A 54,770-nucleotide genomic window follows, 5' to 3' on the forward strand; every position below is an offset into this window, starting at 1 on the left:
GCTTGAAGGGTCTGGCCATCGCACAGCAGCGAGGCGCGCTCCAGCAGGTTGCGCAGCTCGCGCACATTGCCCGGGTAGTCCTGGGCCCGCAGCAGTTTCAGGGCCTGGGGCGCCAGCGTGAGCCGCCTGCCGGGTGCAACGCGTTGCAGCAGCGCGGTTGCCAGCAGGGGGATGTCTTCGCGCCGCTCGCGCAGGGCGGGCAGGTGGATGGGAAAAATGCTCAGCCGGTAGTAGAGGTCTTCACGGAAGCGCCCCTCGGCCACCATGCGCTCCAGGTCGCGGTGGGTGGCGGCGATCACGCGGATGTCGGCATGGCGCAGTTCGGTGCTGCCGACGCGGCGGTAGGTACCTGTCTCCAGCAGGCGCAGCAGCTTGACCTGCATGGCCAGCGGGATGTCGCCGACCTCATCGAGAAACAGGGTGCCGCCGCTGGCCGCTTCCACCAGGCCGGCCCTGGCTGTGTTTGCGCCGGTGAAGGCGCCGCGTTCGTGGCCGAACAGTTCGGACTCGAACAGGTTCTCCGGCAGGCTGGCACAGTCCACTGCCACCAGCGCCCGCGGGGCGCGCGAGCTGGTCTCGTGCACGGCCCGCGCCACCAGTTCCTTGCCCGTGCCTGATTCCCCGAGCAGCAGCACCGCGGCCTGCGACGGTGCCACCCGTGCGACCAGCGCCAGCATGTGCTGGAAGGCCGGCGCGCGCCCGATCAGGCCCTGGGCCGCAGGCTGCCCCTGGGCCGCGCGCAGCGTCGCCATCTTCTCGACAAAAAAGGTTTGCCGGCCCTTGTTGTCACGCAGTGGCGTGAGTTCGATGTTGACGTACTCCTCGCCCCTTGGCGTGTGGTGCAGGTGCAGCACACGTTCAGGTTGCCCGGATTCGCGCGCTTGGGCCAGCGGACAGGACTCGCCGGCCTGGTCGCAAGGCACGCTGAAGTGGTGCGAGACCTCATGGCAGAGCCGGCCCGTCACCTCGCGCCCGGGGCTGAACTGGCGCCGGTAGGCGGCATTGGCCGCGAGGATGCGGTACTGCGCGTCGAGCAGGATGTGCGGTTCGGCCAGGCCGTCAAGGTAGGACGCCAGTTCCGGCAGGGCTTGCGCGGCGAGGTTTTTCATGCTGCCAGCAGTGTACTGCCAGCTGCCAGATACTGCCAGAAATGGCAGCTCTGGCAGGAACGCCCATCCGGTGGGCCAGCGCCAGCCTTTGATTGGATTGGGGTTTTTCCCATCGCAGAAGCGGCACGCTTCTTGAGAACAGGCTCATGGCCACAGCGAAAGCGAAGTGCTTCACCGCGACACCACAGAGGAACATCATGACCACTGCCTCCATCCTTCCCGAACTTCCTGCCAGCCCGGCCCCTGCCGGCGATGGGCCTGTCCACGATGCGGAGCGGCGCCAGGTGGTGCTGCTTACCGCCGCAATGGCGGGTGTGGGCATGGCGGCCGTCGCCGTTCCCTTTGTGTCGAGCTTTGCCCCCAGCGAGCGAGCGCGTGCCATGGGTGCCAGCGTGGAGGTCGATATTTCCGATATACCGCCCGGCGGCATCAAGACGGTGGAGTGGCGCGGCAAGCCCGTGTGGATCATGCGCCGCACGCCCGACATGCTGGCGGCTCTGGCCGCGCTGGATGCAGGCCTGGCTGACCCGGACTCCAGAAAAGACCAGCAGCCCGACTATGCGCGCAACCCGCAGCGTTCCATCCGGCCCGAGGTGTTTGTGGGTGTGGGCATCTGCACCCACCTGGGTTGTTCGCCCAACCAGGTGCCTGCCGGTACCGGCAACCCCAGCCTGGGCGCGGACTGGTCGGGCGGGTTTTTCTGTCCCTGCCATGGCTCCACGTTCGACCTGGCAGGGCGGGTGTTCAAGAACAAGCCTGCACCGACGAATCTGGAAGTGCCGCCGCACCGGTACATCGCAGATGGCAGGCTGCTGATCGGTGAGGATGCCGGCAGCGCCGCCTGATTCAATAAAAAGTGGCCTGGAGCCTTATGGGCAGTGCGCTATAAGCTATGAAAACAGGAGCGGTGCGGACGTGCGCGAGTATTTCCCCGTGCGCCGCGTCATGAGGTGTCCGCCGGATAACCCACGGTTTGCGACAGCAGAACCTGCTGGTCGTGTGTCAGGCCCAGGGCGTCGGCGATGGCATTGCGGTCTATCCAGGCCCGGATCACCGTTGCCAGCCCGCTGCTGGCTGCAAAAAGGTAGACATTCTGCGTGATGGCGCCAGCCGCAACATGCGCGTAGGCTTCGCGCTGCGCAGCAGGAACCAGTCCCATGCGCGGGTAGTTGGCAACGAAAACAAGATCCAGCGGCGCGGTGTCGACGAAATCCTGGTAGCCGGTCACGCGCCTCAGGTCAGCGCCGGCGACCAGATGCAGCCGATGGCTGCTGGCGTTGTAGCGGTAGGCACCTGCAGGCAGGGCCACAAAAATGTCAATCTCCTGGGCGTTGAGGGCCGATGGCGCGGTGCGTCCGCCGTCGGCGCGGTTGACGCCGCAGGCTGCCCACAGCAAACCCGATAGCAGCTCCAGCGGCAGGGGGTCCGGCTTGTAGTCGCGGCTGGACTGGCGTTTCGCCAGGGCCTGCATCAGCGGCAGCCCTGTCTTCCTGTCGGGTTGCGGCAGGGTGATCAGGGCATCGGAATTCCCGAGGGCGGGCTGCGGCCGCAATTTGCCCATCATGCCGAGCGCGAGTTTGGTCAGGGTGGTCATGTCTTTCTCCTTGTTCCCGGTTCCAGCGCGACTCGACTCAAACGGCCTTGGTCATGTAGCCCATCCATGGCCAGTAGGTCAGCGCGAAGATCACCAGCAGCACCATGGCGGCCGCCGTGATCACCAGGCCGGTGCGCACGAAGTCGCGTGCATCGAAAGTGTCCGTGCCGTAGGCGATCATGTTCTGCGGCGCATTGACCGGCAGGATGAAGCCGAAACTCACCACGAACTGAAGCAGCATGGTCATGCCGATCACGTTGATGCCCGGCGTCTGTACGGCCGTCAGAACGCTGATGATGATGGGAATCATGGTCGAGGCGAGTGCCGTGGCGCTGGCAAAGCCGAGGTGGATCACGATCAGGAACAGCGACAGCAGCATCAGGATCGCAAACGCGCTGGCCTGCTGCAGCCCCAGGTGCTGGACGATCAGGTTGGCCAGCCAGCCGGCCGCGTTGGTTTTCAGCAGCGCAGTGCCCACGCTGATGCCGACGGCAAACAGGATCACGGTGCCCCAGGGGAAGCCGCGCTGCGATTCCTTCCAGTCCATCACGCCCAGGCGCGGCACCAGCATCAGGGCAATGGCCGCGATGGTGGTCGACGAGGTGTCGAAGTTGTGCAGCACCTTTTCGGTGGCCCAGAAGCCCAGTAACACCAGCACGATGACCAGCAGCTTCCACTGCCGCAGCGTCATCGGTCCGATGGCTTCGAGCTGCTGCCGGATGGTGGCCTGGCCACCGGCGATTTCCTTCATCTCCGGTTTCATCAGCCGGGTCATGATGAAATACACCGCCACGCTCAGCAGGGCCGAGAAGGGCGCCCCGGCAATGAACCACTCGGTCCAGCTGATGCTGGTGCCGAACTGTTTCTCGATGAAACCGATGGCCACCATGTTTTGCGCCGCCGCCGTCTTGATGCCGATGTTCCAGACGCTGGCGGTTTGCGCCGCGGTGATCACCAGCAGACCGGCAAAGCGGCTGCGCCTGTCGACCTTGAAGGCCAGGATGAAACCCATCATGATAGGTACCAGACAAGCAACGCGCGCCGTGGTGCTGGGCACGATGAAGGACAGCAGGAAACCCGTCACCATGGCGCCGATCACGATGTGGTTGGTGCCCGCGTCCACCTTGGACAGCACCTTCAGCGCGATGCGCCTGTCCAGCCCGATGGCGGACATGGCTGCGGCAATGAAGCAGGCCGCCGCCACCAGCGCCACGGCGCTGTTGGAAAACCCGGACAGCGCCAGGTTCAGCGCTGCAACAGTGCCCATGTCGGGGCCGGTGGGCTTGGCCGCATCGGGTGCATAGGCCAGCAGAAAGATCATGAGTGCGCCTATGACCACCGAACTCACGGCGTAGTCGAGCGCCTCGGTCATCCAGACGATCACTGCGAAGGCCAGGATGGCCAGCATCACCTGCCCGGCGGCGGGCAGGCCCTGCAGTGCCGGCATCCAGACGATGGCCAGCAGGGCCGCCAGCGCAACGAACAGGCCGGCCCGCTTGACGATGCCGCCATTGCCATGTTCAGCTGCAACAGTGATGGGTACAGGGGTGAGTGTTGATGTCATGCTTGTCTTCCTCGGGTGATGAATGAGGTGATCCAGGGCATCTATTGGGCACGCTGCCCGAGCCGGCGCAGTTTTGCCAGCCAGCGGCTGCCGTCTGCCGGCTTGAAATCACCGACCATACCGATCAGCGTTTCATGCACGGGGGCAATGCCGACAAAACCCAGGATGTTGCGCTGGAGCGATTTGACGCTGTGGGCCCTGAAATACCAGCGGTAGATCAGTGCGGGCATGCCCATGGTGACCACCACCCGGGCGGAGCGGTTTTTCAGCCCCTGCTTCGCAAAGCTGGCGCGGCCCGCTTCCTGTTCAAAAGCAAAGCCCGGCCTGGCCACCTGTTCGAGGAATCCCTTGAGCAGGGCCGGCATGTCGCCCAGCCAGAGCGGGAAAAACAGCACGATGTGTTCGGCCCAGCGGATGTCGGTCTGTGCCTGCTCCAGGCCGGCGGGCAGGGCGCCATCTTCCCAGGCCTGCTGACTGCGCAGCAAGGGGAAATCCAGCTCGGCCACCTTGACGCAGCGCACGACATGCCCTGCTTCTTCGGCCCCCGCGGTGTAGGCGGCGGCCAACGCATGACAAAGGTGGGGCTGGGTCGCGTCGGGGTGGCCCTGGATCAGGACAATGCGTTTGGGACTCATGGGGCAGGCTCCCTGGCGGTCCGAAGCTGGCGCACGGCGCGGGCGAGCAGTGAAGCCATGCGTATGGCATTGGTGGGATGGACAACCGTGTCGCAGCTCACCACGCGTGTGACGCCGGCTTCAAGCAACTGGCGCTGGGCATCGCTGTCAAGAAGGGCATGCACGGCGATGCACAGCGGCGCACCCAGGCCTGCCTTGATCAGAAGCCTTGTTGCTGCCTGCATGGTGTGACCCGTGGAAATGATGTCGTCGAGCAGTACCGGTGTTCTTCCGGGCCAGCGCTCGCGGCTGGCCAGACGGACACCCACGTCGCGGTCGCCACGCCGCGTTTTGGCCAGCACCGTCCAGGGGGCGCCGGCAAGCCGTGCCACTTCAGCGACCCACTGTTCGCTCTCCTGGTCCGGCCCGATCAGCCAGGGCGCTTCCACGTGGCTACGCAGCCAGCGCGCGATCAGGGGTGCGGCCGGCACCACCTGTGTGCGCAGGGCGTAGATCTCGTCCAGGTTGTGGATGCGGTGCAGGTGCGGGTCCACGGTCACCAGAAAATCCAGCGAAGCAGACAGCAGCCGGGCGTAGCTGCGTGAAGTCACGGCCTCGCCGGGCTGAAAGCGTTTGTCCTGCCGCATGTACGCCAGGTAGGGTGCAACCAGCCCTACCTGGTGCGCACCGAGCTCACGCGCCGCGTCGGCGGCAAAAATCAGCGGCAGGGTCTTGCCGTCGGGCTGGTCCAGGCTGCCGGCCAGCACGACGCAGCGGTCTTTGACCGGTGCGTCGATGCGCACGCCGGTTTCACCATCGGGGAAGTGGTGCAACTGTAGTTCGGCATGTTCGCAGCGCAGGCGGCTGGCCAGGCCGGCCGCGAGAGCTGCTGCGCCGGGCAGGGCCAGGACCAGGACCAGCATCAGGCTTCCTCCATCACATGGACGGCGCCGGACTGCGTGGTGGCATATTCCAGCGCGTAGGCCAGCTCTCCCGGTGTGGCCGCATGCAGCGTGAAAAGCGGGTCACCGCGCTCGACCACCATACCGAGCCGCACGTTCATGTCGATGCCCGCGCACGCTGCCGTGGGCGCACCAGCGAGTTTGGCAATGCGCGCCAGGCGCCGGTTGTCGATGGCGATCACGGTGCCGCCATGCGGGGCTGTCACCGGCTGCTGGTAGGCTGCCACCGGCGGCTCCCGCAGGCCGCCCTGTGCTTCACAGATGTCCTGGAATTTTTTCCAGGCGCGGCCGTCTTCCAGTACCGCTGTGGCCTGGGCCAGGCCGGCGCCGGCTTGCGCGGCGCCGCCGAACTCGAGAATCTGTCCGGCCAGTGCCAGCGCGCGCAAGGCAAGATCGTCCGGAGCCTGCGCCTCGCGGCGCAGCACGGCCAGCACATCGCGCGCCTCCAGCGCAGGGCCTATGCCCCGGCCCACGGGCGCCACGCCATCGGTTTGCACCACGCGGACCTGCAGGCCCAGCGCCTGTCCGACCTGCTCAAGCTGCCGCCCCAACTGATGAGCGGCATGCGCGCTGCGGACCTTGGCGGTCAATCCGACTGGCATGTCGATCAGCACATGGGTGGCTCCTGCCGCAGCTTTCTTGGACAGGACCGAGGCGACGAGTTGCCCCTGGCTGTCCAGGTCCAGCGGGCGCTCGACCCGGATGAGGATGTCGTCCGCCGGGCTGAGCCGCACGGCACCGCCCCAGACAATGCAGCCGCCGGTGCGGTCCACCACGCGGCGGATCTGCGCCACATCCAGGTCCACCGGCGCCAGTGTTTCCATGGTGTCGGCGGTGCCGGCGGGGGATGTGATGGCTCGTGACGAGGTCTTGGGCATGCGCAGACCGCAGGCCGCAATGATGGGAACAATGATCATGGTGGTGCGGTTGCCGGGCAGCCCGCCCACGCAATGTTTGTCCATGATCAAGCCTTCGCCCCAATGGATGCGCTCGCCCACATTGACCATGGCGCGGGTCAGTGCGATGGTTTCGTCCATGTCCAGGTGGTCGCCGGCGCAGGCGGTGACGAAGGCAGCGAGCTGCAGGTCTGAATAACGACCGGCGGCCACATCCCCGATCACCGCGTCGATGGCCGCCTGGCCCAGGCGGCGTCCATAGACCTTGGCACGTACATGGCTCAGCGATTCGAGCGGCGCGGGGTGGTGCAGCGAAACCTCTTCACCCGGCCGCGCGTGGAGCAGGCGCCAGGCCGCTTCGGACAGGCCGGCCTCTTCAGGCGAGAGGAAGTCTCCGCTCACCACATTGAGCGTGGCCACGATGGTGTAGCCGTTGAGCCGCAGTTCCACGCGAGACCGCGCCTCGAAACCTTCCGAGTGGCAGACCGGGCAATCGCGGTGCATGTACAGCACCGGCTCCTGGTAGGTGTCGATGCCCAGCCGGCGCAGGCGCAGGCGGTTGACGGGGGGGTGGGTCAGGAATTCGGACATGGGAGTAGCTACCTGCAACCAATGTAGGGATGGCCGCCCTGCAGGCGTTTGACAAAGCGCAAGACGGGCGTGATTGCCGGTGCTGACGCATCAGCGGTTGCGGTGGCTGATGAATCGCAAGCGTCGTAAAACGAGTCGCGCCATAGGTTTGTACCGGCCCATGATGCGTAGCTTGTCGAGGGCTTCTGCGCATTCAAGAAGGGCAAGGGTGCTACAGCTTCGCTTTGCTATCGCTTTCTGTTCGTCGGGTACTGAAGCGCCAAAGGGTTCACCGAGCGTTGTCCGCATTCGTTCGAGAACAGCTTCAAAGAGAAGGTCCCAATCGCCATCGGTGATGCCCGATGAGCATGTCATGGTGAGCTGGTCTGGCGGCGAGCTGAGATGAGCAAGCCTGTTGAGTGCTGACATGGAAATCCCCTCTTGCTGGATGACGAATATCGGTGAAACTTCTCGCACGGAATTCTGTTTATTTCGACATTGCGAATGCGAGGCCGTTGTCCCGTGTCGCTCCAATTGACATTGGACAGAACGAAATTTTCCTTCCAGGATTCTGCGGTGGGTTGCGATGGATCAAAGATCACACCGCGATGTGCCGTTTACCCATCTTGCTTAAACCTAAAGTAATAGCGGTGGACGTCCACAGGGTGACTGTGGATCGCGCAGGCTTGTCGCCGTGCACTGATGAAGGATCACGCGGGTATGTCCAGTGGGCGGACAAAAGAAAGTTCTTGCACTGACAGGGGTTCCCCAGCGTCGCGCAGGCGGTCGAGCACTGCGACATTGGCCTCCGACGCGTCACCGCGGCGGGCCAGCAGGCGTTCGCGCAGCACGGTCAGGGGCGCTTCGCAGTGCACGATGGAAAACGGCACGCCCAGGTCTTGTGCCAGTGTGTGTGCCTGATCCCGTTCGATGCGGCGCGGGAAAGCGGCGTCGAGGATCACCGGGTAACCTGCCTGCAATGCCGTGCGCGCTACGGCAAACAGCTGCCCATAGGTACGCGCGGTGGTGTCGGCGCTGTACAGGTCCAGCCCTTTGGCACGCGAATCCTCCAGCATGCCCAGGCCATACAGGCGTTTTCGCTCCACGTCCGAGCGCAGGCGGATCGCACCTTCCTGCTCGAGAAGGCGCTGGGAAACATGGGTTTTGCCCGACCCGGGCAGGCCGTGCATGATGGACAACCAGGCCTTGCCCGGCTGCGCCCAGACCAGCGCTGTCGCCAGATAGCGGTGGGCCGCTTCGCTTGCGGCGCTACGCAGGTGCTCCACCTGTGCCCGGACCAGCGCGCGGTAAACGACGGAAAACCGCAGTGCCGGCAGGGCGGCATGGTCGCCGGTGCGGTCCAGCCAGGCATTGAGGAAGCGAAAACACAAGTCCTGCCGCTGGTGGGCAGCAAGGTCCATCACCACAAAGGCCGCATCGTCAAGCATGTCGATCCAGCGCAGCGCCGGGTCGAACTCGATGCAATCGAAGGCGGCGACATGCTCATCAAGACGCACCACGTTGGCCAGGTGCAGGTCGCCATGGCATTCGCGCACATGCCCGTCGGCCTGGCGGGAGGTCCACAGCGGCATCAGCGCGGCGGCTTCGGTCGCCAGCCAGGTTTGCAAGGCGGACAGCGCGGCATCGCTAGCCAAGGGCCGTGTGCCTTCAAGTGCCGCCAGCGCGATGCGGCGGCGCTGGTCGGCGCTGGAAAAGCCATCCGCAGCAGCCGCGCGCGGCGCGTTTTCATGGAAGTCGGCCAGCAGCGCGGCCAGTTGATCCACGTCCCGGTTGTCCAGAACACCGGTGGCGATTCTTTCGCTGAACAGCGCGCCCGGGGGAAAACGGCGCATGCGTACCGCGTACTCAAGCACAGGTCCGGCGCCGTCGGGTTCGGGCGCGGCAGGTGTGCCGGTGATGCGTGTGACGCCCAGGTACAGCGTGGGCGCCAGCCGCTGGTTGAGCCTGACTTCTTCCTCGCAGAAATGACGCCGGGCCTGCAGGGTGCTGTAGTCGACGAAGGGCAGGTGCACGGGTTTCTTGATCTTGTACGCCGTGTCTGCAGCCAGCAGCACCCATGAAATGTGGGTTTCGATCAGTTCCGCGTGCAGGGCGCCGGCCAGTGTATTGACCAGCGCCCGGGCGGAGCTCAGGGCAGCATCAGGAGTTGGCATCGTGTGTTCAGGTTAAGCCGCTACCGTGGCGCCGGGCTTGATGTCTGTCAAGCCGCAACCGGGTCCCCGAGCCCCGGGCGCTTCCCGGCCCCATCTCGCAGCGACTTGATGCATCTCAATGGGCATGCCCCGCTGCTGCCTATAGTTTCCCCTACCACCCTAAAGGAGAGACCGATGGACAGAATCCTTGTCGTCTTTTATTCCTACACCGGCACGTCACGTCGCCTGGTGCAGTTGCTGTGCAGTCAGCTCGGCTGGACATCGGGCGAAATTGTGGAGGAGCAGCCCCGTTCCGGCGCGTCCGGTACGCTGCGCTGTGTGGTCGACTCCCTGCTTCGGCGCCAGCCGGGCATCCGTTATCAGGGGCCCGATCCCAGGGATTTCGGGACGGTGGTGCTGGTCTCTCCGATCTGGGCTTATCGCCTGGCCTCGCCGATGCGCAGTTTCGTGGCCGACCGGCGCAATGACTTGCAGCAGATCGGGGTGGTGTCGGTCATGGGCGGCAGCGGTGCACCGAATGCCGTGGCCGAAATCGGGCACCTGCTGGGCCGTGCGCCCTTGCTGGCGACCGCGTTCACCACGCGTGAGGTCGATGACGGCAGTTATGCCGGCCGGCTCGAAGCCTTCGGCCAGGCCTTGCAGGTAGCCAGCGAGCCGTCCAGCCCGGTGCGTCCGGCCAGCTGGTCGCCCTTGGCCGGCTGACTCCTGGTTGCCGCTGCCGACCGCCGGAGTCCTGCGCTGGCGCATATGCCGTGATTCCGTGCATGCCGCGGGCAAATCCGCCCGAGAGGTATGGGTCCGTGGCAACACGGTGTCAGGGCGTGCGTACGCGAACCTTGCTGCCGTCGCGGATGGTGGCGGGCGGGTAAACAATCACGGTCTGCCCCTCAGTCAGGCCGCTGCGCAGCCAGGCCTCGTTGTTGTTGCGGGCACCTACCTCGACCGGCTGCAGCCGGGCATGGTGACCGTCCAGCCGGTAGACCGCCATGCCCTGGCCGTGAGGAAACAGCGCACCCAGTGGTGCGAGTACGGCCTGCTCGACACTGGCCGTGACAATCCGCACCGATACCCGGAAGCCGTCGCCCATGCTGCGCCATGCCTCGGGCGGGTTGCTGACGTCGATCAGTACGTTGACGCGCTGTTCTTCGATGCCCAGCGCGGAAACCTTGGTGAAAGCGGCCGGCTCCACCCGGCGCACCAGGCCTTCGACGGGCGGTCCGCCCCAGCGTTCAATCACCACGCGGCGCCCGGGCTTGGCCTGCACGGCATCGGTGGTCAGCAGTTCGCTGATTACTTCCATCCGGTTCGGGTCGCCGATATCCAGCAGCGCGGCTCCTGCGGCGATGGTGGCTTCGCTGGTTTGCGGCACACGCAGCACCACTCCGTTGACCGGAGAACGCACGCTCAGTGGCCGCATGCTGTTGCCGCCGGCGGTGGCGGGTTGCAAAACGGCGGCTGCCTGGGCCTTTTCCTGGACCGTCATTTCGCGTTCCGCCGTTGCGACCTCCAGCTCACGGCGAGCGCCCGCCAGGGCCAAGCGGACCGCATCGAGCCGCGACGCTGACAGAAAGCCCTCGCCGGCCAGTTTTTCCGTCCGATCTTTTTCCAGTTGAGCTTCCTGCAGGGAAATTCTGGCGCGAGCCAGCCTGGCCGTGGTGCGCTCCACGCTGGCTGAGGCTGCTTTCAATCGTGCCGCCGCTTCGCGCGCACTGCGTTCATCGACCATGGACGACATGACCGGCGTCAGCACGGCCACAACATCGCCGGCGGCCACGCTGTCGCCCTCGCGCAGCACAATGCGCGCCACGCGTGCGGCCACCGGTGCCGAGACGGTGTAGCGGTCCTTCAGCCGTGTACGCCCGTCCTCCTCGATGGACTGCTCGAAGTGGCCCTGTTTGACCACCGCGATTTCGACTTCGACGGGCCGTGGCGAAAAGGCCCAGGCCAGCGCCGCGAGCACCGCGGCTCCCGCCGCGATCCAGAGCCAGGTTGTTTTTTTCAGTTTCAGCACAGCCATTCCCGTTTTCCTGTTTCCTTGTTCACTTATTCCCGTGTCTTGAGCGCAGCCACCATGTCCAGCCGGTCAATCCGCCGCCGCACCACGAGGGCGCTGGCCACGCCGGCGGCGACCACACAGATGGCTGCCCAGGCATAGGTACGCGGCTGGATAACGACCGGAAAATGAAACTGGTCGGACTTGAGCAGTTCCGCCACAAGATGCACCAGGCCCCAGCCCATCAGCATGCCCAGTGGCAACGCAATGGCGATGCTGATGGCCAGTTCGCCGAGCAGCAAGACCGAGACTTCGGCGCGCGTGAACCCCAGCACCCGTAGGCTGGCCAGCTCCCAGGTGCGCTCCGACAGCGCGATACGTGCGTTGTTGTAGACCACACCGACGGCAATCACGCTGGCAAAAACGGTAAGGACCAGGCTCATGAGGCGGACATTGCGGGCACTGACTTCCTGCATGTTGCGTAGCAGGTTGGCCTTGCTGAAGGTGCCCGCCACACGCGGCAGGCCCTGGCTGGCGGCCAGGAAGGCGGGTTCGCTGCCGCGCTGCAGTGCCACCGCATACTGCGAGGCCACGTCGTCTTCGTGCATCAGCCGGTTCAGCGCGCGCCGTTCCATGTAGGCGTTCAGCCCCATCATTTCCTGTGCGGTGGCTGCCAGTGTCAGCTGCAGCGTCTCGCGGCGTCCTTCGAGCACCTCGGTACGCACCGTATCGCCCACGCGCAGGCCCAGCTTGCTGGCCAGGCGGTCGGTCATCACCAGACCGCCATCCGGCAGGGGCACGACCTGGCCCTGGATGTCGACAATGCGCCGCAGCTCGGGGTTTTCTGCATAGCCCTGGATGAGGCCGCGCTCACTGACCGGGCCGTTGACGAAACGCACGGGGACGATGCGGGTCGCTTCCACCGCAATGACCCCGGGCATGCGTGCCACCTCATGGCGAGCCTCGTTGCCGATGGGCTCGCTCATCCACAGGATCACGTCGCTGCGCATGGCCAGGGTGAACTGGGTGTCCACAATGTGGTCGATCGCATCGCGTATGAAATTGCCCATCACCACGATGGCCACGGCCGCGGCCACACCGGCAATGGACAGTCCGGTGCGCAGCGGCCGGCGCTCCATGTTGCGCAGGATCATCTGCAGGGCCGGCTTGACCCCTTTGACGCCCAGGCGCTCCAGCAGTGTGCGCCGGAAGTGCCCGGGTGCGGGCGGGCGCATGGCCTCGGCCGGTGCCAGTCGCACGGTGGCGCCGATGGCGCTGAGCGTGCCTATGACAGCCGTTGCCAGCGTCAGGCCCGCGCCTACCACCAGCAGCCACGGTGCAAGGTAATGTTCGAAGGTCGGAAAGTAGAAGAAGTCGGCGTACAGCCGCGTGAAGGCGGCACCCAGCCAGTCGCCGAGCCAGATGCCCAGCATGAGCCCCAGGATGACGATCACCAGCACCAGCTTGAGGTAGTGCACGCCTATGCTGCGATTGGCATAACCCAGCGCCTTCAGGGCGGCGATCTGTTCCCGCTGTGTGGACACCAGCCGCGAGACCACCACATGCAGAAGAAAGGCCGCCACGCCAAGAAAGATGGAAGGCAGCACCGTGCCCAGCACCTGCTGCTCCTTGATTTCGGCGTCCAGCATGGCGTGTGATGTCTGGTCTTCGCGGCCATAGGCTTCCCCTGCGCCGTAGCGTGCCAGCAGCCGGCTCATGCGGGCCATCACGTCGCGCTGCGACGCCCCCGGCGCGAGCTTGACACTGACGCGGTTAAAGGCGCCCTGCATGTCATAAGCCGCGGCCAGGGTGTCGCGGTCGATCCAGAACACACCGAAGCTGCGCTGGTCGGGGCTGCCGCCCAGACCGGCAAAAATATATTCGGGCGACAGCGCAATGCCTGCGATCAGCAGCGTGCGCTGTTTCCCGTTGATCAGGGCGGTGAAGATGTCGCCTGGTTTGACGCCTCGGGATGTCGCAAAACCGGCCGAAACCAGCGCCTCGATCCGGCCGTCGCTGCGTGCGCCGGCGGAGAGCGCTGCGTTGTCGAGTGCCCGGCCGCGCGAGACGCTCACCTGGTTCATGCGCGGCAGCTGTTTGCGATCCACACCAATCAGCTGGCCGAGGATGGGGTCGCTCACACCCGGAAGTCCGATGCGGACCACCTGCTCGATCGTGGCCTGCACATCGGCCACGCCGGGCACCTGCCGCAGTGTCTCGACCAGGGCGTTCGGGGCGCGTTTGACCGTGGCGAACACATCGGCGAAATGGGCCTCGGCATAAAAACGCTCGCGTGCCAGATCCAGCGAGTCCACCGCACTCAGGCTGGTGATGAAGCCACCTATGCCGCTGGCCACCACCAGCGCGATGGTCAGGCCCTGGCTCCACAGCAGCCGCAGGTCCCTCAGCAACTTCCGATCCAGCGCTTTCACGGTTTCACCATGACAATTCTGCGGGCGTGAGGCGCCGCGGCGGAACCTCAATGCTGGCGACGCGCCCATCCGCCAGGCGGATGACGCGGTCGGCCATGCCGGCGATGGCGGCGTTGTGCGTGATGACAATGGCCGTGGTGCCCAGTTCCTGGTTGATGCGGGCGATGACTTCGAGCACCAGCTTGCCGGTGGCATAGTCCAGCGCGCCGGTCGGCTCGTCGCACAGCAGCAGCTGCGGGCGCTTGACGATGGCCCGCGCAATCGCCACGCGCTGCTGCTCGCCGCCGGACAGCTGGGAAGGGAAGTGGTCCTGCCGCGGCGTCAACGCCACCAGCGCCAGCGCTTCGTCCACCGGCATGGGGCTGCTGGCAATGTCGGTGACCAGCGCCACGTTCTCGCGCACGGTCAGGCTGGGAATGAGGTTGTAGAACTGGAACACGAAGCCGACGTGTTCGCGCCGGTAACGCGTCAACTCCTCATCGGACGCATCGGTCAGGCGGTGGTCGAGAAAGGCCACCTCCCCGGTACTCGGTCGGTCCAGTCCGCCCAGGATGTTCAGCAATGTGGACTTGCCGCTGCCCGAGGCGCCCAGCAACACCATGAACTCGCCGGCACGTACCTCGAGATCCACGTCGCGCAAGGCATGCACGGCAGTTTCTCCGCTGCCATAGGTCTTGGACAGCGACCGGATGCGCAGAACCGGGGTGTCCGGCTGCTGCGCCGTGGTCATGCTTTCAGGGCCTACTGAACCGTGATCTTTTTGTTCGCTGTCGAAGCTTTCTTCGGCAGCTCCAGGCTCAAAACACCGTCGGCGTATTTGGCCTGGACCTTGCTGTCGTCCACATCCTGGGCCAGGCTGAAGGTACGCGAGACATTGCCCCAATAGCGCTCGCTACGCAGGACCTTGTCATCGTTGCCCTTGGTCTCCTTTTCGCGATTGACTTGAGCGTCGATCTGCACCACATTGCCGTCGATGCGCACATTGATGTCTTCCTTCTTGACGCCGGGGATGTCGGCCTTCACCAGGTAGGCGTTGTCCTTTTCCGAAACATCGATACGCATTTTCAGCGGTGGATTTTCAGTCTCGAAGGTTGCGGGAGAAAAAAAGCGGCGCAATGTCGACTCGAAGGAGTCGCTGAATGCAGGATCCAGAACACGAAGGTTGCTCATGATGAACTCTCCTTGAATGATGAAAAATGTGCCTTCCCGGTCAGGCACCGACCTCGATTTTTTCCCAACGCGCGGGACGCCGCGCACCGGGAACGCCGCGCCGACGGCCGCTTCACGCTCCGCCAGCGAATGAAGCCAATTTAGCAATCTTTGCCTGCTGTGCATTGACATGGCTCAAGTCCACCTTGCAACCCTTGCACATGGCGCATGAGTTGGCATGTCTCATTTTCTGGACGTCTGTTGCCACGCGCAACAAGCCGCAACAGACTGTGCGCACCGGCGTTTGGCGGCTGCACGCCGGCTGGCAAGGGCGTTTCCCCTGGATTGAGGACCTTGCTTGACCTTGCGCAAATGCGTGGCGATGCACCTGCAGCAGGATGACGCTTTTGACTGACTTGCAGTCAGTTGCAACTGACAGGTTTTTCAATGGCACTTTCCGATCCCCGCCCGGGCGGGCACATACCGGCGCCCATGGACTTGCCGCTCAAGCTCGGGCTGGCCAGGTTCACACATGGTATTTCGCCGGCGGCTGTGGCCATGGCTTATGCCGACTGGTTTTCCCACCTGATGGTCTCACCATCCCGGCAGGCCGATTTGCTGGCAAGCGCGATGCGCAAGGCTTTGTTGTGGACGCAGTACGCGCCCCAGGCATGGCAGGGCGACTGCGCCCGGTGCGTGGAGCCGGCGCCGCAGGACAAACGGTTTTCGCCCCATGACTGGCATACGCTGCCGTTCAGCGCGATGGCACAGGCCTTTTTGCTGCAGGACCAGTGGTGGACCGAAGCCATGAGCGGCGTGCGCGGTGTGTCGCGGCACCATGAAGAGGTTGCGGCATTCACGACCCGCCAATGGCTGGACATGTGGTCGCCTTCGAACTTCCTGATGACCAACCCTCAGGTTCTCAAGGAAACCCTGGCGACGGGCGGCGCCAACCTGGCCAACGGTGTGGCCAACTGGTCGCATGATGCACTGGCTGTGCTGACCGAAGGCAAGCCGCGTGGTGTGGGTGCTTTTCTTCCGGGAGAAGGCGTGGCCCTGACACCGGGCAAGGTGGTCTTTCGCAACCGCCTGATCGAGCTGATCCGGTACGCGCCGGCCACCGCCAGGGTGGATGCCGAACCGGTGCTGATCGTGCCCTCATGGATCATGAAATATTACATTCTGGATCTGACGCGGGACGATTCGCTGGTGCGGTATCTGGTGGGGCAGGGCCACAGTGTCTTCATGGTGTCCTGGAAAAACCCGGACAGCCAGGACCGCGACCTGGGGCTCGACGACTACCTGGAGCTCGGGGTCATGGCCGCGTTGAAGGCGGTGACTGAGTTGCGTCCCGGCGTCGGCATACATGCCGCGGGTTATTGCTTGGGCGGCACGCTGTTGGCCATGGCGGCGGCAGCCCTGGGTGCCAGACCGCACAACCCTCTGAAAACCGTGTCATTGCTGGCCGCCCAGACTGATTTCCACGAACCCGGCGAGTTGGGCTTGTTCATCGACGAGAGCCAGATTTCCTTTCTGGAAGACCTGATGGCCGAGCGCGGCTACCTTGATGGACGGCAGATGGCCGGCGCCTTTGCCCTGATCAACTCCAAGGACCTCGTGTGGTCCAAGCTTGTGCATGAATACCTGATGGGCGCACAGACACCGATGACGGCCTTGCGCGCCTGGAATGCCGATGCCACGCGCATGCCCGCGCGCATGCACAGCGAGTACCTGCGCCGGCTGTATCTGCACAACGACCTGGCCGAGGGGCGTTACCTGGTGAATGGACGCGCCGTTGCCCTCGCCGACATCAAGGTGCCACTGTTTGTGGTGGCAACCGAACGGGACCATGTCTCGCCCTGGACCTCGGTTTACAAGATCCATCGCCAGACACGCGCGCCGGTGAGTTTTGCGTTGACGTCGGGTGGCCACAATGTCGGCATCGTCAATCCACCGTCTGGCGCCGCAGCCCATCCCCAGGCCAGTTACCGCTTCGCGACCCACGCGGAAGGCCGGGCGCCGGCTGATCCGATGGTCTGGCTGGAAGACACGCCGCCGGTGGCCGGGTCATGGTGGCCCTGCTGGCATGCCTGGCTGCGAAAACAATCCACGCGCCAGATTAAGGCTGAGCCCGGCGCCGCAGGCCTTCCCCTGGCCGGCCGCCTGGGGGATGCACCCGGGAGTTACGTTCACCAGACTTGAGGCGCCCTGTCCATGCTGTGGCGCATGAACGCGGGCGGGAAACCGTTTCAGGCGTGGGGTTGCCCGGCGGGAGCTTCCGGCATGCCCGCAAAAAACCTGTTGCCGGAAGCCATCACTGCCTGGAAATTTTCCAGGGCCGATTTCCAGCCTCCGTTTTGTTCGTCGGTGAGCAGGTGGCTTGCGCTGGCCATCATCTCGATCTGGGACTGCAGTGCCGCAGTCACGAGCTGCTGCCAGTATTGGGTGGCGCCTTGCAGGTCAAAACGCAGCAGGTCCGACTGGATGGTCAGCAGGTCGGCCGGCGCGCAGCTGCCGTGCAGCTTTTGCGCTGCGGCCTGATGCCGCAGGGATGCCTCGTGCGCGACCTGCTGCTGGATGGCGCGCATGGCTTCGCTGCCGCGGAACATGGCGCAAGCAGCATCAGTGGCGGCGGCCAGCTGCTGGCGGCCGAGATCGGCCAGAAAGTTACCGGGAACTGCGCCATTGCCCGTGTCCTTGGGTTTGCGCGGTGCGGCATTGCGGGATGTTTTTGCACTCATGGGAATTCCTTTCGGTTAGGGTCTATGGCGTATGCGGTCCGGGTTCAGCGCCGCATGGCCATTGTCCGTTCATGCTCGTGGATGGCCTGGCATGTGGTGCACAGCGCTGCCGCGGGCAAGGCCGTGAGTCGGCGCAGATCAATGGCTTCGCCGCAATCCAGGCAATAACCGAAGCTTTGGTCGGCCAGCCGGCGGCGTGCTGCCAGCACCTCCTCCAGTTCAAGAATCGCGTGCCCAGCCTTGGCTTCATCGACTGTGGCGAGTGCCTGTTCCATGGCGACATCCTTGAAATCCATGACCCCATGTGATCCGGTGTCGCCCGCCGGGTCCGGCAGGTCACCGCTGGTTTGCAGCATGGACCGCAGATCAGCTTCGCGCTGCGCCAGGAGCTGGCAGAAGCGCTGCATCAGGGTGCTGTCGTATGTTTCCATGGGAGACCTTGTTGCTGACTGTTCATTTTGGAGTCCAGCACCGGCCGGGGTCTTTGATCTGGAGCAAGTGAGGGGACTGTGCGGGCGTTAATCTGCCTGCATCGGGCATGACCCCCGCCCACCGCGTTTGAAGGATACCCATGAGCGTACGCAATCTCGAAGCCCTGTTCCAGCCTGCATCGGTGGCCCTGATCGGCGCCTCCGACCGGGAGGCAAGCCTGGGCTCCGTGGTGCTGCGCAACCTCCGCGCCGACGGGTTCCAGGGGCGGGTCTGGCCGGTCAACCGACGGCATAGCAGCGTCGGCGGTGCGCCGGCCTGGCGCGATGTCGAGTCGCTGCCGCAGGTGCCGGACCTGGCCGTGATCTGCACGCCGGCGGAAACCGTGCCTGGCCTCATCGCCGCGCTGGGGCGCAAGGGCACACGCGCCGCCATCGTGATGTCGGCCGGGCTCAAACAGGCAACCAGCGCGGATGGCCGCTCACTCGAACAGGCCATGCTGGATGCAGCGCGGCCGTACCTGTTGCGCATCCTCGGGCCCAACTGCATCGGGGCGCTGGTGCCCGGTATCGGGCTCAATGCCAGTTTTGCGCCCGGCAACGCCTTGCCCGGCAAGCTGGCTTTTGTGACGCAATCGGGCGCGCTGGCGACCGCCATGCTCGACTGGGCCAACAGTCGCGGCATCGGGTTTTCGCATTTCATCTCGCTGGGTGACAGCGCAGATGTGGATTTCGGCGATGTCATTGACTACCTGGCCAGCGATCCCGGCACCCGGGCCATCCTCATGTACATGGAATCGGTGAAGTCGGCGCGCAAGTTCATGTCAGCGGCCCGGGCCGCCGCGCGTAACAAGCCGGTGATTGTCGTGAAGGCGGGCCGCGCGCCTGACGGGGCCCGGGCCGCCGCCTCGCACACCGGTGCACTGGCCGGTTCGGACGCGGTGTTCGACGCCGCAGTTCGCCGCGCCGGCATGCTGCGTGTGGATACGCTGGAGTCCCTGTTCGATGCGGCCGAGACCCTGACCCATGTCAGGCGCTGGCACGGTGAGCGTCTGGCGGTCCTGACCAATGGCGGTGGTGCCGGTGTGCTTGCTGCGGATGCGCTGGCCCTGGGCGGTGGAACACTGGCGGTGCCCGGCGAGGACACCTTGCACGCGCTCAACCAGTGCCTGCCGGTCACCTGGTCGCATGGCAACCCGGTCGACATCATCGGCGACGCGCCGGTGAACCGCTATGCAGATGCGCTCAAGGTTCTGCTGGCGGCGCCGGAAATCGATGGTGTGCTGTTTATCCATGCGCCCACGGCGATTGTTCCCGCCGGTGACATAGCCGCAGCCTGCCTGCCGCTGATCCAGGCATCGGCCAAGCCGGTGCTCACCTGCTGGCTCGGTGGCGTGGTGGTGGCGGCTGCAAGGCAGAGCACGGCAGCGGCCGGTATTGCCAGCTACAGCACGCCGGAACGTGCCGCTGCCGCGTGGCTGCAGCTGGCCACCTATGCACGCAACCAGCAGGCGCTGCAGCAGTTGCCCACCGCTGCGCTGGAGGACTTCACGCCGGATCGCGAGCTTGCCCGATCATTGCTGGACGAAGCGCTGCGCGATGGCCGCGAATGGCTTGGTGATGCGCAGGCCCAGGCGCTGCTGCGGGCCTATGGCATTCCCACGGTTGAAACCGTCAGGACCCGTGATGTCGAGGAGGCCGTGGCTGCCGCGGGTCGCATCGGTTATCCCGTGGCCCTGAAAATCATCTCGCCCGAGATCATCCACAAGTCCGATGTCGGTGGCGTGGCACTTGACCTGGCCTCGGAGCAGGCGTTGCGGCTTGCAGCCGGAAAAATGCAGCAGCAGGTGTTGCGGCTGTTGCCGCAGGCCCGAATACACGGTTTCACCGTGCAAGCCATGGCGCACCGTCCGGGCGCCCATGAACTGATTGTCGGCATAACCTCCGACCCCGTGTTCGGCCCGGTCATGCTGCTGGGTCAAGGGGGTGTTGCCGTCGAGCTGCACAAAAACCATGCCGTGGCGCTGCCCCCGCTCAATGCCCGGCTGGCAGGTGACATGGTGGCCAGCAGCCGGCTGGCGCCCCTGCTGGGCGGTTACAGGGGGCGTGCGCCCGCCGATGAGCCGGCATTGCTGGCCACGCTGTTGAAAGTTTCGCAGATGGCCTGTGATCTGGCCTGGCTGGCCGAACTCGACATCAACCCCTTGCTGGTCGATGAACACGGCGTGCTGGCGCTTGATTCCCGGGTCAGGTTGCGTCCGGTGGTGGCGGGCGAGCCCAGTCGGCTGGCCATTCGACCCTATCCATTGGCGCTGGAAGAGCATGTGCAGGTCAAGAGCCAGGACGTGCTGCTGCGGCCCATCCGTCCGGAAGATGGCCAGCGCCTGATGGCTTTTTATGCCGGCGCGTCACCCGCCGACATGCGGCTGCGGTTTTTCATGGCGCGCCGGGAGGTGCCGCACTCCGAACTCGCACGTTACAGCCAGATCGACTACGACCGCGAAATGACCTTTGTGGCCATTGCGCCGCAGGCAGGCGGCGAGCCGGTGATGGTGGCCGAAGCGCGGGCCGTGTGTGACCCTGACAACCTGACGGCGGAATTTGCGATCCAGGTGGCGACGGACTGGCAAGGCCGCGGCCTGGGACGGTTGCTGATGGACAAACTGCTCCGCTACCTGCGTGAGCACGGCACGTCCGAGGTCGTGGGGCAGTGCCTGCCCGAAAACGCGGGGATGGCGGCCCTGGCGCGACAGCTGGGGTTTGACGTTACCGCCGGGACCTCTCAGGAGACCGTGGCGATGCGTTTTGTGCTGCGCTGAATTTCTTTTTGACTTTGGAGAAAAAAATGTCCACTTACCACCAGATCCTCATGCCTATCGATGGCAGCCCGACGTCGGACAAGGCGCTTGATGAAGCCATCCGCCTGGCCCAACTGACGGGTGCCCGGCTGCGGCTGCTTCATGTGGTGGACGAACTCAGCTACGTCAACGGCTTCGAGCCGGCGATGAACTACCTCAACGACATTGTTCCGCTGATGCAGGGGGCCGGTGAGAAACTTCTCGCGCACGCCCGTAAAAAGGCGGAAGACAAAGGGGTGGAGACCGACAGCGTGCTGATCGTGGGTGGGCCGGGCCGGCTCTGGGAGCATGTGGTGGAACAGGCCGCCAGCGTGAAAGCCGACCTGGTCGTGGTCGGCTCCCACGGCCGGCGCGGGATAGGCCGTGCGCTGATGGGCAGCGACGCTGAACAGATCGTCCGTCACGCGCCGGGGCCGGTCCTGGTGGTGCGCGGCAGCGATGCCGCTGCCGGCAAAACCCTGGTGAACTAGTTGCAGCCCTGCTGGTTGACGATGGACTGCAGTGCGGAGATGTCCAGTATCCGCACATGGCGCTGGCGGACCTCAATGACGCCGTCTTCGGCAAATTTCGAAAAAGTGCGACTCACGGTTTCGAGTTTCATGCCGAGGTAGCTGCCGATTTCCTCGCGTGTCATGCGCAGCACCAGCTCCGACCCGGAAAAGCCGCGCGCGTGCAACCGTTGCGCCAGGTTCAGCAGGAAGGCGGCCACACGTTCCTCGGCCCGCATGCTGCCCAGAAGCAGCATCACGCCGTGTTCGCGCACGATCTCGCGGCTCATGATGCGGTGCACATGGTGCTGCAGCGCATTGATTTCGCGTGCCAGTTCTCCGATGCGGTTGAAAGGCATGACGCAGACCTCGGCATCTTCCAGAGCAACGGCATCACAGGTGTGGCGGTCGCTGACGATGCCGTCCAGCCCGATGATCTCGCCCGCCATCTGGAAGCCGGTGACCTGGTCCCGGCCGTCGCCTGACATGATGCAGGTCTTGAAGAAACCGGTGCGGATGGCAAACAGGGACTCGAAGATTTCGCCGTTGCGAAACAGCGTGGCACCGCGCTTGACCTTGCGGCGGGTGGCCACCACATTGTCAATGCGGGCGAGTTCCTGCGGGCTCAGGCCGACAGGCATGCACAGCTCGCGCAGGTTGCAGTTGGAGCAGGCGACTTTGATTGTTTTTCCGTCCATGGGCTGTGAAGTCGAAGCGGTTAACAGGTCTGCGGCCGTTGTGTGCACAGGGATTTCCTTCATGACTATGCCTTTGATGATCTTTGTCAAATTGTCCGGCCCACCGCCCCGGCGCGTTTGATCCAGATCAAAAGCTGACAGGGCTGGACACGGCACAGTTTGGCTATTACCACGAGAAACCTGCAATGACCACTGTATTGCCCGACCTGCTGCAACGATTTGATATTCCGGGGCCGCGGTATACGTCCTATCCAACGGCTGACCGCTTTGTCGAAGCCTTCACTGCAGCCGACTATGGCCAGGCCTTGGCGCAGCGGCGCGCCGGCCCGTCCGTTCTAGCCTTGCCGTTGTCGCTGTATGTGCACATCCCGTTCTGTGAATCGCTGTGTTACTACTGCGCCTGCAACAAGATCATCACCAAGCACCACAACCGTGCAACCAGCTACCTGCGCTACCTGGGGCGCGAGATAGACCTGCATACAGACCAGCTCGGCCGCGGCCAGACAGTCACGCAGCTGCACCTGGGCGGCGGCACACCCACTTTCCTGTCCGACGACGAGCTCAAGGAGCTCATGGACATGCTGCGACGCAGCTTCACGCTGGTACCCGGCGGCGAATATTCCATCGAAATCGACCCGCGCACCGTGGATGCCACGCGCCTGCGCAACCTGGCAGACCTCGGCTTCAACCGCCTGAGTTTCGGTGTGCAGGATTTTGACCCCGATGTCCAGAAAGCCGTGCACCGCGTCCAGCCTTTCGAGCAGGTCAGCGAGCTGATGGCCCAGTCGCGCGAGGTGGGTTTCGATTCCATCAATGTCGACCTGATTTATGGCCTGCCGCGCCAGACCCCCGAATCCTTTGCACGCACACTGGCCCAGGTGGTGCAGCTCAAGCCCGACCGCATTGCACTGTACGCTTATGCTCATCTGCCAGAGCGCTTCAAGCCGCAGCGGCGCATCGTCACAGCCGACCTGCCTGGCGCTGCGGCCAAGGTCGCCATGCTGTCGCAGTCGCTCGCTGCTTTCATGGCCGCGGGCTACGTCTACATCGGCATGGACCACTTTGCGCTACCCAACGATGCGCTGGCTGTGGCCAAGCGCCAGGGCCGGCTGCATCGGAACTTCCAGGGGTACAGCACCCAGCCTGACTGCGATCTCATCGGCCTGGGTGTTTCGGCCATTGGCCGCATAGGCGCGACCTACAGCCAGAACGCCAAGACGATGGAAGAGTACTGCGACCATCTCGACCAGGGCCGCCTGCCGGTGGTGCGGGGGCTGGCGCTCAACCGTGATGACCTGGCGCGCCGGGCGGTGATCATGGCGCTCATGTGCCAGGGCCAGGTGCTCTTCGAGTCCATCGAGCTGGCCTGGCTGCTGGACTTCCGCAGTTATTTCGCGGCCGAGCTGGAACAGCTGCGCGGTCTGGCCGATGCGGGGCTGGTCCTGCTGGACGAATCCGGCATCCAGGTGACGGCGCAGGGCTGGTTCTTCGTACGCGCCGTGGCCATGGTGTTTGACCGCTACCTGCAGGCTGACCGCAACCGCGCGAGGTTCTCGCGCATCATCTGAGAGGTTCCGCCATGTCCACCACACTGGCCATGACGGCCCTGCTGATGGGGCTGGCCGGCGGCCCGCATTGTGCGGCCATGTGCGGTGCAGCCTGTGCCGGCATTTCACGTCTGGGCCCGCGTCAGGGCGCAGGCTCGTCGCATCGCTCACTGTGGAGCTTCCAGGCCGGGCGCCTGGTGGGGTATTCGCTGGCCGGCGCCGCAGCGGCCGCGGCGGTGCAAAGCCTGGCCTGGCTCACCGCGAATACCGCGGCACTGCGTCCGGTGTGGACGCTGTTTCACCTGGTGGTTCTGCTCTGGGGGCTGATGCTGCTGGCGCAGGCTCGTCAGCCGGCCTGGGTCAGCGAGGCCGGCCGCTCGGTCTGGTCGCACATCCGGCCGCTGGCCACGGCACGCGGCGGCGTTTTTGTCACCGGCGCGTTATGGGCTTTCATGCCCTGCGGTTTGCTGTATTCCGCCTTGTTGGTGGCTTCCCTCAGCGGCGGGCCGCTGGAAGGCGCGTTGTCCATGGCCTTGTTCGCGACGGGCAGCAGCGTGTCGCTGATGCTGGTGCCGCTGCTGTACGACAAGCTGCAGGGCCGCGGCAACAAGCTCAAGCAGGACTGGGGGACACGCGCGGCCGGTGGCTTGCTGATCCTCGCGGCTGCCTGGGCGCTCTGGGCGGATGCCTTCCACCGTTTTGCCGAGTGGTGCGGCCTGGCCTGACCACCTTGCGGCCCAGGCGGCGTTAGCGGAGCGTGACCGTTTCGAGGTAGAAGGGCATGTGGACGTTCCAGCGCAGCTCGCGCTCGATGTGCTGGCGCATCGCGTCGGCAGCAGCGGGCTCGCCGTGCGTGATGAAGGTCTGTTTGGGCGGTGCCTTGAATCCCTTGAGCCAGCCTACAATTTCGGCGGCGTCGGCATGGGCCGACAGGTCGTCCAGCATGGCGACCTCGGCCCGGATGGGTACGTCCTCGCCGAAGATCCGCACCGACGGTGCGCCCCCTGCGATCGCAGCCCCACGTGTACCGCCGGCCTGAAAACCGGCAAACAAAATGGTGTTGCGTTTGTCGGGCGCAAAGGCCTTGAGGTGGTGCACCACGCGACCGCCCGTGGCCATGCCGCTGGCAGCGACGATCACCATCGGGCCGTGCCGTGCATTGAGCAGCCGCGATTCTTCCGGCGTTTGCACGATGTGTGCGGCATGCGCCAGCGCATCGCACTCGGCGGCTGTGAGCCGCAGTTCCGATTTGTGTTTCATGTAAACCTGCATGGCGCTGGCCGCCATGGGGCTGTTGAGGTAGACCGGAATGTCGTGGATCACGCCCTGCGCCTTGAGCAGCTGGATGCAGTGCAGCAGGCTCTGGGCCCGGCCCACGGCGAAGGCCGGGATCACCACCACGCCACCGCGCGCGGCGGTGCGGTTGATCACCTTGCCCAGTTCCAGCAATGGGTCCGAGTTCTTGTGCGGGCGGTCGCCATAGGTGGATTCCACCACCAGGTAGTCGGCGCCATCCATCTGCACGGGGGCCTTGAGCACCAGGTCGTTGGGCCGGCCGATGTCCCCGGAAAACAGGATGGAACGTGATCCGTCGTCCAGCCTGACAAACGACGAGCCGGCCATATGGCCCGAAGGTGTCAGTCGGGCATGCAGGCCGGGAACCGGTTGCCAGTCCTTGTCATAAGGAACGGGCTGAAACAGCTTGAGGCATTGCAAGGCGTCTTCGCGCGTGTACAGCGGCAGGGCTTCCTTGTGTTTCGACAGTTTGTGGCGGTTGGTGTATTCGGCCTCTTCCTCCTGAAGGTGGCCTGAGTCGGGCAGCAGGATGCGGCACAGGTCGTAGGTGGCGGGTGTGCAGAACACCTTGCCGCGAAAACCCTGGCGCGCCAGCAGGGGCAGGTAGCCGCTGTGGTCGATGTGTGCGTGGGTCAGGATCACCGCGTCGATCGAGGACGGCTTCACCGGCGGCGGTGCCCAGTTGCGCAGGCGCAGCAGCTTGTAGCCCTGGAACAAGCCGCAATCGACCAGCACCCTGGCCTTGTCGTGTTCGATCAGGTATTTGGACCCGGTCACGGTATCGGTGGCGCCGAGGAATTGAAGTTTCATGGGCTTCAGTCTAAAAAGGGCAAGAGCGGACTCGCTTGCGGTGGATCAACAGGGGTGGACAGAACGACAGACGCTTTTTTTACCGCGCCAGGGCTGTCCGGGCCGCTGCCAGGTCCCAGCCGGCCCAGCCGCAGCTCTTGAAAAGCACGGGCCCGGCCGGTCTTTCAATCGTCCGGGTCATCACATCGGCCAGTGTCGCGAAGCGGGTCACATCCAGGCCGGCCTGCAGCAGATCGCCGGCTTCGTGGCGAGCGTCAGCCGTATCCAGGAACACCGCGCCGTGTTCCGCGAAGTGGCGGCAGAGACCGGGTTCCAGCTCCGTCATGTGCGGCGTGAAGGCCCCGACGGCACTGATGAATCCATCCTGGCGCGGCATGTTGCCGAGCACCGCGCCGCCGGCCGGTGTGCAGGTCACCGCCAGCGGGCAATCGGCGAGCGCGGCGTTGGCGTCCTGTGCCACGCTGGCCTTCAGGCCCAGCGACCGGGCATGCTGCGCGAGCGCGTCTGCGCTGGACGCGCTGCGCGAGGCGATCAGGACCTCGCGAATACCCAGGCCTTCGGCAAATGCTTCGAGATGGGCTTTGCCCTGCACGCCCGCGCCGACGATCAGCAGCGGACCCTCGGCAGACGGAGCCAGCCGCTGCGCCGCCAGCAGGGAGACCGCCGCCGTGCGTCGCGCCGTGACGGTGGGGCCATCCAGTACCAGCCGGCGTTCGCCGGTGGCAACGTCAAACACCACGACATCGCCCTGGATGGTCGCGCGTGGTGTGCCCGCATTGGCGGGCGTGAAGATGATCAGCTTGGTCACCGCCACCTGGTGGTCTGCGGCGGGCATGGCAAACAGGCTGCCTCCACCAGCCAGGGGCAGAACCATTCTTGGCGGCACCTGCACCGAAGGATCGCGCAACAGCCGCGCGATGTTTTCGGTCAAGGCGGCATAGGGCAGGCGGTTCGCTGTCTGTTCGGCGCTCAGCAGGGAAGATGTAACGGGCATACCAGATGGTAAGCCAGCCGGGACGGGCACTGTGCCGCCCCGACCCGGGTGAACCCTCAGTCGGGGGGAAGCGGTTTTATCCTACAAAGTGACAAGCAAAGCACAGCGGGAAACAGTCTCGGCGGCTACCTAGCATCGAAACAGACGTAACGAGGAGTCTGTTCATGTTTTCCGCCCACTTGCCCCACCATTTTCCAAGCTACAACACCGTACCGCGCGAGTACCTTTACTTCGGCGCGGGGCTGGTGCTGGTGGTCAGCCTGCTCGTCGCCATTGCCGCAGTGGCCAGCGGCGAAGTCCAAAAAGCCCACGCGCGCGAATCCCTCCTGGCATCGCGGAACAGCGCCATCGCGTATTGCGTGGAAAACCTGCGGGGCACGGCCCTCAATACCTGCATGCGGCAGGCCAGGGCTGACCCCTACAACGACGGCAGCGGGGCCACTGTGGCTGGAAATGCAAATGGCGGCGCACTGCTTGCCGGTGGTCCTGCCGTGGCGCCGGTTGGTGCCACGGGTCTGATGCCTGCGACTTTCAACGCTGTCCGTTAAACCCGCTGCCGCTACGCGATGCAAGAACCGGTCGCTCGCAAAGCTCTGGAGGAACGCTGGGCAAGATGGGAAGCAGGAAGCGGTTAGCATTCCTCGCATGAAATTGAGCCGCCTGTTCCAGCCCCGCAACCCCCTGTTCTGGATGGCCATGGCGCTCAATGCCCTGTCAGCCGCCCTGGCCTGGATTGTTCACAACCGTGTGCTGGACACCTGGGCCACCCTGATCGTTGCCGGTTTTGCCGTCAGCAATGCCCTGGTCGGAAGCTGGCTGGTCTGGCGGCTGCTGCGGGACGAGCCCGCGCCAGAACAGGTCAACTGATCGCTCCTGCGCCCTGGGCAATGTCGCGCTGCGTCGTCAAGGCCGCGCGAATGGCCACCCGCAGCCCGCGCACCAGCTCGTCCAGCGTCATGCTGGGGCTGCCCTGTTCGGGCAGGTAAGGCACATGCATGAACCCGCCGCGCGTGCGCTTGAACCCGCGCCGGGTGGCCAGCTGGTGCATGAGGCCGTAAAAAACATGGTTGCAGACAAAGGTGCCGGCCGTCTGCGAAACCTCGGCCGCCAGCCCTTCGCTTTGCAGCGCCTGCAGCATGGCCTTGATCGGCAGCGTGCTGAAGTAAGCCGTGGGTCCACCGGCGATGACGGGGGTGTCCACGGGTTGGGCGGCGGCATTGTCGGCAATGCGGGCGTCATTCACATTGATGGCGACACGCTCCAGCGATATGGCGCTTCGCCCGCCGGCCTGCCCCACGCAAATCACCAATGCCGGCTTGTGCAGGCGCAACTGATGTTCCAGCTCGGCCAGCGAGGCTTCAAACACCGTCGGCAACTGGGCCGCCACCACCTGGTGGCTGGCGATGCGCCTGCCATGCAGCGGGCGCACGGCCAGCCAGCTCGGGTTCAGGCTGTCGCCGCCAAATGCATCGAAGCCCGTCAGCAGGACGCGCGGGAGGGGAGTGATGGAGCCTGGCATGGCGCCATTGTGAAGCAGGTCATGCCGCCAGTCCGGAAGGCCGCAGCAGCCCGCTTATTTTTTGATCAGCGCACCGGTTTCCCGGTCGAAGCGGACGTTTTTCACCTGGCCGTTCTGGCCCGGGAAACCGTCCAGCGCGGCGCGCACCAGGTAGGGGGCGACGGCGGCCAGCGCTGCATCGCCCTCGTAAACGGCGCGCGCCTCGAACACCGACCGTGGCTGTCCCGGCGGGCCGCTTTGGGTATCCAGCAGGCGCAGCGTGAGCTGGCTGTACTGCACGGTGTAGGGCACCACCCGGTCGCCCACATAGGTCGGGCCGAAAGGGCTTGGCCCCCAGAAGCCCGGGAAATACTGGCCGGCGGCGTTGCGGCGCGGCGGGTGAAAAAACAGCGGGTCGTGATAGACAGGCTCCATGTAACTTCTTTGCTGCGCCTGGCTGACCGTGCTCAGCTCCGCCAGCATGCGGGCCCGCTGGCCGGCAGCGGCCAGCCGGAGGCCCTGTTTTTCCAGCTCCAGCTGCGCATGGCGTTCGTAGGTGGCCTGTTCCAGCTCGCCGGTCGTCCCCCAGGGGCTGGCGGGTGGCTTGATAAAGCTGAAAGTGCTGCCGGCGGCGTCCGCCGGCCATTGATTGAAGTGGGTGACCTGCGTGACCAGCGGGCTTGCGCAGGCGCTCAGCAGGACGGCTGACAACAGGACGGGAAAAACACGCGCACGGAAAAGAAGGGCCTTCATGTTCAATGGGATGCCGCAAGCTGCGAAATGTTCCGTTTCTGCATGGAAAGCGCAGGTAAAGTACTCTGCATGGCTGGCGTCACCGGTGGCGCCAGCACCAACGAAAGCCAGTCATGAAGTGGGAAGGCAACCGCGAGTCGGACAACGTGGAAGACCGCCGCAGCAGCGGTGGAGGAGGCGGTCTGCTGGGCGGCCGCAGCATCGGCATTGGCACGATTGTCGTGGCGCTCGTGGGTGGCTGGATTTTCGGCATCAATCCGCTGACCATTCTGAGCCTGCTCAGCGGCGGCACACCGACCGCTCAGGTTCAGCAGGGGCCGGCACAGCGCCCGCCGGCGGACGACCGCATGGCCAAATTTGTATCGACGGTTCTGGCCGACACCGAGGATGTCTGGAAGGACGTGTTTTCCAAAGGGGGCGCTGCCTATCAGGAGCCCCGGCTGGTGCTGTTTCGCGGCGCCACTGCCACGGCCTGCGGCCAGGGCCAGGCGGCCATGGGTCCTTTTTATTGCCCGGCCGACCAGCGTGTCTATATTGACCTTGGCTTTTATGAAACCCTGCAGAAAAGACTGGGCGCGCCCGGCGACTTTGCCCAGGCCTATGTCATTGCCCACGAGGTGGGTCACCACGTGCAGAACCAGCTCGGCATCACCGGCAAGATGGACCAGATGCGCGGCCGCGTCAGCAAGACGGAATACAACGCCATGAGCGTGCGGCTGGAGTTGCAGGCCGACTGTTTTGCCGGCCTGTGGGCACACCACGCGCAACGCGCGCGCAGCATCCTGGAACAGGGCGATGTCGAGGAAGCCATGAATGCCGCCGCCAAAATTGGCGACGATGCGTTCCAGGGCGCACGCGGTGGCGCGGTGGTGCCCGAAAGCTTCACCCATGGCACCAGTGCCCAGCGCGCCCGCTGGTTCAACACCGGCCTGCAGCAGGGCAACGTCAAGGCCTGCGACACCTTCAACACCCGGAATTTATAGAAAACAGGGCTCCAGCCCTTTGTGGACGGGCGCAAGCAGCTATTAAATTGGTAGCAAATCAGCTTGTCCCGCAGCCAGGAGTCTGAGGGTACCGGCTGCTCCCCGGGGGCTTGGAGGGTCGCCGGCAGGCGATTTCGCCCAAAGTGCGACAATAGAGGGCTGAGGAAGCTCTGCACAAGCCCTGTGATCGGTGATCGCAATCCGGCGGTCTGCGGCGTTACCTTTTTGCCGATGGCTGTGCTGTTGGCACCCAACGCGCCCCGGTCACTGAATCCGGCCCGCGCGCCAACCCGCTACACACAACCGCAAGAGTCACGCCGAGCTTTTTTATGACATCCTCCTTCTCGAATCTTTCGCTGGCAGAACCGCTGGCCCGCGCCGTCGCCGAAATGGGCTACGAAACCATGACCCCCATCCAGGAGCAGGCCATTCCAGTTGTGCTGCAGGGCAAGGACGTGATGGGCGCCGCGCAGACCGGCACCGGTAAAACCGCCGCTTTTGCACTGCCCCTGCTGCAGCGCATGATGAAACACGAAAACGCTTCCACCTCGCCGGCCCGCCACCCGGTGCGCGCGCTGGTGCTGCTGCCTACGCGTGAACTGGCGGTTCAGGTGGCGCAGCAGGTGGAGCTGTATGCCAAGTACACCAACCTGCGCAGTACCGTGGTGTTCGGCGGCATGGACATGAAGCCGCAGACGCTGGAGCTCAAAAAAGGCGTTGAGGTGCTGGTCGCCACGCCGGGCCGCCTGCTGGACCACATCGAAGCCAAAAACACCGTGCTCAACCAGGTCGAATACGTGGTGCTCGACGAAGCCGACCGCATGCTGGACATCGGCTTCCTGCCCGACCTGCAGCGCATCCTGAGCTATCTGCCCAAGCAGCGCATCACCTTGCTGTTTTCCGCCACCTTCTCGCCCGAGATCAAGCGCCTGGCCTCGAGCTACCTGCAGGACCCGGTGACCATCGAGGTGGCGCGTTCCAACGCCACCGCTTCCACGGTGGAGCAGCATTTCTACGCCGTCAATGCCGACGACAAGCGCCGCGCGCTGCACCAGATCCTCAAGGCCCGCGGCCTCAAGCAGGCCTTTGTGTTTGTCAACAGCAAACTCGGCTGCGCGCGTCTGGCCCGTTCGCTCGAGCGCGAAGGCCTGAAAACCACCGCCCTGCACGGCGACAAGAGCCAGGACGAACGCCTGAAGGCGCTGGATTCCTTCAAGAAGGGCGAAGTCGATCTGCTGGTGTGCACCGACGTGGCCGCGCGCGGGCTGGACATCAAGGACGTGCCGGCGGTTTTCAACTTCGACGTGCCCTTCAACGCCGAAGACTATGTGCACCGCATCGGCCGCACCGGCCGTGCCGGCGCCTCGGGCCTGGCTGTGAGTTTTGCCTCCAGCAGCGACCAGCGCCTCGTGGCCGACATTGAAAAACTCATCAAGACCAAGATCGAGCTCGAGCCCATGGAGTTTGAGGAAGACCAACCGCGCATCAAGGAGCAGGGCCGCATCAACGACGGCCGCCGCATGTACCGCGACAGTGGCGACCAGCCGGTGCGCGATGCTGAAGAAGCGCCGCGCGAAAGGCGTGAACGGCGCGAGCCGGCACCCCAGCGCCAAGCCATGTCGCGCGACCCCTTCTTTGACAAGCCCTACGAATCCAGCCTGCCGGCCGAAGCGCAGCCGGCCTGGGAAGAGGCCGTCAAGAGCGGCACGTCGCGCGGCGTGTCGGCCAACATCAAGCCGAAGAAAAAAGTCGCCGCACTGTTCAAGACAAGCAGTTGAGGCCGCGCGCCGGCGGCCGCCTTGCGGCAGGTGGTCGGCCCGCGCCTACTTTTTCCTGCGCAGCTATCTGATGCCTTTGCCCGGCCGCCCGGGCTAATCTGGCGCCATGAGTTCCCTGTACGCCGGCTTGCGCAGCGCTTACCAACACTCTTCGCTTCCCGTCCTGGTCCGCCCGGTGCGGCGCGCCGTGCGGCTGTGGATAGACGCCGATGGTCTGCGCATGAGCGCGGCCATGTCGTTTTATGGCGTTCTCAGCCTGGCGCCCCTGCTGGTGCTGCTGGTGGCGGTGCTGGGCTGGTGGCTGGACCGCAGCTACATCGAGGCCAGCCTCATCGCGCAGATAGGCGGCGTCATCGGCGAGCAGGGTGCGCAGCTCATCCAGCAGGCGCTGGCCAGCGCGCGCAAACCGTCCGATGGCCTGCTGGCCTCGCTGATTGCTTTTGTGCTGCTGCTGTCGGGTGCCACCGGCGTGTTTGCCGAGCTGCAGGACGCGTTCGAGCGGCTCTGGCGCCAGGACACCGGCGTGGTGCCGCAGCAGAAGTGGTGGTACAGCGCCTCGCTGCGCTTGCGCGGCATTGCCTACATCCTGGCCTTTGGCTTCCTGCTGCTGGTGTCGCTGGCCATTTCTGCCTTCCTGAGTTTTCTGACCAGCTGGGCCGGCGCCTACATGCCGCTGGAGCGCATCGCGGTGGTGGTCAACGAGCTGGTGTCCATGGGGTTTTCCGCCGTGCTGTTCGTCGCGCTGATGCGCATGAGTGCCGGCCCCAAGCCCTCGCTGCGTTACCTGGTCATGGGCGGCATTGCCGGCAGCATCCTGTTTGCGCTGGGCAAATACCTGATGGCGATTTACCTGTCCACCGCGGCCGTGGTGTCTGCCTATGGCGCGGCCGGTTCGCTGGTGGTGCTGCTGATGTGGATTTATTTTTCCTCGGCGGTGTTGCTGCTGTCGGCCAGTGTGGCGCGTGCCCTGTCGGACGAGGCGGCGCTCCGGCACGCTGGAAGATCTTAGTCGCTACGTTATTGATAGCTGCTTGCGCCCGTCCTTATTGGGCTGGAGGCCAAAAACACTCAAGACTTTGACGAGTTCAGCCCGGCTGCTGCGCCTCTGGGCACTGCACGCTGATGGGTTCGAACTGGCCCGGTGCGCTGCCCAGCCGCGCGGCCATCAGGCAGCCGCCCCAGACGCAGCCGGTGTCCAGCGGCAAAGTGTTGTGCAGCAGTCCGGCGGTGCCGGCTGCGGCATGGTCGGCGCCCAGGGTGGACCAGTGGCCAAACGCCACCGGTGTGGCGGCCGTTTTCCTTCCCGGAACTTCAAACCACGGTAAATAGCCGGGCAATGCCGTCTGGCTGCCGCCTGTGGTGGCAAACTCCATCGCGCCGTCGGCTGTGCAAAAACGCATGCGTGTCAGGGCGTTGACGATCACGCGCAGCCGGTCGGCCCCGTCCAGGCTGTCCTGCCACCGGTTGGGCGTATTTCCGTACATGCCTTTCAGAAACCCGGCGAGGTCCGGGCCGCGTAGAACGCACTCCACTTCGGCGGCCAGCGCCACGGTTTGCGCCGTGCTCCATTGCGGCAGCACGCCGGCATGCACCATCAGCCAGCCATGTTCATGCATCGCCATGCGGCGGTGCCGCAGCCAGTCGAGCAGGGCCTCGCCGTCGGGCGCGTCCAGCACCTGCTGCACCGTGTCGCTGCGGTGCGGCTTGCGCAGTCCGTGGCGAATGCCGAGCAGGTTGAGGTCGTGGTTGCCCAGCAGGCACTGCGCCGCATCGCCCAGGCCGTGCAGGCTGCGCAGCACACCGAGCGAGTCCGGGCCGCGGTTGACCAGGTCGCCCAGCACGTACAGCGTGTCGCGGCTCGCGGAGAAATCAATTTTGTGCAGCAGGCGCTGCAGCGGTTCATTGCAACCCTGCAGGTCACCAATCAAGTATTGAGCCACGTGCCCTTGCTAACAACGGCTTTCCAGATCTTGGCAAATTCTGGGTGCCGCTCGCTCTCGATTTCTGCCAATGTTTCTATTGGGTGCAGTTGCGCTGCCTGCGCTAAGTAAACGATTTCCGAAGCTTCCGGTGCGGCTTCCCCGCTGCTGATTCTGCTTAGTCGAGTTTGGCCTTTGTGGCCCATTTCCTCGGCCAATTCCTTTTTCTTTTTCCCACTGCGCACACTTGCAATTGCTATGAGTTCGGCAATGTTCATAGGAAACTCCAATTTGCGATTTACGCAAGTAATTATGAAAATCACAAACAGCGAATTAATTGCTGTTATCGCAACTTTAGCACTTTGGAAGGCACTCCATGAAAGATCAATCTGCACCCCGTCTAAAGCCGGCCCGACGTACCTCCTCGATCAGGCCCGATTCCCTGATTCCCTCGCGCACTGCGGCTTTAACCAGCGCGTACAGCGTCCAAAGGCCCATCAACGCGAAAACGCCCAACGGGGCAATTGCGAAAAACCACCCTATCCAGTCTGCTGCAGACATAACCCCTCCTGTGGTTGGTCGAGAAACTGTAAGCGTTTTACCGAGCACTCCCCCTGCTGTAAACGATGAGGCCCCGGGTGCCTCCGGCGCCGATTCCGGGCAGGGGGTGTGCACCCATCAGCGCTTCCGGCTGTCGATGACATGGCCGATGGACAAGGTTGATCCTCCTGAAACCCTGTCCGCCAACACGTTCCGCGAGTGTGCCGATTGGGTCGAAATGGTCATGCGTGCAGGCGCGACCACTTGCACAGTGGAGCTGCTCAATGGCCACTAAAGACGTTGGGCATGAGGGGGGCGCCCTACTCCTCGACGGGTGGAACCTTGGTTCGGACCGGCTTGGCTGGTCCATGAACATAGACGGCCCAGAACTGCGGGTCCTCAATGATCTCGTTCCAGTACTCGACGTTGCCATCCTCATCTTCTTCCTCATGATCTATCACGAGGCTGTCATGAAAGTTGGCCTTTTCGATACGAGCACAAAAGCTTTCGTGCTCGTCGCTCGACGCGAACTCCAGAACGAACCGTATTTCTCCGGCACCGTCCTTAATGCAAACGCGGGAGTAGGGCTTTCCAGGCACCGGCTTGCTGACGCGCTCAAAGGGCTTGAGCAGCATCTGCTCACCGGGAATCTTCGTGGTGGATTTAGCGCCCATGTAAAGCTCCATCGCTCTTCCTCCGTGGTGGTTCGCAACATTATGCGGTCCTCTATTCAAGCTGCGGTGACAGCCCTTCGGCGGTCAGTTCTTCGGGAGGCGCAGTCATGACCACCGAAAACAAAAACCCCCTCGGCTCCATCAACCGCGACAAAACCGGCCTGCGCTACGTCCGCAGGGGCTGCACCGTCCGCATGGGCTCCTACCGTGGCCGCGTCGTTCGCGTCCGCACCGGCAATGCCATTGTCGATTGGGCAGGTGGTGGCAAGGGCGATTGCAAACCCTGCGCGCTTCTTGAAGTGATTGCGCTGTGAACCCGGCCTCAAGCCTTCGCGCGAGGGCTTCGGGCCGGGTTCCGGCAACACATCAACCATCGATTTAAGGAATTTCACTATGACCACCTTTTCCTCCACCGTTCGCATCCTCACCGTTGAGAGCGAAGAGCGCACCACCGCCAAAGGCAACAAATTCCCCCACTTCGCCGCCCGGTCCATCCTGCTCGGCGATGACGGCGAAACCGTTGTCACCGTGGGCGCCCTCCGCACCCGCGACGAAGCCCTCCAGAAAAAATGCGTCCCCGGCACCTTCCGCGCGACCTTCGCTCTGCAGGTGCCCGACTGGGGCGACAACAAGGGCGACATCTGCGCCGTCCTCACCGACCTGACGCCCATCCCTGCGTCACAGCTGCGCCGCAATGGAAGCGGCTCCAGCGCTGCCGCAGCAACGTAACTCCAGCGGGAAGGCCTCCAGCGTTGGGAAACGTCGAGGTTCTTTCCGGTGTAGTTCGGGGATTCCCTCCGGCCACCAACCAGGAGAAATGCAAATGTGGAAAGCAATCAAAAACACCGCCTCCAAGGCGCTCGCCTATGTGGTCGAACAAAAGAACAAGGCTGTTGCCTTTGTCTCTGGCGTGTCCCTCACCGTGGGTTCAGCCATCGCCCAAACCGCCAATCCGCTGGTGACGGCGGCAACCACGGAAACCGGTGCCGCGAAAACCAATCTGCTCGAAGTGGCCGGTCTGCTGTTCATCGTCACGCTGGCCCTGTGGGGCGCGTACAAGATCATCGGCATGTTCGGTAAACGCTGATGGCTGCAGGATGGCAATTTGCCGGGGTCTGCCATGCGTCTGCTGACCTCGCTGCGGCGCACGTCTGCAGTCAAACCTTCGCCGTCTGGGCGGGGGGCGTGGACACCGGTCAAGTGCTGTCCTGCACCGGGTACACCGTGGACGGTGACAACGTGGAGCTGATGCTCTCCACCGGCTCACCGTCTACGGTGCATCTCCAACCCTGCGACCGTATGACCTACAGCGACACCTGGGGTCCGCTGTTCGTCGCGATCGCCTTGATGCTGCTGGCCATCTGGTGCGCCAAGTTGCTGATCAACATGTTTATGTCGGGGAGTGACCATGTATGAGTTTCGAACTGCTGGACTTCGTGGTCTTCTGTGCGTCCTGCTGTGGCTTGTGGCTGCTGCTCCGCTGACCGCACACGCTTCCTTTCCTGCCACGCAAACCAACGCGGGCGCCTGCACCGTCGAGCCCTGCTACACCTACCGGGTCACCAGTTTCAATGGTGCGTCAACAACAGGCGAGCAGCACCCGACGCGGCTGCTGGCGTGTATGGCGGCCATCGCTGCGTACAACGCCTCGCCAGCGCCCGGATACGAGGCACGCAACCCGCGCCTGACCGCCGACCAGCACTGCCAGGGCGACATTCACAAGACTTCTGACGGCACCTACATCTCCTCGCCGACCGCGACCATTCTTCTCACGCCCGCGCCCCCTGCAACGCCCGTCTACGCCTGCCCCTCCAGCAGCACGCTTTCCGGCTCGACCTGCACCTGCACCCCGCCCGCCGTTCAAAACGCGGCAAATAACGGCTGTGAGGCTCCGCAAGAATGCGCGTGGGCCGCTGGCCTCTCGATGCTCGTCGAGGGCTCCGTGGTCCTCCCCAAAAGCAACCCGACCCTGTGCATGCAAGGCTGCGTGTTCACTGCCACTGGCGGCGCGAACGGCGGCATCTACTGGAAAGCTGCCGACACCGAGGCATCCCCCTATCTCGGCGAATACGCCATTACCGGGCTGGTCGGAAGCGCCACGGTCTGCACAGGGGCAGAGGGCAAGGACTTGACACCCGGCGCCTCGCCATCGCCTGACGCGCCGTCATCGCCCCCCGAAGTTCCTAAGCTGCCGTGCCCGCCTGGACAACTCCCCGGCACCGCCACCTATGGCAACACCACCGTCACGGTTTGCACGCCTGCACCCGTCACGCAAGCCGACAAGCCCAAAGAGACCGTCAAGCAAAACGCTGGTACGCCGCAGGAAACCACCACGGAAAAAGAGGCCGAAACCAAGTGCATCGGCGAAGAGTGCACCACGACCACCACGACCACGACCAAGGACGCCTCCGGGACCACAACCGGCGTTACCGTCACTGTCGAGACTGGCACCAAGGCCGGTATCTGCGAGAAAAACCCCAAGGACCGGATTTGCACGGGCGGCACCGCTGGCGACTGTCCGGAAGGCGCCTCGTCCATCGGCTGCATGAAGGTCGGCACACCGGAAGACGGCGAAGTCCCCAGCGAGGAGGTCAACGTGGGCACCATCACCCCGGACAACATGGCCGGGTTCAACATCGGCCACGCCTGCCCGCCAGATCTCACCGTCGATGTCTTCGGCAAAACGCATCATTTTGAATTCAAGCCGCTGTGTGATGCCGCGCCCATGATCAAACCGATTGTGATGCTGCTCGCCGCTTTCGCTGCGTTGGGCATCGTCTATGCCGCACTGGTAGGTAACGCCTGATGGACACGCTGACCAATTGGCTCATGGCGATGGTGCAGCCCGTCGTCGTGCGCGTCATGACCTCGCTCGGGCTGTCGGTCATCACCTTCAAGGGCGTCGAGTCCGCCTTTGCGCAAGCGCGCGGCTACGTCATGGATGCCGTGAACAGCTTCCCGGCCTCGGTGCTGTCCATGATGGGCCTCTTCGGCATCGATACCGGCCTCGCCTTGATCCTCGGCGCGATGTCCTTTGCACTGACCTTGTGGGCACTGCGCAAAGCCTTTTCATTCTTCGGCCTCGGCGGGCTGGTGTCATGATTATTCTGATCACCGGCACCCCAGGTGCAGGCAAGTCCCTCTATGGCGTGTCTGAGCTGCTTAACAAGCAATTCAAAGACCGCCCCCTGTACGTCAACGGCGTCCCCGATCTGCTGCTGCCGCATGAGCCGCTGACCGATGAGGACGTGGGCAAGTGGTATGACGGCCGCGTCCCTGAAAACGGCGTGATCTTCATCGATGAGGCACAGCGCATCTGGCGCCCGCGCTCGTCCAGCGTCACGGTGCCGCAGTCCTTGACGGAGATGGAAACGCACCGGCACAAGGGCATTGACATCATCGTGGTCACGCAGGCACCGGCCCAGCTCGATGCGCACCTGCGCCGTCTGGTGGGCCGCCATATCCATGTGCGCCGCACCTGGGGCCTGCATTCTGCGGTGGTGTACGAGTGGGACACCTGCACCAACATGACCTCGTTCAAGACGGCACAGACCAAGGTCTGGCGTTACAACAAAAGCGCTTTCAAGCTCTACAAGTCCAGCCAGAAACACACCAAGGCCGGGGGCTCCATCCCCATGGTGGTCTGGGTGCTGCTGCTGGCCATCCTTGCCCTGCCGTTCATGGGCTGGAACACCACCAGAAGCCTGCTGCAGCGTTTCTCGGGCGGCGGTGATGCGACGGTGGCCAAGTCCGGCGTGACGCCGCCAAAACCCGGTTTGCCCGGTGCCGCGCCCAAAGGCGACAAAGCACCCCTGACCCCGCAACAATACGTGGACCAGTTCAAGCCGCGCATTGCCGGCATGATGCACAGCGCACCGGCCTATGACAGCCTGACCGCCATCAAAACCGTCCCGCTGCCGGCAGCCTGCATTTCCTCGAACCGGCCCTCGTGGGTGGCCCAGCATGGCGGACCCTGCGGCTGCTACACCCAGACCGGCCAGCATTACGAAACCACGCAGGCCATGTGCCTGCAGTACGTGCGCAATGCGGTCTTCTTCCCGTTTCTGGACGCCCCCGACCCCAAGGCCACAGCCCGGCCGGAAAAACCGCCTGTAGCGGCCTCTCCTGCGCCCGTGGCTGAAACACCAGGTGTTTCCGTGATGCCTGCGCCTGCACCCTATGCGGCCACCAGCACGGTGCAGCGGGACAGCGAGGTCCTGTCCTTCATGGCCAAGCGGAAGTACATCAATTGACCGGCCCCCAAGCACTCGTTCCTGATAAGCGGCTGTTGGCAAGGGGGAGCCCTTTAGGGGGGACGGCACGTCCCCGGGGCGCGAAGCGGATGGGGTGCAACCCCATGGAAAGCGCGTCTGGCCAGACGCCTGCCCGGCATGAGAACTACCGGCGGCGCTCTCGATGCCGCCGCGATGGCCGAAGGCCGCGGCGGCGCGCAGCGCCGCTTAATTTATCTATTAGGGATAAGTGAACCAAAGGGGTTCGACGGAAATAAAAAAGCCCGGCACTGCGCTAACAGTCCGGGCCAGATCAGCAAATAAGCTTGGAGAGGCTTGCCGATGGAAAGTATCGTAAATCACAAAGGCTACTGGTGCAAGGTGGAGCAATTCGGCTGGAAGGTCCGGACGTGGAGTTCCAAGGCCACCGGCCAGACCGAAACCATCGTGTATCCCCGAAAAATCTATGTGCCCATGGTGGACATTGATGACCCCTCGTCACTGGTGCATGAAGTGGACCAGTCCGGCACTGTGCTTGAACAGGAACGGCTCGAACGGGCGCGGGAAATCGCACGGGCGCGCGAGCGTTCAAGGGCCAAGACCAAATGCCGTCACCGGATCAAGAGCCATGACCTCTGCCAGATGCTCACCGGTACCTACAAAGAGAACATGACGGACTTTGACCGTGCGCATAGTGACTTCAAGGCCTGGACGCGCCTGATGGTCAAGTACATCCCGAACTTCCGGGCGGTGTGGGCCTTTGAACCGCAGGAACGGGGCGCATGGCACTGGCACGCGGCCATCGACAAGCTGCCCCCTTACATCACGGTCAAGGGCCATCCTGTGCGCTCTTACGTCTTCGTGCGCCAGATGTGGCTGCGCGTCGTGGGGGAGTATCAAGGCATGCCCAATGGCACGGTGAACGTGGACGGCCATAACCGGACCAAGGTAGGCACACCGGCCAAGTGGACGAAAAAGCAAAGCCTCGCGCAGATCGCGGCCTATGTGTCGAAGTACCTGACGAAGCAGCACGGTGAAGGCCTCTCGGGTCGCAACATGTGGGGTTCCTCGCAGCACCTGGACGGGGACAAGCCGGTGACTGTCGAGATTGCGGAAAACCTGCCGCTGTATCGCGTCATCGACCTGTGTCTTGCCAATGGCGTGCAGCCCGGCCATCGCATCGTCAATCACCGGTTAGGCCGATTTGGTGACTTCTGGTTGCTCTACACCGAGCCCATACCGTGAGCACAGCATGCGGCCCTCAAGTTTTGCGGGTTGTTGCCGTTATCTCCTACTGCCATAAAAATAAAAAGGGGGATGGTGGATGCTGATTGGTTATGCGCGTGTGTCGAGCCGGGCGCAGGAAACATTTTTGCAGCTAGACGCTCTACACAAAGCCGGTGTGCAGCGTATTTACAGCGAGAAAGCTGTTTCAGTCGGCAAGAGACCGGAACTACGCCGCGCTATTGCTGCTGTTCAGGCTGGCGATGTTCTAGTGGTGTGGAAGCTGGACCGGATCGTCCGGGGCATGAAAGAGCTGCTTGAAATACTCGAAGTGTTGCAGCAGCGTGGGGCCGCGTTTCGGAGTCTTACGGAGCCCATTGATACCTCCACGCCTCTCGGTGTGTTCATGATCCAGGTTCTTGGTGCTGTCGCTCAACTGGAGAGGTCGCTGATACGTGAGCGCGCAATTGCCGGTCAGGTTGCTGCTTGGCAACGGGGAGTGCGGTGGGGCGGTCAACCCCGGGCCCTGTCTGAGGCCGATGCCCAGGAGGTGTATCTCCTGCGGTCTACCGGGCTGTTCACAAAAGCGATGCTCGCGGATATGTTCGATTGCAGTGAGTCAACGGTTACGAGAGCCTTCGTTGCTAGAAAATATCCTGAACGAGTGCAAGCTAAGCGATTGCCCGTACTGGGCCAATTGCTTGAACGTTAATTTTTCACAAAAATGAGGGGAGCTACCAAATGGAACGGAGGAACTGCACGCCGCAGCGGGACGTCTTGATCTGATGTTTGAACACAAGCTGACCGCTCACCGCTAAGATGGCTCTGATGAGTTCGCAGTCTATTAAACAAGGTAGAAGATGGATAAAAAAGCACTACCTGTGGAGGATTTGGGTTTAGGTCTCTCGGGTCTTGATTTGGGTGAGAAGGTAAGGGAAACTCAGCTGTACCGCAGCCCCGCCGGGGCTAAGCCAGTAGAAGAGCGCCGCTGTGGTGTTCGACCAATCGAAGGAATGACGACATGCCGTGGGGAAACTTTGACACAGAAAACACGCGGTCTACCGCGAGCGGGCCAGGTGTATGTATGGCCATGACTTGCCATTGGATCGCGCGGGTTTATGAATCGGCAGATCGGCAGGGAGTGATTCAAGGCCTCGATAATGCCAACCAGCTCCGCGCTCTCCGACACCACGTATTCAACCAGGCCGCGTTCGAGAACAGGAGCGGTGCCGACGCGGATGCTTTCATCTTCGGTCAATATGGTCTTCGAGGGCAGCGAAGCGTGCACCGCGCGACCAGCAAGACATTGATTGCGGCGATCAGGGGGACTGCGGGGACTTATCTGTTCGGCGCCCTTGGCGGGGGCAGCGGACATGCAATGGGCATCGTGCACGACGGGAAAGAAGGCTGGATATTCTTCGACCCGAATGTCGGACAACGGGTTTTCGCTTCCGAATCAGCTTTTACAAAGCATCTGGTTTCGGAACTTGCGGACTACTCAGACCTGCGCGACGAGTTCGAGATTTACCGCGTGATAATTCGTCTACGCGGCGGTTGAGCCTCCCTCGGATGCACGTTGAAATGATGCTCGATTGGCTCGATGGCCACTATGCGAAGTGGCCTGAGTTCATAAGGTTACCCCGTTACTTTTGGCGCTCTGCGCTGAAATAGTACTGCTGCTTCGATTGGTGCATTCATATCTCAGCGCTTGAGCTCAGTTCTACTGCGTAACTATGTAGACTGCCAACACCCCAATCCAAATTGGGCAGCGCGCTAGCTATGTGAATAATTCCTCCTAACCGCGACACCTATCCGATACCATCCTCCTCGGAGGAGCTATGGATAAATTAAAAGACATCTGGGCATCAGTACTCGCGCACGTTAGTGAGCGCACTACTAATCCGCTTTCGTTCTCCTTCACTGTTAGCTGGGCCGCCTGGAACTATCGATTCTTGGTTGTGCTTTTCAGCGCGGAATCCCCCGCTAAGACATTTTCGCAAATAGATGCGATTTACGCGTCGGGGTGGGCTCGTTGGGGCAGTGGCTTCTTGGCACCGCTTCTAACCGCCCTTGCCTATGTCTATCTTTATCCCTATTTGACTGAGAAGGTAGTGCAGTTTTATCGGGCTAGGCAAATAGCTATTGCCAACGCGGTTAAGAAGGTGGAGGGCAATCGTTTAATGACACCCGACGAAGTCTCGCAGATCGTTAGACGGCATGAAGGCGATCTCCGTACGGCTAGGGAAGAGCTGGCGGCAACTCACACAATGGTTGCTCAGCTCAGGGATGCTTTAGCGGCTGCGGAGGTGGAGGCAAAGAGGGGGACGGCGCAGGCTGCGTCGGAAGCGGTGTCTGAGGGTAGCGCTGCGGAGGATGAGGAGTCTTTGTCGGAGAAGCCTTCGACTCCTCCGGATGTTGGCGGGCAGGAGATAGAAACGGTAATGGGGCCAGCCGGTCCCGTTAGCTTGCTGAGGCGTCATCTCACGGTGCTCACGTCGATCGCGGAGTCGATGGCTAGGTCAGGCGACGTTGCCGACGACACCGGCATTAGAAAATATTGGGTGGAAGAGAGCCTTAAAGATTTGGTGGATCTGGCTTTCGCTCGTCAAGATAGTATGAGTTTCTATTCCGCGACGGATTTGGGTCGCGACTTTCTTCGCAAGTCCATAGCCAACGGCAAATGGGATGTGCCGGCTTAGTTCATGTGAAAAAGCCGCGATCCTAAGGCGAAGTTTTGGCCATTTCACGAGATGACTGAGAATTAGAAAAGTATAGGCAATGCTAAGGGGGAGTCTTGATCAACGACGACGACGACCATATACGGCGCAACATTGTTGTTGTCAGCACCAGTATTTTGCTAGCTGCCTGGTTAGAGCTGCCAGCAAGCTCAGTGTTTGGTTCCATCTTGCCAAGCACCATAAGTCTTGAGCCGCGCAAGCTTTGGGCGGTTGGATTTGCAATACTTGCCTATCTCGGCGTGCGGTATAGGTTCTCGTCCGACGGACAGGCCTTTACCAATTCTTTCAAAACACAACTTCAGGAAGACCGAAATCGCGGTCTTGAGAAGTTGCTGAAAAAGGGCTTCAGAGAATACAAAAAATCAGGAAAATCGCCTGGTTCCGGCGATGGGATTGAAAAAGTTGTTCAGCTCATTCGCGATGGTGAACGCCTGAATGTTAGCGACGATAGGCCCAACTTGGAGCTCCATGAGCATTCATGGTGTTCGCTAACCGATGCGGAAGCTTCTGTGCTTTTCATCTTCAACGAAAAGGGAGAGAAGGGACAAGTGCCAAAAATAGCAAGCGTATCGTTCCGCTGGCCTTTGCATGTTGTATTCGCTAACTATCTGCCAAGTTGGTTGAAGGCTCTGCTTTATTCGGATGTGGCGATTCAGAAGATTGCTCCGTTGCTTTTAGCGTTATGCGCTGAAGTAGTGCTGCTCCTTCGACTAACGCATTCATATCTCAATATTTCCTAAGGCTTCTAATGGACTTTGTCACTTTTCTATCAGGCTTTACAACAACCGCGTTGTTAGTGGCTGGTGCTGCATGGCTCATTAGAAAGTTAGTTGGCCAGTGGCTGGATAAGGATTTGGATAAATTCAAGGCGGATATAAGACGGGACGGTGAGAAGGAACTAGAGTCTCTCAGGGCCAGATTGCAACTGGAGTCACAGCTCCGGGTCATAGAGTTTGGATCACTTCATTCTAAAAGAGCTGAGGTGATCGCGGAGCTTTATGAAAAGCTGTCTGCTGTGCAGAGGGGCGTTGCTATGCTGCCGTTCCAGTTGCAATTACGGGCGTATCAGCAGGAGTATGGGACGCACGATCAGTATGGATTAACTACAGCTGAGCAGATTAGCGTAGACAAATTGAGTGCAGCTTGGCGTGATTTTTCGGACTATTACGATGTTAGGAAAATCTACTTCTCTGCCCCGGTCGTTAAGCAGCTGGAAACCTTTTTAACGCTGTCTGGAGTTGTTTCAAGCAATTACCACAATATTGCTTTTACGGATGAGAACGGTGCGTCATTGGTTGATGAGTCCGTGAAGGCGATGTGGGACGCTGCTATTAAAACTCTCCCATCGGTGCTGGCTGCCTTGGAAGGCGAGTTTCGCGAAATTCTGGGGTCGAAGTAAACTGCCGTGCGCAAGTTACGAGCTGCATCCGGCACCATGTCACCAATGAAGTAAAGTGCCATGGTGTTCATTCTGCCTCCGGATCCATGGATTTCATCCTCATCGCCTTTCTGACCCTGCTTAACGGCGTTTTTGCCATGTCCGAGCTGGCGCTGGCGTCCAGCCGCAAGGCCAGGCTCAACGCCCTGGCAGAGTCGGGCGACAAGGGGTCGCAGGCGGCGCTGACATTGCTGGAAAATCCAACGCAGTTCCTTTCCTCCATCCAGGTCGGCATCACCTCCATCGGCATGCTCAACGGCATCATCGGCGAGGCGGCGTTCAGCAGCGGGCTTTCGGTGTGGATACAGACTTTCGGCGCCTCACCGCGTGCGGCCGACATCACGGCTACCGCGCTGGTGGTGACCATCATCACCTACATCACCATCGTGTTTGGCGAATTGGTGCCCAAACGCATCGGGCAGCTCTACCCCGAAACCGTCGCGCGCCTGGTGGCGCGCCCCATGATGTGGGTGGCCACCGGCGCCAAGCCATTTGTGCGCCTGTTGTCCTTCAGTACACACGGCGTGCTCAAGCTGTTGCGGGTAGACACCGCCGGTGACAGGACCGTCACAGATGAAGAAATTGCAGCCAGCCTGGAAGAAGGCGTCGATGCCGGCCTGATCGAGGAACACGAGCACCAGATGGTGCAGAACGTCTTTCTGCTGGACGACCGCCTGCTCACATCGCTGATGCTGCCGCGCTCGGACATCGAATGGCTGGACGCGAGCGACACAGTGGCGCAGGCCATCGACAAGGCCGGTGCCACCGGCCATTCCTGGTACCCGGTGTGCCGCGGCAGCCTGGACGATGTGGTGGGCGTGGTCAACGTGGCCAAGCTGCTGGCGCTGCGCGGCCGGATCCAGCCGGTGGGGGAGAGCACCGCAACCGGCACCACACCCACCCTGGCCGACCGCATCGACGCCTACATCATCCCGGCGGTGTTTGTGCCCGAAACCCTGACCGGCATGGAGCTGCTCGAGCAGTTCCGCACGCAGTCCACACGCATGGTGTTTGTGGTGGACGAATACGGTGTGGTGCAGGGCCTGATGACGCCCATGGACATGCTCGAAGCCATCACCGGCGAGCTGCAGCCTGGCGCCCAGGTGGACGCCTGGGCCACCAGACGCCCGGACGGCAGCTGGCTGATCGACGGCGTGATGCCGGTGTCCGAACTCAAGGCCAGGCTGGACATCCGGGAGCTGCCCGAGGAAGACCGGGGGCGTTACAACACCGTGGCCGGCCTGCTGCAAAGCGTGTCAGGCCGGCTGCTGCGTACCGGCGAAACGGTAGACGCCGCCGGCTGGCGTTTTGAAGTGCTGGACCTGGACGGCAAACGCATCGACAAGGTGCTAGCCAGCGAGGTGGCCGGGTCCCCGAAACCGAAAGAGTCCTGACCCGCAGGGCCCTTCCTTCAGGGCCGGCTGGCAGCACCGGCTGCAGCCGGGCGGACCGCCGGCGTCACGGTGATCAGCACCTCATTGGCGCCGAAACTGCCTGCCTGCATCTGCACCGTCGCCATCCGCTCGGCCTTGGTGAATGTCAGCAGGCTGAGCTTGGAAAACGAGCTGGAAGTCAGCGTCCATCCCGCACCAGGCAGGCTGTCGCGAAACCAGGCAAACACCGTCTGCGGCTCGCCCGACACCGTCACGTTCAGCCGGCCCATCCAGGTGTTGCCCGAGCCCATCACCAGCGAGTCCTGTTGCTTGATCACCGACCCCGCCGGCAGCGGAACATCGCCGGCCAGCTGTTTCGCGGTGGCTTCGGTCACCGTGCTGTCATTGCCCATCTGCACATTCCCCATGGACGTGCAGCCCAGCAGGGCAAGGGCGGTGGAGGCAGCGAGCAGGGCTTTGATGGCGGTCATGGTGTGAACCCGTGAGAGGTGGCAACAATGCCTGACCCCGAGGGCACCGTGTGTGGGTGGGTCCCGGCAATCAGGCAGCGCGATTGTAACGGCGGGTTCAGGCCGGCCGGTGCGGTGGCCAGGGCCCATGAAGAATGCGGCTTTTTAACGCGCCCGGGTGCTGGGGAAAGGCTTTGCAGTGTCTTTGTGCATCGATGCGAGAGAGAGAACGGTTGATCAGGTTCTGCGTTTAAAGCAAGCCGCGGCCCGCCAGGCTGGTCATCAATGCGGTGACGCCAAAAGTCCATGGTGGCGCCTTGTCGCTGTGCGACACGCGGTTGACCAGTGCCCCCAGGGCAGGCGTCTCAATGCGCACCACGTCGCCCACCACATGCGTGAAGCCCTGGCCGGGGCCCATGCGGTCCTGCGTTGGGGCAAACATGGTGCCCAGGAAGAGCATGAAACCGTCGGGATACTGGTGGTTGGCCCCTGCGGCCTGGCTCACCAGGTCCAGCGGGTCGCGGCTGATCTTGGTGAGGGAACTGCTGCCCAGCATGGTGAAACCCTCGGGCCCCTCCACCCGCAGATTCAGATCGCAGCGACGCACATCGTTGATGCCGAAGTGCGCATCAAACAGGCGAATGAAAGGCCCGATGGCGCACGACGCATTGTTGTCCTTGGCCTTGCCCAACAGCAGCGCGCTGCGGCCTTCAAAGTCGCGCAGGTTGACGTCGTTGCCCAGCGTAGCGCCCACCGTCTTGCCCCGGCTGTTGACGGCCAGCACCACTTCAGGCTCCGGGTTGTTCCACACCGACAGCGGGTGGATGCCAATGTCCGCGCCCACACCCACCGACGACATCGGCTGCGCCTTGGTAAAAATCTCGGCGTCCGGCCCAATGCCCACTTCCAGGTATTGCGACCACGCGCCCTGCGCCAGCAGCGCCTCCTTCACACTGGCTGCCTGCGGCGAGCCCGGCACAATGCCCGTCAGGTTGTCGCCCATGATCGCGCTCAAGGCCTCGCGTATGCCGTGCGCCCTGGATGCATCGCCACGCGCCTGTTCTTCAATCACCCGCTCCAGCAAGCTCTCGACAAAAGTCACCCCGCTCGCCTTGAGGGCCTGCAGATCACACGGCGCCAGCAGCCAGGGCAGTTTTCCGTTTTGCGTGGCCGGGTCCGACTGCGCGAGCGCCGCGTCCAGTTGCGCGACGGGCCTGGCAGTGCCATCGGCCAACGCGCTTTGCACGGCCGCCGCAGGGTCTGCAAGTTCAAACAGCTGTGTGGCCGTTGGCGCAATGGCGGAAAGGTCATGCAGTGCTCCGCCAGAGACAGCGACCAGCACCGGCCCCACGCCGGGTTGCCAGATCCGGCCAACAAGCGTGGCCTGCGTGTGGTCTTGCGGGAGGATGGAAGAGGGGGTGAGTGAGAGCGTCATGGAAAAACGTACCCGGTTGATGTTGGACGGCAAACATCATATGTTAATACGTGTGATGACACACTGTTTGGAACGCCAGCGCCAGCAAGCCATGCCTACGCCGCGGGTTCAGGCCGGCGCGGTGGCGCAGGCCCGTGTTTAAGACAGGGGTTGACGTGCAGGCGCGACCAAGGCTCAGACTGAGGAGCGTTGCAGCGCGGGAGGAGCGGTGGAGCGAAAGGCGCGGCCTATGCAATAGGCGACGAGTTCTTCCAGCTCGGTGGATTTGTCGAAAACGGCGTTGGCGCCCAGCAGGCGGCAGTGTGTCAGCAGCGACGAGATCGGGTAGTTGGTCATCACCAGCACGTCCTGGGTCTCCGTGCGGCTTCTGCAGTGGCGCAACACGCCAGCGCCGGTTCCCTCGCGCAGGAAGAGGTCAAGAATGGCAACGTCCCAGCCCTGGGGGTTGCGCTCCAGCCAGTCCTTGGCTTCGGCTTCGGTTTCCGCAGACCCGACCCATTCAATGTGGGCTTCTTCTGAAAGCGAGTCCATCAGGTGCTTGCGCATCAGCTCATTGTCTTCCACCAGATAGACCTTCAATGCCATGTCCGTTCCTTGTGAGCCGCAGGGGTGCGGTGATTGTTTTTTTAAATTCCGGCAAGGATACGCGGGGCATCCTGAAAAAGGGAGTGGGTCGAGCACCCTGTCCTGCGTAAGCGCTATCCTACGTCTATTTGTTCAATTTGGCGGGCGAGTAAATGGGTGGAAATCTGACACGACTACTTCTTTAGGGTGCGTTTGCGCGGCAGCAAGTACCCTGCGTTAAGCTGCGCGCCATGGACTCCCTGACCCAAATTGCGCTCGGCTCGGCTGTCAGCGTGGCTGTCATGGGGCGGCGCACTGCCATGTGGAAGGCCGCGCTCTGGGGTGCCGTGGCCGGCACCCTGCCGGACCTCGACGCCTTCATCGACCACGGCAACGCGCTTCTCAACATGACGCTGCACCGCGCCGAAAGCCACGCCCTGGTTTACCTGACGCTGGCCGCGCCGCCGCTGGCTTGGGGTGTCTCCCGCCTGCATGGCGAGGCGGCGCTGTTCAAACGCTGGTGGCTGGCGCTCTGGCTGGTGCTCATCACCCACCCACTGCTCGACGCCATGACGGTGTACGGCACACAGCTGCTGCTGCCGTTCACCGGCCACCCCTACGGCGTGGGCAGCGTCTTCATCATCGACCCGCTCTACACCGTACCGCTCATCGTCGGCGTGGTGGCCGCGCTGCGCCTCAAAAATGCCCGCGGCCTGCGCTGGAATGCGGCGGGGCTGGTGCTCAGCACGCTGTACCTGGGCTGGGGTGTGGTGGCGCAGCAGCAGGCGGCCCAGGTGGCACGCGATTCGCTGCAGCAGCAAGGCATTGCCGCCAGTGCGCTGCTGGTCACGCCTGCCCCTTTCAACAGCCTGCTGTGGCGCCTGCTGGCCACCACGCCCACGCAGTACTTTGAAGGCCACTATTCGCTGCTGGACGGCTCACCCCGCATCACCTGGACTGCACATGACCGGGGAGCTGGCCTGATCGACCTGCACAGCCACGAGCCCTACGTGGCGCGCATGGCAGCATTCACGCATGGGTTTTACCGCCTCTCGGAATCGGGCGGCCACCTGTTTGTCACGGACCTGCGCATGGGCCAGGAGCCGGCCTATACCTTCCACTTTGACCTGGGCACGGCTGATGGACGCGCCGCGCAAAGCCATGTGCCCCTGCTCAAAGGCCAGCGCCCCGATGTGGAGAAGGCATTGCCCTGGCTGTGGCGCCGCATGTGGGGTGAAGTGCTGCCCCCACCGCGGTGACGGTCTGTTGGTGCAGCGTCTGCAGCTATATTTCGATAGCTGCTTGCCCCCCGTATCTATTGGGCTAAAGGCATGCGAGGTTCTGGAATGAGCAATATGTGCTCGAAGCCTTGCTGACGAACACCAGTCGTTATGAAGTTGTTGCGGCTTTGAATTTCCTGAAGCACCACCACCATGACTTGCTCAGCCAGGTTTGTCCCTACCTCTCTGCCGAAAGCGAGCCGGGCTCTTTTTACTTCAGGGTGACAGCCTGACCGTGGCGACTTGAGTAATCTTTCTGCAGAGATGTAGAAAAAACCTATTGCCTTTGCCCGGCAACAAACAAGAAGGGCGCTGCCGAAAAGCGCAATAGTCTGGTTTTGAACTCTCCGCCGATTGCTTCTGATAAATCCCAATGTCATAAGTGCGCCGCATACAGACAGATTTCGTTGTACGCGGAAAGCTATCCTCCTGGAAGTGTTTTCAGACGGTTACTTGACACTGAATGTGCTGCGAAGAAAATGGCTTCTTATGGGGAAACGGTTTAACCCGGCCATTGCTGATGACGCCAGCATGAACCGTCTGCTCGGAGCATTGCCGAAAGCAGACTTGCATCGTTGGCTGCCTGAGCTTGAGCTTGTCAATTTGGATCTGGGACAGGTGCTTCATGAAGTCGGAGATACACCGACCGACGCCTATTTTCCAATCAACACGGTGGTATCTCTTCTCTACGTAATGGATAGCGGCGAGTCTGCCGAAATTGCGATAGTAGGAAACGAGGGCATGGTGGGCGTGTCGCTTTTCATGGGTGGCGGTGCTGCTTCGAGTCGCGCTGTGGTCCAAAATGCCGGACAAGGATTTCGTCTTTCGGTGCACGCTTTGGATGTGTGGATCTGCCTCAAAGTGCGCCGCTGTTTCCGCGACTTTGTTGCCTCGATTCCCAGCCAGGTGGCCAGCTTCTCGGCATAGGGATCGAGCTTGCTTGAGCTGCCCCGCCTTTCATAGCTGGGCTCAGTCTCATCTGATCGCAGGTACTTCTTCACTGTGTTGCGAGCCAGGCCTGTCCGCCTTGAAATCTCGCGGATGGACATCTGATCTCGCAGTGCCCAACGCCTTATGACATTCAATGTCGCCACGTCTATCACTCCTAATTTCCCTCTTGCTTTTAAAACAAGCAGGGTAGTGCCTACGTGGGTCAGTTTTGGATGGAAATTACTGCGCTAAGTGGGTCAGATTTCGATGGAACTCAACAGGTTGGTGCTTGATCGCAGCCGGACTGCTCTTTCTTGTGGTCGGAATGTTTGTGCTCATGAAGTCCGGGCATCTACTGAATCCATCCAGGCATGGACCGGTCTCTGTCGCGGTCGATGACACCGACTGGCTCGAGCTGCTCATGGCGCTCGCGATGTGCGTGCTCTGCGCCGGAGCCGCCTTTTGGAGTGGCTTTTCACTAATCCGAGAAAGACGATCGCCTTGATCTACTGCCCGGCGACCATATCTGCTTCGCGGCCAAAGCGGCCCTTGGAGTCGGTGGAATAGTCAAATGAAAAAAGCCCCCTAACCATGACGGTGAGGGGGCTTTCCATTTGGTGCCGGAGAGATGAATCGAACACCCGACCTTCTCATTACGAATGAGCTGCTCTACCGACTGAGCTACACCGGCTTATCCTGAAATACAGCCTGCGATTATAGCCGGGCAGAATTCAGTGGGCAGATCGCCGGGGAGTCTTCCACCAACTTGCGCCGCAAATTTGGGCCGCCTGTCGGCATGCCTGTAGCACGCGCATCGCGCAGGCTACTGTGGCGTGCATGCGCGTGGACTTTTGTCTTCCAGCGCAGATTCCTTCGTGCCCAGAATTCAGAAGATCATGCATGCCGTCACCTGGCCGGCCTCATGAACCGCAGTGACGTCCACAAGCCCGCTGTTACGTCCGGTCGCATCAGCGGGTTATTCCCGGTATCAACCCGGACGCTGTTGGCTATGCTGTTACATCAATGAGGTGAGGCGGGCCTGTTTCTTGCTAACTTATCCGCACGAACCCCATCTTTCCTTCATTCCATTCAGCAATCCTTCAGGAGAATTCCAGATGCCCGTCAACTCCGCTGTCCGACCGAGCCTGCGTCGCGGGGTGATGACCGCCGCGATGGCCGCCATCACTGCATTGTCGAGCGCGGCCTATGCCCGCGACCTTGTTGTGGCGCTCAAGACCGAGCCGACCTCGATGGACCCGCAATACCACGCCCTCACGCCCAACATCCAGCTGTCGCAAACGCTGTTCGATGGCCTGGTGTGTGCCGATGCTGACCTGGCCATCAAGCCCTGCCTGGCGGAGTCGTGGACGGCCAGTGGCAAGAGCTGGACTTTCAAGTTGCGGCCCAATGTGAAATTCTCGGATGGTTCGCCGCTCACCGCTGCAGACGTGGTCTTCACGCTGGACCGTGTGGCCAAGGTGCCCAACAGCCCTTCGTCATTCAAGGTGTACCTGCAAAAGGTGGAGAAGGTGGAGGCGGTCGATCCGCTCACGGTGCGCATCACCACGTCCGAGCCTTATCCGCTACTGGCGATCAACATGGTGGGTCTGCCCATCATGTCGGCCAAGGCGGCGGCCGGCCCCGCGACTGAAGGAAAGACCACCACCGAGCTGAATTCCGGCAGCGGTCTGGTGGGCGCAGGCCCCTACCGTTTTGTCTCCTGGAAGCGCGGCAGCGAAATCATCTTCGAGCGCAACCCGCATTACTGGGGCCCCGCTCCCGCCTGGGACAAGGTGATTTATCGGCCCATCAGCAACCCCGCCGCACGCGTGGCGGCCTTGCTGGCTGGCGACGTGGACCTGGTCGAAGACCCGCCCACCGACGACCTTGAGCGCCTACAAAAAGACCCCAAACTGACGGTGGAAACCAAGGCGTCCAACCGTGTGATCTACGTGGCGCTCGACCAGAACGGCGACAAGACGCCGGGCATCGAAGGCACCAACGGCAAGAACCCGCTGCTCGACAAGCGCGTGCGCGAAGCCCTGTCACTGGCCATTGACCGGCAGGCCCTGGTGGCCCGGATCATGGGTGGCGTGGGCACGCCGGCCGCCCAGCTCCTGCCTTACCCGATGTTTGGCGCCAGCAAGAACCTGGTGACGCCGGCCAAGGTCAATACCGACAAGGCCAAGGCCCTGCTGAAGGACGCCGGCTACCCCGGTGGCTTCACCATGGTGCTGGGCTCGCCGAACGGCCGCTACATCAACGACAGCAAGGTTGCGCAGACGCTGGCCGCCATGTGGACGCGCGTGGGTGTCAAGACCACCATCGATTCCAACGCTCCCGCCGTGTTCTTCAAGAACCGCGATTCCTATTCCTACAGCGCCTACATGGCAGGCTGGGGCACGTCCACGGGTGAAATGTCCAACACGCTCAACTCCCTGCTGGTCACTCCCAACAAGGAAAAAGGGCAGGGCACCACCAACCGCAGCCGCTACTCCAACCCTGAAATGGACAAGCTGGTCGCCGAGTCGGCCAACCAGATGGACGATGCCCAGCGCGCCGCCACCCTGGCCAAGGCCAGTGAGGTTGCCATGGCCGACTTCGCCATGCTGCCCATCCACTTCGAGCATTCGGTGTGGGCCATGAAAAAGGGCATCAGCTTCAAGGGCCGTGCTGACCAGCAGACCATGGTGCAGTACGCCACCGTGGCCAAGTAAGCCCCGGTTACCCCGCAACCCGCAAGCCCGCCGCCCCGGCAGCGGGCCATTCAACTCATGCTTGCTTTCATCATTCGCCGCCTGCTTCAGGCCCTGCTGGTCATGGCCGTGATGTCGGGCCTGGTTTTCGTCGGGCTTTATGTGGTGGGCGACCCGGTTTCCATGATGGCCAGCCCCGAAGCGACGGAGCTGGAGCGCGACGCCATCCGGGCCAACTTTGGCCTCGACAAACCCTTGCCGGAACAATATGCCATCTTCATGTCGCACGCCGTGCGGTTTGACTTCGGCAAGAGCTTCCTCACTGGTCAGTCGGCCATGGGCCTCATTCTGGAGCGCATGCCGGCCACACTGGAGCTGGCGGTGGTGGCGATGACGCTGGCCGGACTGGTGGGTGTGCCCCTGGGCATCTCGGCCGGCTTGCGGCCTGACGCACTGAGCACGCGGGGCATCATGACGGGCTCGGTGCTGGGTTTTTCGCTGCCCAACTTCTGGGTGGGTCTGATGCTGATCATGGTGTTTGCCGTGTACCTGGGCTGGGTGCCAGCCAGTGGCCGCGGCAAGACGGTCATGCTGGGCCCGCTCGACCTCAGTGTGCTGACGCTCGATGGCTGGAGCCGCCTCATCTTGCCGGCCTGCACCATCGCCATGGCCAAGGCGGCGCTGATCATCCGCGTCACCCGGGCCGCCACGCGCGAGGCACTGCCCATGGACTACATCAAGTTTGCCCGTGCCAAGGGCCTGAGCTGGAGCCGCATCCTGCGCGTGCACCTGCTCAAGAACATCCTGATTCCCATCGTCACGGTGTTCGGGCTGGAGTTTGGCCAGGTGGTGGCGTTTGCGGTGGTGACCGAAACCATCTTTGCCTGGCCGGGCATGGGCAAGCTGCTGCTGGATTCCATCATCACGCTGGACCGGCCGGTGGTGGTGGCCTACCTGATCCTTATCGTCTTCTTTCTGGTCATGCTGAACCTGGTGACCGACATCCTTTATTCGGTGCTCGACCCGCGCGTGCGCCTGCAGGCAGCCAAGGCATGACTACCCTGACGCCCCCCACGGTGGTGATGGACCCCACGCCACTGCCGCCCCCCGAAACGCCGTGGCAGCGCCTGCGCCGCGAGTTTTTTGCCAACAAGCTCGCGGTGGCCGGCCTGGCTCTCCTGCTGCTTGCCATTGGGGTGGCCGTGTTCGCCCCGTGGATATCGCCGCAGAACCCGTATGACATCGGCAAGCTCGACATTTTTGATTCCAAGCTGCCGCCAGGCAGCAAGGACGCCGCCGGCACCATGACCTACTGGCTGGGCACCGAC

58 protein-coding genes, 1 tRNA gene and 1 pseudogene (1 of these 60 running past the window's edge) are annotated in these 54,770 nt (G+C 62.9%); 32 read left to right on the forward strand and 28 right to left on the reverse strand.

From position 1 onward, the window contains the following. A partial coding sequence (locus WA904_RS18785; RefSeq protein ID WP_425198650.1) for a sigma-54 interaction domain-containing protein occupies positions 1-1,109 on the reverse strand: 1,109 nt, incomplete at its 3' end. A 197-nt stretch (positions 1,110-1,306) separates the two neighbouring features. On the opposite strand from WA904_RS18785, the gene petA reads away from it, so the two are divergent. Beyond that, a complete protein-coding gene (gene petA, locus WA904_RS18790; RefSeq protein ID WP_425198651.1) occupies positions 1,307-1,954 on the forward strand; it encodes a ubiquinol-cytochrome c reductase iron-sulfur subunit in 648 nt (215 codons plus the stop codon). A gap of 98 nt (positions 1,955-2,052) precedes the next feature. Here the strand turns inward: petA and WA904_RS18795 are convergent, their stop codons facing one another. The 7 genes from WA904_RS18795 to WA904_RS18825 form a co-directional block, all read right to left on the reverse strand. Further along, positions 2,053-2,703, reverse strand: coding sequence for a SagB/ThcOx family dehydrogenase (locus WA904_RS18795; RefSeq protein WP_425198652.1), 651 nt, complete (start codon positions 2,701-2,703; stop codon positions 2,053-2,055). 37 nt (positions 2,704-2,740) lie between these two features. Continuing rightward, entirely contained in the window at positions 2,741-4,267 is a 1,527-nt protein-coding gene (locus WA904_RS18800; protein ID WP_425198653.1) for an SLC13 family permease, read from the reverse strand. Between the two features lie 41 nt (positions 4,268-4,308). Next, positions 4,309-4,902 carry an NAD(P)H-dependent oxidoreductase gene (locus WA904_RS18805; protein WP_425198654.1) on the reverse strand — a complete coding sequence of 198 codons (594 nt, stop codon included), beginning with the start codon at positions 4,900-4,902 and terminating at the stop codon, positions 4,309-4,311. Next, complete coding sequence (locus WA904_RS18810; RefSeq protein ID WP_425198655.1) at positions 4,899-5,804, reverse strand: ribose-phosphate pyrophosphokinase; 906 nt, start codon at positions 5,802-5,804, stop codon at positions 4,899-4,901. The genes WA904_RS18805 and WA904_RS18810 overlap by 4 nt, the downstream gene beginning before the upstream one ends. Beyond that, a complete protein-coding gene (locus tag WA904_RS18815; RefSeq protein WP_425198656.1) occupies positions 5,804-7,330 on the reverse strand; it encodes a thymidine phosphorylase family protein in 1,527 nt (508 codons plus the stop codon). Before WA904_RS18815 ends, WA904_RS18810 begins: the two co-directional genes overlap by 1 nt. 90 nt (positions 7,331-7,420) lie before the next feature. Continuing rightward, positions 7,421-7,738 carry a hypothetical protein gene (locus WA904_RS18820; protein WP_425198657.1) on the reverse strand — a complete coding sequence of 106 codons (318 nt, stop codon included), beginning with the start codon at positions 7,736-7,738 and terminating at the stop codon, positions 7,421-7,423. A 281-nt stretch (positions 7,739-8,019) separates the two neighbouring features. Continuing rightward, positions 8,020-9,483, reverse strand: a complete 1,464-nt coding sequence (locus tag WA904_RS18825; protein WP_425198658.1) for an AAA family ATPase — start codon at positions 9,481-9,483, stop codon at positions 8,020-8,022. A gap of 174 nt (positions 9,484-9,657) precedes the next feature. Here WA904_RS18825 and WA904_RS18830 point away from each other — a divergent pair, with 174 nt between their 5' ends. Next, the gene (locus WA904_RS18830; protein ID WP_425198659.1) at positions 9,658-10,185 is read left to right on the forward strand and encodes a flavodoxin family protein; all 528 of its coding nucleotides are present in this window, start codon (positions 9,658-9,660) and stop codon (positions 10,183-10,185) included. A gap of 112 nt (positions 10,186-10,297) precedes the next feature. On the opposite strand, the gene WA904_RS18835 is transcribed toward WA904_RS18830, so the two are convergent. The 4 genes from WA904_RS18835 to WA904_RS18850 are packed head-to-tail and all read right to left on the reverse strand — an operon-like array spanning position 10,298 to position 15,078. Beyond that, positions 10,298-11,500 carry an efflux RND transporter periplasmic adaptor subunit gene (locus WA904_RS18835; RefSeq protein WP_425198660.1) on the reverse strand — a complete coding sequence of 401 codons (1,203 nt, stop codon included), beginning with the start codon at positions 11,498-11,500 and terminating at the stop codon, positions 10,298-10,300. A gap of 26 nt (positions 11,501-11,526) precedes the next feature. After that, positions 11,527-13,908 (reverse strand): ABC transporter permease, encoded by a 2,382-nt coding sequence (locus WA904_RS18840; protein ID WP_425198661.1) that lies wholly within the window; start codon positions 13,906-13,908, stop codon positions 11,527-11,529. Between the two features lie 4 nt (positions 13,909-13,912). After that, the gene (locus WA904_RS18845; RefSeq protein WP_425198662.1) at positions 13,913-14,638 is read right to left on the reverse strand and encodes an ABC transporter ATP-binding protein; all 726 of its coding nucleotides are present in this window, start codon (positions 14,636-14,638) and stop codon (positions 13,913-13,915) included. A gap of 11 nt (positions 14,639-14,649) precedes the next feature. After that, a complete protein-coding gene (locus tag WA904_RS18850; protein ID WP_425198663.1) occupies positions 14,650-15,078 on the reverse strand; it encodes an Hsp20/alpha crystallin family protein in 429 nt (142 codons plus the stop codon). Between the two features lie 426 nt (positions 15,079-15,504). Between WA904_RS18850 and WA904_RS18855 the strand changes: the two genes are divergently transcribed. Further along, positions 15,505-17,259, forward strand: a complete 1,755-nt coding sequence (locus WA904_RS18855) for a PHA/PHB synthase family protein (protein ID WP_425198664.1) — start codon at positions 15,505-15,507, stop codon at positions 17,257-17,259. A gap of 47 nt (positions 17,260-17,306) precedes the next feature. Here WA904_RS18855 and WA904_RS18860 read toward each other — a convergent pair whose 3' ends face one another. Continuing rightward, positions 17,307-17,798 (reverse strand): phasin family protein, encoded by a 492-nt coding sequence (locus WA904_RS18860; RefSeq protein WP_425198665.1) that lies wholly within the window; start codon positions 17,796-17,798, stop codon positions 17,307-17,309. Between the two features lie 44 nt (positions 17,799-17,842). Next, positions 17,843-18,229 (reverse strand): TraR/DksA family transcriptional regulator, encoded by a 387-nt coding sequence (locus WA904_RS18865; RefSeq protein ID WP_425198666.1) that lies wholly within the window; start codon positions 18,227-18,229, stop codon positions 17,843-17,845. Positions 18,230-18,369: 140 nt separating this feature from the next. Here WA904_RS18865 and WA904_RS18870 point away from each other — a divergent pair, with 140 nt between their 5' ends. Further along, complete coding sequence (locus WA904_RS18870) at positions 18,370-21,045, forward strand: bifunctional acetate--CoA ligase family protein/GNAT family N-acetyltransferase (RefSeq protein WP_425198667.1); 2,676 nt, start codon at positions 18,370-18,372, stop codon at positions 21,043-21,045. A 26-nt stretch (positions 21,046-21,071) separates the two neighbouring features. Continuing rightward, positions 21,072-21,554 (forward strand): universal stress protein, encoded by a 483-nt coding sequence (locus WA904_RS18875; protein ID WP_425198668.1) that lies wholly within the window; start codon positions 21,072-21,074, stop codon positions 21,552-21,554. Here WA904_RS18875 and WA904_RS18880 read toward each other — a convergent pair. Then, on the reverse strand, positions 21,551-22,270 hold the full coding sequence (locus WA904_RS18880) for a helix-turn-helix domain-containing protein (RefSeq protein ID WP_425198669.1): 720 nt from the start codon (positions 22,268-22,270) through the stop codon (positions 21,551-21,553). The two genes, WA904_RS18875 and WA904_RS18880, sit on opposite strands and share 4 nt — an antisense overlap. Positions 22,271-22,455: 185 nt before the next feature. Here WA904_RS18880 and hemN point away from each other — a divergent pair, with 185 nt between their 5' ends. Together hemN and WA904_RS18890 are read left to right on the forward strand one after the other, a co-directional pair. Beyond that, positions 22,456-23,838 (forward strand): oxygen-independent coproporphyrinogen III oxidase, encoded by a 1,383-nt coding sequence (gene hemN / locus WA904_RS18885; RefSeq protein ID WP_425198670.1) that lies wholly within the window; start codon positions 22,456-22,458, stop codon positions 23,836-23,838. 11 nt (positions 23,839-23,849) lie between these two features. After that, positions 23,850-24,542 (forward strand): sulfite exporter TauE/SafE family protein, encoded by a 693-nt coding sequence (locus WA904_RS18890; protein ID WP_425198671.1) that lies wholly within the window; start codon positions 23,850-23,852, stop codon positions 24,540-24,542. Positions 24,543-24,564: 22 nt separating this feature from the next. Here WA904_RS18890 and WA904_RS18895 read toward each other — a convergent pair whose 3' ends face one another. After that, the gene (locus WA904_RS18895; protein WP_425198672.1) at positions 24,565-25,923 is read right to left on the reverse strand and encodes an MBL fold metallo-hydrolase RNA specificity domain-containing protein; all 1,359 of its coding nucleotides are present in this window, start codon (positions 25,921-25,923) and stop codon (positions 24,565-24,567) included. A 79-nt stretch (positions 25,924-26,002) separates the two neighbouring features. Further along, complete coding sequence (locus WA904_RS18900) at positions 26,003-26,917, reverse strand: delta(1)-pyrroline-2-carboxylate reductase family protein (RefSeq protein WP_425198673.1); 915 nt, start codon at positions 26,915-26,917, stop codon at positions 26,003-26,005. Positions 26,918-27,081: 164 nt separating this feature from the next. Here WA904_RS18900 and WA904_RS18905 point away from each other — a divergent pair, with 164 nt between their 5' ends. Both WA904_RS18905 and WA904_RS18910 read left to right on the forward strand, forming a co-directional pair. Beyond that, the gene (locus tag WA904_RS18905) at positions 27,082-27,465 is read left to right on the forward strand and encodes a hypothetical protein (RefSeq protein WP_425198674.1); all 384 of its coding nucleotides are present in this window, start codon (positions 27,082-27,084) and stop codon (positions 27,463-27,465) included. Positions 27,466-27,562: 97 nt separating this feature from the next. Beyond that, entirely contained in the window at positions 27,563-27,784 is a 222-nt protein-coding gene (locus WA904_RS18910) for a hypothetical protein (protein ID WP_425198675.1), read from the forward strand. On the opposite strand, the gene pcp is transcribed toward WA904_RS18910, so the two are convergent. Then, the gene (pcp, locus tag WA904_RS18915; protein ID WP_425198676.1) at positions 27,777-28,436 is read right to left on the reverse strand and encodes a pyroglutamyl-peptidase I; all 660 of its coding nucleotides are present in this window, start codon (positions 28,434-28,436) and stop codon (positions 27,777-27,779) included. The two genes, WA904_RS18910 and pcp, sit on opposite strands and share 8 nt — an antisense overlap. 54 nt (positions 28,437-28,490) lie before the next feature. Continuing rightward, positions 28,491-29,168, reverse strand: coding sequence for a DUF4136 domain-containing protein (locus tag WA904_RS18920; RefSeq protein WP_425198677.1), 678 nt, complete (start codon positions 29,166-29,168; stop codon positions 28,491-28,493). A 113-nt stretch (positions 29,169-29,281) separates the two neighbouring features. Between WA904_RS18920 and ypfJ the strand changes: the two genes are divergently transcribed. The 3 genes from ypfJ (at position 29,282) to WA904_RS18935 (ending at position 32,938) form a co-directional block, all read left to right on the forward strand. After that, positions 29,282-30,151, forward strand: a complete 870-nt coding sequence (gene ypfJ / locus WA904_RS18925; RefSeq protein ID WP_425198678.1) for a KPN_02809 family neutral zinc metallopeptidase — start codon at positions 29,282-29,284, stop codon at positions 30,149-30,151. Between the two features lie 329 nt (positions 30,152-30,480). Next, on the forward strand, positions 30,481-31,929 hold the full coding sequence (locus WA904_RS18930; RefSeq protein ID WP_425198679.1) for a DEAD/DEAH box helicase: 1,449 nt from the start codon (positions 30,481-30,483) through the stop codon (positions 31,927-31,929). Between the two features lie 106 nt (positions 31,930-32,035). Continuing rightward, a complete protein-coding gene (locus tag WA904_RS18935) occupies positions 32,036-32,938 on the forward strand; it encodes a YihY/virulence factor BrkB family protein (protein WP_425198680.1) in 903 nt (300 codons plus the stop codon). Between the two features lie 76 nt (positions 32,939-33,014). Here the strand turns inward: WA904_RS18935 and WA904_RS18940 are convergent, their stop codons facing one another. The 4 genes from WA904_RS18940 to WA904_RS18955 form a co-directional block, all read right to left on the reverse strand. Beyond that, positions 33,015-33,869 (reverse strand): symmetrical bis(5'-nucleosyl)-tetraphosphatase, encoded by an 855-nt coding sequence (locus tag WA904_RS18940; RefSeq protein WP_425198681.1) that lies wholly within the window; start codon positions 33,867-33,869, stop codon positions 33,015-33,017. Further along, positions 33,854-34,126 carry a hypothetical protein gene (locus WA904_RS18945; RefSeq protein WP_425198682.1) on the reverse strand — a complete coding sequence of 91 codons (273 nt, stop codon included), beginning with the start codon at positions 34,124-34,126 and terminating at the stop codon, positions 33,854-33,856. Before WA904_RS18945 ends, WA904_RS18940 begins: the two co-directional genes overlap by 16 nt. Positions 34,127-34,232: 106 nt before the next feature. Beyond that, positions 34,233-34,409, reverse strand: coding sequence for a hypothetical protein (locus tag WA904_RS18950; protein ID WP_425198683.1), 177 nt, complete (start codon positions 34,407-34,409; stop codon positions 34,233-34,235). Positions 34,410-34,708: 299 nt separating this feature from the next. Further along, a complete protein-coding gene (locus WA904_RS18955) occupies positions 34,709-35,074 on the reverse strand; it encodes a hypothetical protein (RefSeq protein WP_425198684.1) in 366 nt (121 codons plus the stop codon). Between the two features lie 95 nt (positions 35,075-35,169). Here WA904_RS18955 and WA904_RS18960 point away from each other — a divergent pair, with 95 nt between their 5' ends. From WA904_RS18960 to WA904_RS19025, 14 genes are all read left to right on the forward strand, one after another. Then, positions 35,170-35,376: a hypothetical protein gene (locus tag WA904_RS18960; RefSeq protein ID WP_425198685.1), complete on the forward strand. Its 207-nt coding sequence runs from the start codon at positions 35,170-35,172 to the stop codon at positions 35,374-35,376. A gap of 79 nt (positions 35,377-35,455) precedes the next feature. Further along, positions 35,456-35,791, forward strand: a complete 336-nt coding sequence (locus tag WA904_RS18965) for a hypothetical protein (RefSeq protein ID WP_425198686.1) — start codon at positions 35,456-35,458, stop codon at positions 35,789-35,791. A 94-nt stretch (positions 35,792-35,885) separates the two neighbouring features. Next, positions 35,886-36,149 carry a hypothetical protein gene (locus tag WA904_RS18970; protein WP_425198687.1) on the forward strand — a complete coding sequence of 88 codons (264 nt, stop codon included), beginning with the start codon at positions 35,886-35,888 and terminating at the stop codon, positions 36,147-36,149. Continuing rightward, on the forward strand, positions 36,149-36,478 hold the full coding sequence (locus WA904_RS18975; protein ID WP_425198688.1) for a hypothetical protein: 330 nt from the start codon (positions 36,149-36,151) through the stop codon (positions 36,476-36,478). Before WA904_RS18970 ends, WA904_RS18975 begins: the two co-directional genes overlap by 1 nt. After that, positions 36,471-37,868, forward strand: a complete 1,398-nt coding sequence (locus WA904_RS18980) for a virulence factor TspB C-terminal domain-related protein (RefSeq protein WP_425198689.1) — start codon at positions 36,471-36,473, stop codon at positions 37,866-37,868. Before WA904_RS18975 ends, WA904_RS18980 begins: the two co-directional genes overlap by 8 nt. After that, a complete protein-coding gene (locus WA904_RS18985) occupies positions 37,868-38,164 on the forward strand; it encodes a DUF2523 domain-containing protein (protein ID WP_425198690.1) in 297 nt (98 codons plus the stop codon). Before WA904_RS18980 ends, WA904_RS18985 begins: the two co-directional genes overlap by 1 nt. Next, on the forward strand, positions 38,161-39,315 hold the full coding sequence (locus tag WA904_RS18990) for a zonular occludens toxin domain-containing protein (RefSeq protein ID WP_425198691.1): 1,155 nt from the start codon (positions 38,161-38,163) through the stop codon (positions 39,313-39,315). Before WA904_RS18985 ends, WA904_RS18990 begins: the two co-directional genes overlap by 4 nt. Before the next feature lie 321 nt (positions 39,316-39,636). After that, positions 39,637-40,539, forward strand: a complete 903-nt coding sequence (locus WA904_RS18995) for a rolling circle replication-associated protein (protein WP_425198692.1) — start codon at positions 39,637-39,639, stop codon at positions 40,537-40,539. A gap of 79 nt (positions 40,540-40,618) precedes the next feature. After that, the gene (locus WA904_RS19000) at positions 40,619-41,230 is read left to right on the forward strand and encodes a recombinase family protein (RefSeq protein ID WP_425198693.1); all 612 of its coding nucleotides are present in this window, start codon (positions 40,619-40,621) and stop codon (positions 41,228-41,230) included. A 309-nt stretch (positions 41,231-41,539) separates the two neighbouring features. Beyond that, positions 41,540-42,076: a YopT-type cysteine protease domain-containing protein gene (locus tag WA904_RS19005; protein WP_425198694.1), complete on the forward strand. Its 537-nt coding sequence runs from the start codon at positions 41,540-41,542 to the stop codon at positions 42,074-42,076. Positions 42,077-42,356: 280 nt separating this feature from the next. Further along, positions 42,357-43,217 (forward strand): hypothetical protein, encoded by an 861-nt coding sequence (locus tag WA904_RS19010; RefSeq protein ID WP_425198695.1) that lies wholly within the window; start codon positions 42,357-42,359, stop codon positions 43,215-43,217. A gap of 95 nt (positions 43,218-43,312) precedes the next feature. Further along, entirely contained in the window at positions 43,313-43,996 is a 684-nt protein-coding gene (locus WA904_RS19015) for a hypothetical protein (RefSeq protein WP_425198696.1), read from the forward strand. Positions 43,997-44,004: 8 nt separating this feature from the next. Next, positions 44,005-44,655, forward strand: a complete 651-nt coding sequence (locus WA904_RS19020) for a hypothetical protein (protein ID WP_425198697.1) — start codon at positions 44,005-44,007, stop codon at positions 44,653-44,655. A gap of 86 nt (positions 44,656-44,741) precedes the next feature. Next, a complete protein-coding gene (locus WA904_RS19025; protein WP_425198698.1) occupies positions 44,742-46,088 on the forward strand; it encodes a hemolysin family protein in 1,347 nt (448 codons plus the stop codon). A 17-nt stretch (positions 46,089-46,105) separates the two neighbouring features. Here WA904_RS19025 and WA904_RS19030 read toward each other — a convergent pair whose 3' ends face one another. From WA904_RS19030 to WA904_RS19040, 3 genes are all read right to left on the reverse strand, one after another. Next, the gene (locus tag WA904_RS19030; protein WP_425198699.1) at positions 46,106-46,558 is read right to left on the reverse strand and encodes a hypothetical protein; all 453 of its coding nucleotides are present in this window, start codon (positions 46,556-46,558) and stop codon (positions 46,106-46,108) included. 229 nt (positions 46,559-46,787) lie between these two features. Then, entirely contained in the window at positions 46,788-47,972 is a 1,185-nt protein-coding gene (locus tag WA904_RS19035) for a fumarylacetoacetate hydrolase family protein (protein ID WP_425198700.1), read from the reverse strand. Positions 47,973-48,146: 174 nt separating this feature from the next. Further along, positions 48,147-48,557: a response regulator gene (locus tag WA904_RS19040; protein WP_425198701.1), complete on the reverse strand. Its 411-nt coding sequence runs from the start codon at positions 48,555-48,557 to the stop codon at positions 48,147-48,149. Between the two features lie 230 nt (positions 48,558-48,787). On the opposite strand from WA904_RS19040, the gene WA904_RS19045 reads away from it, so the two are divergent. From WA904_RS19045 to WA904_RS19055, 3 genes are all read left to right on the forward strand, one after another. Next, the gene (locus WA904_RS19045; protein WP_425198702.1) at positions 48,788-49,795 is read left to right on the forward strand and encodes a metal-dependent hydrolase; all 1,008 of its coding nucleotides are present in this window, start codon (positions 48,788-48,790) and stop codon (positions 49,793-49,795) included. A 98-nt stretch (positions 49,796-49,893) separates the two neighbouring features. Further along, positions 49,894-50,049 carry a hypothetical protein gene (locus WA904_RS19050; RefSeq protein ID WP_425198703.1) on the forward strand — a complete coding sequence of 52 codons (156 nt, stop codon included), beginning with the start codon at positions 49,894-49,896 and terminating at the stop codon, positions 50,047-50,049. A 220-nt stretch (positions 50,050-50,269) separates the two neighbouring features. Further along, positions 50,270-50,743: a hypothetical protein gene (locus WA904_RS19055; protein ID WP_425198717.1), complete on the forward strand. Its 474-nt coding sequence runs from the start codon at positions 50,270-50,272 to the stop codon at positions 50,741-50,743. On the opposite strand, the pseudogene WA904_RS19060 reads toward WA904_RS19055, so the two are convergent. Both WA904_RS19060 and WA904_RS19065 read right to left on the reverse strand, forming a co-directional pair. Beyond that, positions 50,662-50,919, reverse strand: a pseudogene (locus WA904_RS19060) (IS21 family transposase); the annotation flags it as partial. The gene WA904_RS19055 and the pseudogene WA904_RS19060 sit on opposite strands and share 82 nt — an antisense overlap. 442 nt (positions 50,920-51,361) lie before the next feature. Further along, positions 51,362-51,437 (reverse strand) — tRNA-Thr (locus tag WA904_RS19065). Between the two features lie 424 nt (positions 51,438-51,861). Here WA904_RS19065 and WA904_RS19070 point away from each other — a divergent pair. The 3 genes in view from WA904_RS19070 to WA904_RS19080 are tightly spaced (at most 57 nt apart) and all read left to right on the forward strand, a layout consistent with a single transcriptional unit that may run on beyond the window. Further along, positions 51,862-53,463, forward strand: coding sequence for an ABC transporter substrate-binding protein (locus tag WA904_RS19070; protein WP_425198704.1), 1,602 nt, complete (start codon positions 51,862-51,864; stop codon positions 53,461-53,463). Between the two features lie 57 nt (positions 53,464-53,520). Beyond that, on the forward strand, positions 53,521-54,498 hold the full coding sequence (locus tag WA904_RS19075; RefSeq protein WP_425198705.1) for an ABC transporter permease: 978 nt from the start codon (positions 53,521-53,523) through the stop codon (positions 54,496-54,498). Then, positions 54,495-54,770, forward strand: partial view of an ABC transporter permease gene (locus WA904_RS19080; protein ID WP_425198706.1) — the beginning only. It continues 654 nt past the right edge of the window; only the first 276 of its 930 coding nucleotides appear in the window; it begins with the start codon at positions 54,495-54,497; its stop codon lies beyond the right edge, outside the window. The genes WA904_RS19075 and WA904_RS19080 overlap by 4 nt, the downstream gene beginning before the upstream one ends.

Source organism: Polaromonas sp. (assembly GCF_049790275.1).
Taxonomy (GTDB): Bacteria; Pseudomonadota; Gammaproteobacteria; order Burkholderiales; family Burkholderiaceae_C; genus Polaromonas.

Bases quoted from the DNA above. Each gene is read 5' to 3' on its own strand.
- WA904_RS19035 (WP_425198700.1), bottom strand. From the start codon at position 47,972: ATGACGCTCTCACTCACCCCCTCTTCCATCCTCCCGCAAGACCACACG.
- ypfJ (WP_425198678.1), top strand. From the start codon at position 29,282: ATGAAGTGGGAAGGCAACCGCGAGTCGGACAACGTGGAAGACCGCCGC.
- WA904_RS18985 (WP_425198690.1), top strand. From the start codon at position 37,868: ATGGACACGCTGACCAATTGGCTCATGGCGATGGTGCAGCCCGTCGTC.
- WA904_RS18920 (WP_425198677.1), bottom strand. From the start codon at position 29,168: ATGAAGGCCCTTCTTTTCCGTGCGCGTGTTTTTCCCGTCCTGTTGTCA.
- WA904_RS18995 (WP_425198692.1), top strand. From the start codon at position 39,637: ATGGAAAGTATCGTAAATCACAAAGGCTACTGGTGCAAGGTGGAGCAA.
- WA904_RS18905 (WP_425198674.1), top strand. From the start codon at position 27,082: ATGTTTTCCGCCCACTTGCCCCACCATTTTCCAAGCTACAACACCGTA.
- WA904_RS18980 (WP_425198689.1), top strand. From the start codon at position 36,471: ATGTATGAGTTTCGAACTGCTGGACTTCGTGGTCTTCTGTGCGTCCTG.
- WA904_RS18900 (WP_425198673.1), bottom strand. From the start codon at position 26,917: ATGCCCGTTACATCTTCCCTGCTGAGCGCCGAACAGACAGCGAACCGC.
- WA904_RS18965 (WP_425198686.1), top strand. From the start codon at position 35,456: ATGACCACCTTTTCCTCCACCGTTCGCATCCTCACCGTTGAGAGCGAA.
- WA904_RS18880 (WP_425198669.1), bottom strand. From the start codon at position 22,270: ATGGACGGAAAAACAATCAAAGTCGCCTGCTCCAACTGCAACCTGCGC.
- WA904_RS18855 (WP_425198664.1), top strand. From the start codon at position 15,505: ATGGCACTTTCCGATCCCCGCCCGGGCGGGCACATACCGGCGCCCATG.
- WA904_RS19045 (WP_425198702.1), top strand. From the start codon at position 48,788: ATGGACTCCCTGACCCAAATTGCGCTCGGCTCGGCTGTCAGCGTGGCT.
- WA904_RS19010 (WP_425198695.1), top strand. From the start codon at position 42,357: ATGGATAAATTAAAAGACATCTGGGCATCAGTACTCGCGCACGTTAGT.
- petA (WP_425198651.1), top strand. From the start codon at position 1,307: ATGACCACTGCCTCCATCCTTCCCGAACTTCCTGCCAGCCCGGCCCCT.
- WA904_RS18795 (WP_425198652.1), bottom strand. From the start codon at position 2,703: ATGACCACCCTGACCAAACTCGCGCTCGGCATGATGGGCAAATTGCGG.
- WA904_RS18910 (WP_425198675.1), top strand. From the start codon at position 27,563: ATGAAATTGAGCCGCCTGTTCCAGCCCCGCAACCCCCTGTTCTGGATG.
- WA904_RS18875 (WP_425198668.1), top strand. From the start codon at position 21,072: ATGTCCACTTACCACCAGATCCTCATGCCTATCGATGGCAGCCCGACG.
- WA904_RS18950 (WP_425198683.1), bottom strand. From the start codon at position 34,409: ATGTCTGCAGCAGACTGGATAGGGTGGTTTTTCGCAATTGCCCCGTTG.
- WA904_RS18815 (WP_425198656.1), bottom strand. From the start codon at position 7,330: ATGTCCGAATTCCTGACCCACCCCCCCGTCAACCGCCTGCGCCTGCGC.
- WA904_RS19040 (WP_425198701.1), bottom strand. From the start codon at position 48,557: ATGGCATTGAAGGTCTATCTGGTGGAAGACAATGAGCTGATGCGCAAG.
- WA904_RS18860 (WP_425198665.1), bottom strand. From the start codon at position 17,798: ATGAGTGCAAAAACATCCCGCAATGCCGCACCGCGCAAACCCAAGGAC.
- WA904_RS18895 (WP_425198672.1), bottom strand. From the start codon at position 25,923: ATGAAACTTCAATTCCTCGGCGCCACCGATACCGTGACCGGGTCCAAA.
- WA904_RS19000 (WP_425198693.1), top strand. From the start codon at position 40,619: ATGCTGATTGGTTATGCGCGTGTGTCGAGCCGGGCGCAGGAAACATTT.
- WA904_RS19030 (WP_425198699.1), bottom strand. From the start codon at position 46,558: ATGACCGCCATCAAAGCCCTGCTCGCTGCCTCCACCGCCCTTGCCCTG.
- WA904_RS18865 (WP_425198666.1), bottom strand. From the start codon at position 18,229: ATGGAAACATACGACAGCACCCTGATGCAGCGCTTCTGCCAGCTCCTG.
- WA904_RS18890 (WP_425198671.1), top strand. From the start codon at position 23,850: ATGTCCACCACACTGGCCATGACGGCCCTGCTGATGGGGCTGGCCGGC.
- WA904_RS18830 (WP_425198659.1), top strand. From the start codon at position 9,658: ATGGACAGAATCCTTGTCGTCTTTTATTCCTACACCGGCACGTCACGT.
- WA904_RS19025 (WP_425198698.1), top strand. From the start codon at position 44,742: ATGGATTTCATCCTCATCGCCTTTCTGACCCTGCTTAACGGCGTTTTT.
- WA904_RS18810 (WP_425198655.1), bottom strand. From the start codon at position 5,804: ATGCTGGTCCTGGTCCTGGCCCTGCCCGGCGCAGCAGCTCTCGCGGCC.
- WA904_RS18945 (WP_425198682.1), bottom strand. From the start codon at position 34,126: ATGAACATTGCCGAACTCATAGCAATTGCAAGTGTGCGCAGTGGGAAA.
- hemN (WP_425198670.1), top strand. From the start codon at position 22,456: ATGACCACTGTATTGCCCGACCTGCTGCAACGATTTGATATTCCGGGG.
- WA904_RS18835 (WP_425198660.1), bottom strand. From the start codon at position 11,500: ATGGCTGTGCTGAAACTGAAAAAAACAACCTGGCTCTGGATCGCGGCG.
- WA904_RS18845 (WP_425198662.1), bottom strand. From the start codon at position 14,638: ATGACCACGGCGCAGCAGCCGGACACCCCGGTTCTGCGCATCCGGTCG.
- WA904_RS18850 (WP_425198663.1), bottom strand. From the start codon at position 15,078: ATGAGCAACCTTCGTGTTCTGGATCCTGCATTCAGCGACTCCTTCGAG.
- WA904_RS18800 (WP_425198653.1), bottom strand. From the start codon at position 4,267: ATGACATCAACACTCACCCCTGTACCCATCACTGTTGCAGCTGAACAT.
- WA904_RS19075 (WP_425198705.1), top strand. From the start codon at position 53,521: ATGCTTGCTTTCATCATTCGCCGCCTGCTTCAGGCCCTGCTGGTCATG.
- WA904_RS19005 (WP_425198694.1), top strand. From the start codon at position 41,540: ATGCCGTGGGGAAACTTTGACACAGAAAACACGCGGTCTACCGCGAGC.
- WA904_RS18825 (WP_425198658.1), bottom strand. From the start codon at position 9,483: ATGCCAACTCCTGATGCTGCCCTGAGCTCCGCCCGGGCGCTGGTCAAT.
- WA904_RS19070 (WP_425198704.1), top strand. From the start codon at position 51,862: ATGCCCGTCAACTCCGCTGTCCGACCGAGCCTGCGTCGCGGGGTGATG.
- WA904_RS18805 (WP_425198654.1), bottom strand. From the start codon at position 4,902: ATGAGTCCCAAACGCATTGTCCTGATCCAGGGCCACCCCGACGCGACC.
- WA904_RS18820 (WP_425198657.1), bottom strand. From the start codon at position 7,738: ATGTCAGCACTCAACAGGCTTGCTCATCTCAGCTCGCCGCCAGACCAG.
- WA904_RS18930 (WP_425198679.1), top strand. From the start codon at position 30,481: ATGACATCCTCCTTCTCGAATCTTTCGCTGGCAGAACCGCTGGCCCGC.
- WA904_RS18970 (WP_425198687.1), top strand. From the start codon at position 35,886: ATGTGGAAAGCAATCAAAAACACCGCCTCCAAGGCGCTCGCCTATGTG.
- WA904_RS18960 (WP_425198685.1), top strand. From the start codon at position 35,170: ATGACCACCGAAAACAAAAACCCCCTCGGCTCCATCAACCGCGACAAA.
- WA904_RS18870 (WP_425198667.1), top strand. From the start codon at position 18,370: ATGAGCGTACGCAATCTCGAAGCCCTGTTCCAGCCTGCATCGGTGGCC.
- pcp (WP_425198676.1), bottom strand. From the start codon at position 28,436: ATGCCAGGCTCCATCACTCCCCTCCCGCGCGTCCTGCTGACGGGCTTC.
- WA904_RS18955 (WP_425198684.1), bottom strand. From the start codon at position 35,074: ATGGAGCTTTACATGGGCGCTAAATCCACCACGAAGATTCCCGGTGAG.
- WA904_RS18975 (WP_425198688.1), top strand. From the start codon at position 36,149: ATGGCTGCAGGATGGCAATTTGCCGGGGTCTGCCATGCGTCTGCTGAC.
- WA904_RS19020 (WP_425198697.1), top strand. From the start codon at position 44,005: ATGGACTTTGTCACTTTTCTATCAGGCTTTACAACAACCGCGTTGTTA.
- WA904_RS18935 (WP_425198680.1), top strand. From the start codon at position 32,036: ATGAGTTCCCTGTACGCCGGCTTGCGCAGCGCTTACCAACACTCTTCG.
- WA904_RS18990 (WP_425198691.1), top strand. From the start codon at position 38,161: ATGATTATTCTGATCACCGGCACCCCAGGTGCAGGCAAGTCCCTCTAT.